This is a genomic window from Sphingobacterium phlebotomi (assembly GCF_008180195.1).
Classification (GTDB): Bacteria; Bacteroidota; Bacteroidia; order Sphingobacteriales; family Sphingobacteriaceae; genus Sphingobacterium; species Sphingobacterium phlebotomi.
The window spans coordinates 1-57,671 of sequence record NZ_VTAV01000011.1 but is presented as its reverse complement, the minus strand read 5'-3'; the positions used below and the strand labels follow the sequence as shown (position 1 = coordinate 57,671).

The 57,671-nt window shown below is 42.0% G+C and carries 61 protein-coding genes (1 of these 61 running past the window's edge); 22 read left to right on the top strand and 39 right to left on the bottom strand.

What is annotated here, in order from left to right; all coding sequences use genetic code 11:
* A protein-coding gene (gene smc, locus FXV77_RS14795; protein WP_148920010.1) for a chromosome segregation protein SMC crosses the window boundary here: on the top strand, positions 1-153 show its 3' end. 3,384 nt of this gene lie to the left of the window's left edge; the window shows 153 of its 3,537 coding nt (coding positions 3,385-3,537); the start codon falls outside the window, past its left edge; the stop codon is at positions 151-153.
* A gap of 90 nt (positions 154-243) precedes the next feature.
* The gene (locus FXV77_RS14790; protein ID WP_148920009.1) at positions 244-966 is read left to right on the top strand and encodes a DUF4198 domain-containing protein; all 723 of its coding nucleotides are present in this window, start codon (positions 244-246) and stop codon (positions 964-966) included.
* A gap of 69 nt (positions 967-1,035) precedes the next feature.
* On the opposite strand, the gene FXV77_RS14785 is transcribed toward FXV77_RS14790, so the two are convergent.
* The 8 genes from FXV77_RS14785 to FXV77_RS14750 all read right to left on the bottom strand — a co-directional run bounded on the left by FXV77_RS14785 (position 1,036) and on the right by FXV77_RS14750 (position 7,646).
* Positions 1,036-1,803: a DUF6620 family protein gene (locus tag FXV77_RS14785; protein WP_148920008.1), complete on the bottom strand. Its 768-nt coding sequence runs from the start codon at positions 1,801-1,803 to the stop codon at positions 1,036-1,038.
* Between the two features lie 30 nt (positions 1,804-1,833).
* Entirely contained in the window at positions 1,834-2,613 is a 780-nt protein-coding gene (locus FXV77_RS14780; RefSeq protein ID WP_148920007.1) for a hypothetical protein, read from the bottom strand.
* A 56-nt stretch (positions 2,614-2,669) separates the two neighbouring features.
* The gene (locus tag FXV77_RS14775; protein ID WP_148920006.1) at positions 2,670-2,906 is read right to left on the bottom strand and encodes a hypothetical protein; all 237 of its coding nucleotides are present in this window, start codon (positions 2,904-2,906) and stop codon (positions 2,670-2,672) included.
* A 10-nt stretch (positions 2,907-2,916) separates the two neighbouring features.
* Entirely contained in the window at positions 2,917-3,888 is a 972-nt protein-coding gene (locus tag FXV77_RS14770) for an SPFH domain-containing protein (RefSeq protein WP_148920005.1), read from the bottom strand.
* Positions 3,889-4,018: 130 nt separating this feature from the next.
* Positions 4,019-5,908 carry a hypothetical protein gene (locus FXV77_RS14765; protein WP_148920004.1) on the bottom strand — a complete coding sequence of 630 codons (1,890 nt, stop codon included), beginning with the start codon at positions 5,906-5,908 and terminating at the stop codon, positions 4,019-4,021.
* A complete protein-coding gene (locus FXV77_RS14760) occupies positions 5,895-6,809 on the bottom strand; it encodes a cysteine hydrolase family protein (RefSeq protein ID WP_148920003.1) in 915 nt (304 codons plus the stop codon). Before FXV77_RS14760 ends, FXV77_RS14765 begins: the two co-directional genes overlap by 14 nt.
* A gap of 49 nt (positions 6,810-6,858) precedes the next feature.
* The gene (locus tag FXV77_RS14755; protein WP_148920002.1) at positions 6,859-7,278 is read right to left on the bottom strand and encodes a hypothetical protein; all 420 of its coding nucleotides are present in this window, start codon (positions 7,276-7,278) and stop codon (positions 6,859-6,861) included.
* Positions 7,275-7,646: a PadR family transcriptional regulator gene (locus FXV77_RS14750; protein WP_222867802.1), complete on the bottom strand. Its 372-nt coding sequence runs from the start codon at positions 7,644-7,646 to the stop codon at positions 7,275-7,277. The genes FXV77_RS14755 and FXV77_RS14750 overlap by 4 nt, the downstream gene beginning before the upstream one ends.
* Positions 7,647-7,813: 167 nt before the next feature.
* Here FXV77_RS14750 and msrA point away from each other — a divergent pair, with 167 nt between their 5' ends.
* Positions 7,814-8,485 (top strand): peptide-methionine (S)-S-oxide reductase MsrA, encoded by a 672-nt coding sequence (msrA, locus tag FXV77_RS14745; RefSeq protein WP_148920001.1) that lies wholly within the window; start codon positions 7,814-7,816, stop codon positions 8,483-8,485.
* Between the two features lie 36 nt (positions 8,486-8,521).
* On the opposite strand, the gene FXV77_RS14740 is transcribed toward msrA, so the two are convergent.
* Genes FXV77_RS14740 through FXV77_RS14730 form a run of 3 tightly spaced genes read right to left on the bottom strand, consistent with a single transcriptional unit; the run spans position 8,522 to position 9,801 of the window.
* Positions 8,522-8,923, bottom strand: a complete 402-nt coding sequence (locus tag FXV77_RS14740) for a VOC family protein (protein ID WP_148920000.1) — start codon at positions 8,921-8,923, stop codon at positions 8,522-8,524.
* 3 nt (positions 8,924-8,926) lie between these two features.
* Complete coding sequence (locus FXV77_RS14735) at positions 8,927-9,376, bottom strand: SRPBCC family protein (RefSeq protein WP_246162480.1); 450 nt, start codon at positions 9,374-9,376, stop codon at positions 8,927-8,929.
* A 50-nt stretch (positions 9,377-9,426) separates the two neighbouring features.
* Positions 9,427-9,801 (bottom strand): DoxX family protein, encoded by a 375-nt coding sequence (locus FXV77_RS14730; protein WP_148919998.1) that lies wholly within the window; start codon positions 9,799-9,801, stop codon positions 9,427-9,429.
* Between the two features lie 177 nt (positions 9,802-9,978).
* Between FXV77_RS14730 and FXV77_RS14725 the strand changes: the two genes are divergently transcribed.
* From FXV77_RS14725 to FXV77_RS14715, 3 genes are all read left to right on the top strand, one after another.
* Positions 9,979-10,956: a GlxA family transcriptional regulator gene (locus FXV77_RS14725; RefSeq protein WP_148919997.1), complete on the top strand. Its 978-nt coding sequence runs from the start codon at positions 9,979-9,981 to the stop codon at positions 10,954-10,956.
* A gap of 152 nt (positions 10,957-11,108) precedes the next feature.
* Entirely contained in the window at positions 11,109-11,801 is a 693-nt protein-coding gene (locus tag FXV77_RS14720; RefSeq protein WP_148919996.1) for a ferritin-like domain-containing protein, read from the top strand.
* A 112-nt stretch (positions 11,802-11,913) separates the two neighbouring features.
* Entirely contained in the window at positions 11,914-12,660 is a 747-nt protein-coding gene (locus tag FXV77_RS14715) for a ferritin-like domain-containing protein (protein ID WP_317132159.1), read from the top strand.
* Between the two features lie 83 nt (positions 12,661-12,743).
* Here FXV77_RS14715 and FXV77_RS14710 read toward each other — a convergent pair whose 3' ends face one another.
* The 3 genes from FXV77_RS14710 to FXV77_RS14700 all read right to left on the bottom strand — a co-directional run bounded on the left by FXV77_RS14710 (position 12,744) and on the right by FXV77_RS14700 (position 14,493).
* Positions 12,744-13,565, bottom strand: coding sequence for an anti-sigma factor (locus tag FXV77_RS14710; RefSeq protein ID WP_148919994.1), 822 nt, complete (start codon positions 13,563-13,565; stop codon positions 12,744-12,746).
* A gap of 2 nt (positions 13,566-13,567) precedes the next feature.
* Positions 13,568-14,134, bottom strand: a complete 567-nt coding sequence (locus FXV77_RS14705; RefSeq protein ID WP_148919993.1) for an RNA polymerase sigma factor — start codon at positions 14,132-14,134, stop codon at positions 13,568-13,570.
* 122 nt (positions 14,135-14,256) lie between these two features.
* A complete protein-coding gene (locus FXV77_RS14700) occupies positions 14,257-14,493 on the bottom strand; it encodes a hypothetical protein (protein WP_148919992.1) in 237 nt (78 codons plus the stop codon).
* A gap of 338 nt (positions 14,494-14,831) precedes the next feature.
* Between FXV77_RS14700 and FXV77_RS14695 the strand changes: the two genes are divergently transcribed.
* The 4 genes from FXV77_RS14695 to FXV77_RS14680 all read left to right on the top strand — a co-directional run bounded on the left by FXV77_RS14695 (position 14,832) and on the right by FXV77_RS14680 (position 18,096).
* Entirely contained in the window at positions 14,832-15,587 is a 756-nt protein-coding gene (locus FXV77_RS14695) for an SDR family NAD(P)-dependent oxidoreductase (protein WP_148919991.1), read from the top strand.
* A 63-nt stretch (positions 15,588-15,650) separates the two neighbouring features.
* Positions 15,651-16,568, top strand: coding sequence for a helix-turn-helix domain-containing protein (locus FXV77_RS14690; protein ID WP_148919990.1), 918 nt, complete (start codon positions 15,651-15,653; stop codon positions 16,566-16,568).
* 113 nt (positions 16,569-16,681) lie between these two features.
* Positions 16,682-17,185 carry a hypothetical protein gene (locus tag FXV77_RS14685; RefSeq protein WP_148919989.1) on the top strand — a complete coding sequence of 168 codons (504 nt, stop codon included), beginning with the start codon at positions 16,682-16,684 and terminating at the stop codon, positions 17,183-17,185.
* Between the two features lie 32 nt (positions 17,186-17,217).
* Complete coding sequence (locus FXV77_RS14680) at positions 17,218-18,096, top strand: PPK2 family polyphosphate kinase (protein ID WP_148919988.1); 879 nt, start codon at positions 17,218-17,220, stop codon at positions 18,094-18,096.
* A gap of 15 nt (positions 18,097-18,111) precedes the next feature.
* On the opposite strand, the gene FXV77_RS14675 is transcribed toward FXV77_RS14680, so the two are convergent.
* The 8 genes from FXV77_RS14675 to FXV77_RS14640 form a co-directional block, all read right to left on the bottom strand.
* A complete protein-coding gene (locus tag FXV77_RS14675; protein ID WP_148919987.1) occupies positions 18,112-20,211 on the bottom strand; it encodes an outer membrane beta-barrel family protein in 2,100 nt (699 codons plus the stop codon).
* The gene (locus tag FXV77_RS14670; RefSeq protein ID WP_148919986.1) at positions 20,208-21,449 is read right to left on the bottom strand and encodes a PepSY-associated TM helix domain-containing protein; all 1,242 of its coding nucleotides are present in this window, start codon (positions 21,447-21,449) and stop codon (positions 20,208-20,210) included. Before FXV77_RS14670 ends, FXV77_RS14675 begins: the two co-directional genes overlap by 4 nt.
* 7 nt (positions 21,450-21,456) lie before the next feature.
* Positions 21,457-22,155, bottom strand: a complete 699-nt coding sequence (locus FXV77_RS14665) for a DUF4198 domain-containing protein (RefSeq protein WP_148919985.1) — start codon at positions 22,153-22,155, stop codon at positions 21,457-21,459.
* 9 nt (positions 22,156-22,164) lie between these two features.
* Positions 22,165-23,388, bottom strand: a complete 1,224-nt coding sequence (locus tag FXV77_RS14660; protein WP_148919984.1) for a hypothetical protein — start codon at positions 23,386-23,388, stop codon at positions 22,165-22,167.
* Between the two features lie 28 nt (positions 23,389-23,416).
* On the bottom strand, positions 23,417-25,837 hold the full coding sequence (locus FXV77_RS14655; protein WP_148919983.1) for a TonB-dependent receptor: 2,421 nt from the start codon (positions 25,835-25,837) through the stop codon (positions 23,417-23,419).
* A gap of 143 nt (positions 25,838-25,980) precedes the next feature.
* Positions 25,981-27,183, bottom strand: a complete 1,203-nt coding sequence (locus FXV77_RS14650; protein ID WP_222867801.1) for a hypothetical protein — start codon at positions 27,181-27,183, stop codon at positions 25,981-25,983.
* A gap of 9 nt (positions 27,184-27,192) precedes the next feature.
* Entirely contained in the window at positions 27,193-27,795 is a 603-nt protein-coding gene (locus tag FXV77_RS14645; RefSeq protein WP_148919981.1) for a hypothetical protein, read from the bottom strand.
* Positions 27,796-27,839: 44 nt separating this feature from the next.
* The gene (locus FXV77_RS14640) at positions 27,840-28,355 is read right to left on the bottom strand and encodes an RNA polymerase sigma-70 factor (protein WP_148919980.1); all 516 of its coding nucleotides are present in this window, start codon (positions 28,353-28,355) and stop codon (positions 27,840-27,842) included.
* Positions 28,356-28,760: 405 nt separating this feature from the next.
* On the opposite strand from FXV77_RS14640, the gene FXV77_RS14635 reads away from it, so the two are divergent.
* From FXV77_RS14635 to FXV77_RS14615, 5 genes are all read left to right on the top strand, one after another.
* A complete protein-coding gene (locus FXV77_RS14635) occupies positions 28,761-29,375 on the top strand; it encodes an RNA polymerase sigma factor (protein WP_148919979.1) in 615 nt (204 codons plus the stop codon).
* A 91-nt stretch (positions 29,376-29,466) separates the two neighbouring features.
* Entirely contained in the window at positions 29,467-30,645 is a 1,179-nt protein-coding gene (locus tag FXV77_RS14630) for a FecR family protein (RefSeq protein WP_148919978.1), read from the top strand.
* Between the two features lie 200 nt (positions 30,646-30,845).
* Positions 30,846-34,193, top strand: a complete 3,348-nt coding sequence (locus FXV77_RS14625) for a SusC/RagA family TonB-linked outer membrane protein (protein WP_148919977.1) — start codon at positions 30,846-30,848, stop codon at positions 34,191-34,193.
* Positions 34,194-34,205: 12 nt separating this feature from the next.
* On the top strand, positions 34,206-35,618 hold the full coding sequence (locus tag FXV77_RS14620) for a RagB/SusD family nutrient uptake outer membrane protein (RefSeq protein ID WP_148919976.1): 1,413 nt from the start codon (positions 34,206-34,208) through the stop codon (positions 35,616-35,618).
* Between the two features lie 24 nt (positions 35,619-35,642).
* Positions 35,643-36,716, top strand: a complete 1,074-nt coding sequence (locus tag FXV77_RS14615; RefSeq protein WP_148919975.1) for a TlpA disulfide reductase family protein — start codon at positions 35,643-35,645, stop codon at positions 36,714-36,716.
* 100 nt (positions 36,717-36,816) lie between these two features.
* Here FXV77_RS14615 and FXV77_RS14610 read toward each other — a convergent pair whose 3' ends face one another.
* From FXV77_RS14610 to FXV77_RS14590, 5 genes are all read right to left on the bottom strand, one after another.
* Positions 36,817-37,731 (bottom strand): helix-turn-helix domain-containing protein, encoded by a 915-nt coding sequence (locus tag FXV77_RS14610; RefSeq protein ID WP_148919974.1) that lies wholly within the window; start codon positions 37,729-37,731, stop codon positions 36,817-36,819.
* A 10-nt stretch (positions 37,732-37,741) separates the two neighbouring features.
* Complete coding sequence (locus FXV77_RS22470; protein WP_246162479.1) at positions 37,742-38,497, bottom strand: Atu4866 domain-containing protein; 756 nt, start codon at positions 38,495-38,497, stop codon at positions 37,742-37,744.
* Positions 38,464-39,303, bottom strand: coding sequence for an SDR family NAD(P)-dependent oxidoreductase (locus FXV77_RS14600; RefSeq protein WP_148919973.1), 840 nt, complete (start codon positions 39,301-39,303; stop codon positions 38,464-38,466). Before FXV77_RS14600 ends, FXV77_RS22470 begins: the two co-directional genes overlap by 34 nt.
* Before the next feature lie 196 nt (positions 39,304-39,499).
* Entirely contained in the window at positions 39,500-40,039 is a 540-nt protein-coding gene (locus FXV77_RS14595; RefSeq protein ID WP_148919972.1) for a hypothetical protein, read from the bottom strand.
* A gap of 125 nt (positions 40,040-40,164) precedes the next feature.
* Complete coding sequence (locus tag FXV77_RS14590; protein ID WP_148919971.1) at positions 40,165-40,908, bottom strand: SDR family NAD(P)-dependent oxidoreductase; 744 nt, start codon at positions 40,906-40,908, stop codon at positions 40,165-40,167.
* A 104-nt stretch (positions 40,909-41,012) separates the two neighbouring features.
* Here FXV77_RS14590 and FXV77_RS14585 point away from each other — a divergent pair, with 104 nt between their 5' ends.
* Both FXV77_RS14585 and FXV77_RS14580 read left to right on the top strand, forming a co-directional pair.
* Entirely contained in the window at positions 41,013-41,375 is a 363-nt protein-coding gene (locus tag FXV77_RS14585; protein WP_148919970.1) for a winged helix-turn-helix transcriptional regulator, read from the top strand.
* A 25-nt stretch (positions 41,376-41,400) separates the two neighbouring features.
* Positions 41,401-42,618 carry a SecDF P1 head subdomain-containing protein gene (locus tag FXV77_RS14580; protein ID WP_148919969.1) on the top strand — a complete coding sequence of 406 codons (1,218 nt, stop codon included), beginning with the start codon at positions 41,401-41,403 and terminating at the stop codon, positions 42,616-42,618.
* A gap of 88 nt (positions 42,619-42,706) precedes the next feature.
* On the opposite strand, the gene FXV77_RS14575 is transcribed toward FXV77_RS14580, so the two are convergent.
* Both FXV77_RS14575 and FXV77_RS14570 read right to left on the bottom strand, forming a co-directional pair.
* Positions 42,707-43,606: an NAD(P)/FAD-dependent oxidoreductase gene (locus tag FXV77_RS14575; RefSeq protein ID WP_148919968.1), complete on the bottom strand. Its 900-nt coding sequence runs from the start codon at positions 43,604-43,606 to the stop codon at positions 42,707-42,709.
* Positions 43,607-43,701: 95 nt separating this feature from the next.
* Positions 43,702-44,727, bottom strand: a complete 1,026-nt coding sequence (locus FXV77_RS14570; protein WP_148919967.1) for a DUF4625 domain-containing protein — start codon at positions 44,725-44,727, stop codon at positions 43,702-43,704.
* Between the two features lie 263 nt (positions 44,728-44,990).
* Here FXV77_RS14570 and FXV77_RS14565 point away from each other — a divergent pair, with 263 nt between their 5' ends.
* Positions 44,991-45,425 (top strand): carboxymuconolactone decarboxylase family protein, encoded by a 435-nt coding sequence (locus FXV77_RS14565; protein ID WP_148919966.1) that lies wholly within the window; start codon positions 44,991-44,993, stop codon positions 45,423-45,425.
* 30 nt (positions 45,426-45,455) lie between these two features.
* Here FXV77_RS14565 and FXV77_RS14560 read toward each other — a convergent pair whose 3' ends face one another.
* From FXV77_RS14560 to FXV77_RS22175, 8 genes are all read right to left on the bottom strand, one after another.
* Positions 45,456-46,184, bottom strand: a complete 729-nt coding sequence (locus FXV77_RS14560) for a LytR/AlgR family response regulator transcription factor (protein ID WP_148919965.1) — start codon at positions 46,182-46,184, stop codon at positions 45,456-45,458.
* On the bottom strand, positions 46,181-47,278 hold the full coding sequence (locus FXV77_RS14555; protein ID WP_148919964.1) for a sensor histidine kinase: 1,098 nt from the start codon (positions 47,276-47,278) through the stop codon (positions 46,181-46,183). Before FXV77_RS14555 ends, FXV77_RS14560 begins: the two co-directional genes overlap by 4 nt.
* Entirely contained in the window at positions 47,278-48,477 is a 1,200-nt protein-coding gene (locus FXV77_RS14550) for a BamA/TamA family outer membrane protein (RefSeq protein ID WP_148919963.1), read from the bottom strand. Before FXV77_RS14550 ends, FXV77_RS14555 begins: the two co-directional genes overlap by 1 nt.
* A gap of 7 nt (positions 48,478-48,484) precedes the next feature.
* Complete coding sequence (locus FXV77_RS14545; RefSeq protein ID WP_148919962.1) at positions 48,485-49,144, bottom strand: hypothetical protein; 660 nt, start codon at positions 49,142-49,144, stop codon at positions 48,485-48,487.
* 161 nt (positions 49,145-49,305) lie between these two features.
* Complete coding sequence (locus FXV77_RS14540; RefSeq protein WP_148919961.1) at positions 49,306-49,722, bottom strand: barstar family protein; 417 nt, start codon at positions 49,720-49,722, stop codon at positions 49,306-49,308.
* A 71-nt stretch (positions 49,723-49,793) separates the two neighbouring features.
* The gene (locus FXV77_RS14535; protein WP_148919960.1) at positions 49,794-50,117 is read right to left on the bottom strand and encodes a hypothetical protein; all 324 of its coding nucleotides are present in this window, start codon (positions 50,115-50,117) and stop codon (positions 49,794-49,796) included.
* A 13-nt stretch (positions 50,118-50,130) separates the two neighbouring features.
* A complete protein-coding gene (locus FXV77_RS14530) occupies positions 50,131-51,183 on the bottom strand; it encodes a LytTR family transcriptional regulator DNA-binding domain-containing protein (RefSeq protein WP_148919959.1) in 1,053 nt (350 codons plus the stop codon).
* Between the two features lie 82 nt (positions 51,184-51,265).
* Positions 51,266-51,442, bottom strand: a complete 177-nt coding sequence (locus FXV77_RS22175; protein ID WP_187444146.1) for a hypothetical protein — start codon at positions 51,440-51,442, stop codon at positions 51,266-51,268.
* Positions 51,443-51,456: 14 nt separating this feature from the next.
* On the opposite strand from FXV77_RS22175, the gene FXV77_RS14525 reads away from it, so the two are divergent.
* Both FXV77_RS14525 and FXV77_RS14520 read left to right on the top strand, forming a co-directional pair.
* Complete coding sequence (locus FXV77_RS14525) at positions 51,457-52,437, top strand: hypothetical protein (protein WP_148919958.1); 981 nt, start codon at positions 51,457-51,459, stop codon at positions 52,435-52,437.
* Entirely contained in the window at positions 52,430-53,536 is a 1,107-nt protein-coding gene (locus FXV77_RS14520; RefSeq protein ID WP_148919957.1) for a hypothetical protein, read from the top strand. Before FXV77_RS14525 ends, FXV77_RS14520 begins: the two co-directional genes overlap by 8 nt.
* Here FXV77_RS14520 and FXV77_RS14515 read toward each other — a convergent pair.
* Positions 53,493-54,767: a M50 family metallopeptidase gene (locus FXV77_RS14515; protein ID WP_148919956.1), complete on the bottom strand. Its 1,275-nt coding sequence runs from the start codon at positions 54,765-54,767 to the stop codon at positions 53,493-53,495. The genes FXV77_RS14520 and FXV77_RS14515 overlap by 44 nt on opposite strands.
* 408 nt (positions 54,768-55,175) lie before the next feature.
* Here FXV77_RS14515 and FXV77_RS14510 point away from each other — a divergent pair, with 408 nt between their 5' ends.
* A complete protein-coding gene (locus tag FXV77_RS14510) occupies positions 55,176-55,688 on the top strand; it encodes a MauE/DoxX family redox-associated membrane protein (RefSeq protein ID WP_148919955.1) in 513 nt (170 codons plus the stop codon).
* Positions 55,685-56,068, top strand: coding sequence for a hypothetical protein (locus FXV77_RS14505; protein WP_148919954.1), 384 nt, complete (start codon positions 55,685-55,687; stop codon positions 56,066-56,068). Before FXV77_RS14510 ends, FXV77_RS14505 begins: the two co-directional genes overlap by 4 nt.
* Positions 56,069-56,102: 34 nt before the next feature.
* Here the strand turns inward: FXV77_RS14505 and FXV77_RS14500 are convergent, their stop codons facing one another.
* Positions 56,103-57,467: a RagB/SusD family nutrient uptake outer membrane protein gene (locus tag FXV77_RS14500; RefSeq protein ID WP_148919953.1), complete on the bottom strand. Its 1,365-nt coding sequence runs from the start codon at positions 57,465-57,467 to the stop codon at positions 56,103-56,105.
* Positions 57,468-57,671 lie beyond the last annotated feature (204 nt).

Genomic DNA, 57,671 nt, shown 5'->3' with positions numbered 1-57,671 from the left:
AATATCATTAAGGATTTCTCGAAGAACTCGCAGTTCATCATTGTTTCGCACAACAAACGGACAATAGCCAGCACGGATATTATTTACGGTGTCACGATGGTTGAGCAAGGCGTTTCACGTGTGGTACCCGTGGATTTACGAGATGTAGCTTAGCGTACTTTTTTACGATTTGTATCTATTTTGTTGCAGATTAATTTCTAGTGCGTATATTTGTCTGGAATCAGTCTAAATAAAATATACACTATGAAACAATTTCCCCTATTCGTGCTTTTAATAGCACTTCTATGCAGCAGCTTATCACAAACCGCCGATGCACATGCCCTTTGGATAGAATCATCTTCTCCATCTGCTCAGAAAAACACCGCACAGACTATAAAAGTCTTTTATGGCGAATATGAACACGGAACCAAGGATTTGGTTAAAGATTGGTATGCCGATCTGAGAGCACTCGAACTCTATATACAACATCCTAACGGGCAATCCACACGACTAGAGACCCATGTCGCGGATGACCATATTTCAGCCTCTTTTACACCTGAACTAGATGGACTGTATCTTATTCACACGACCCATGCTGCAGGTGAATTAGGTGGTAAAACCAAATATGTCTTTTCGGCTTCCCTTCCTGTTGTTGTAGGGGAATCGGATCTCATGATCACTAACCCGAAGGAAATAGACTTATTGGCTTTTGTCGCGCCTCGTGAACATCACTTGAATCACACGGTGGATATCCACCTCATGGACAAGGGCGACATTCCTGAATCAGCTAATGTTACGGTCATCAGTGCCGAAGGCTGGGCGAAAACATTTAAAACCGATGCGGACGGAAAAGTAAGTTTCACTCCTTTATGGAAGGGCATGTATGTCGTCGAAACCAGCAAATATCTTCCGAATGAGGGTGTTTGGAATGATAAACCCCATACGCATGTTTGGCAATCCGCAACTACCACGTTCCTTATTCATTAAATAAAAAGCCATGAGCCGATTAGACAAACTAATCGGCTCATGCATTATCAAAACATTCTTTTATGTAACCTAAAATTCAATATCATCTGCAGCACCGGCGGTTCCGTTTTGTTTTGCAAACCGTTCGCTGTATTCTTTTTTCTTCTGCTCCTGATAATCCATCATTTCGGCCATGATATTGAAATCATTCATGTATTTCACGCCAGTTCCATTCACTTGAGAGACGGTAAGTCCCAAATTATCAATTAACCACTGCGCACCGTCCATACCATTTGCATAAGCGGCCTCTACAGCTGCCTGGATTTCGAAAAAGTAATATTTATCTGATTCCAGTCTCTCCAAGTGGTCCGCTGCCTCTCCTTTAGGGACATCACTAACAGGTGCATGCTGCGGACGTAATGCGCCTAACTTCGGATGCTCCTTTACCTTACCGAAATAAGTTGAATATACATTGACCACATTATAGGTACTATCGTCCCGCATTCTGTTATTCCAGGTCGTCTGCGCTTCATCCCACATGGGTCTCTCCACCTCTAAAGCTTGGCAGATCTGCTCCTCTGTACATCCTTCACCGATTTTTGATGCCCCGGCAGCATAGTCAAAAAGAGTGATTCCGTGTACCGGCTGCATATTAGGATCGTTCGGGTCTTCCTTTGCAGTATTAGGTGTTACTACTCCAGCCGACGCCGCACCTTGATCGAAAATCTTTTGCATATCGCCTTGCGAATAGGCTTTCATCTGTTCTTGATGTGCCGTGCTATTCGTCTTGCTTTCCATCATTTCTTTGGCCATATCTTCCAAATTCCCGCTCAGATTCTTCAATAGTTTTTTAAACATGATTTTAAAATTAAAAGTTAAAAAATGTATTTACCAGGGTACGGCCCAGTTGTTATAATCATTCATCAACCGGTTATAAAAATTCCGATGTTGTTCCTCCATTCCGGGCAGTATGCTGTCCATTTGCGCGATCATAGCCTGCACATATTTTTCGTAGTCTGCCGTTGCTTTCTTTTGCCCTACCTCAGATTTCCGATATCTATAAGCTTCATATTCCACTTTGCAACGAGATTCAGCCAATGGTCGAGCGATATGTTCAATCATGCGGGCCTTAGAACCCGGATCAAAAGTATTCTGCGTCTGACAGAATTCACAGGTTAGGTAAGTCGCCGTAAAATAAAACTGCGCTAACTGTAATTTAGCACCACATTGCTTGCAATGGAATGCATTTCGTGCCGCTTCATATTCTTCCATAATCTCCGTATATTCCTTTTCAAGGTCGCGTTCCATAACGTCATCAAATGCATGTGTCATCATCCCCACCACCTTGCTTTGCCATTCGTTAAACAGTTGGCTCACCTGCATCATCTCCAAAGAATTTGCCTTGGACATGATCTGGTTTTGAAAGGTGTCCGATCCTTTTTGAATAATAGACGTAAATTGTGCGATAATGGCGCTTTTAAATTGCAGATAGCTCCGCTTGTAGGGATCGGTATCTGCATCGGCCAGTAATTGCGCCGACTCCTTTACTTCCACCAATATTTCCTCACATCGCGCCTCCAACTTACCAAAATATGTTTCAGCACGCTGCATCAATGCCGTTTGATTGGCTCTTGCATGCTCATCCCTTCCCCCCTCTTCCCCATTCATCTTTTTAAAATTAAATACGTTCCACATACGTTAGCTCCCTCTGATTTGCTTTGTATCTATTTTGAATTGTCTTCCTCCTTCATAATTATCCCGTCAGAAAGTTGCGTGGCGATAAATTCATATCCACAATACGCGCATTTCGTTAGGCCATCCCGCTTGGCACGCCCTGCTCCACACTGCGGACATTGCACGATAAGGGAGTCAGCGGGTTTTACCGCAACGGATTCCCGTTTTTGCTCCAATGCGATCCGTTTCAGTCGTTCGACCAACGAAATAGGCTTATCTTTATCCATCCTGTTTTTCTTATAATTTGGACAACAATGCTGCTTTTTTCTCTTTATACTCCTGTTCGTCAATAAGACCTTCGTCGAACAACACTTTGATCTGTTGCAGCTTGCCGCGCAAATCTCCCTCTACCGGTGGCTCTTTCGCTTCTGTCGATTGATTCATTTCCTTTAATAAGATTCCCATCGCTGCTCCCTGTTGCGCTCCTTGCTGCGCCATATTACCATCCTTGCTGATAGCGATGGCGGTATTGAACTGTTGAAATTTATCCATATTGTCGCCCAACATGTTCATGCCGGTCACCTTATCATAATACCCCGTTACCTCTTCCGGTAGTGTGACAGAAGTAACCGTAAATTGCGTGATCACAATCCCGAAATCCTGAAAATAAGGTGCAATGAGTGGTTCGATTTGAGCATTCAGTTGTGAAAGATTGCGTGCAACTTCCACTAAAGGAATCTGCGAAAGTGCCAATGCTTCCGCAAACTTTGGTGCAATGAAATCCCGCAACTGCTGTTGGAATTCGAAGATGGTTAATTCAGGATAGGTACCGGCATATTCTTTGAAAAAACGAGGCACATCGACGATCCGTACATTATAGCTTCCAAACGCCCGTATCCTTACCTGGCCAAATTTAGGGTCCGTTAACAAAATAGGTGCTGGAGTGCCCCACTTCAGGTTAACAAACTGCTTGACCGAGAAAAAATACACATCGGCCTTAAATGGGCTCTCGAATCCATACTTCCATCCCTTCAGCCTGGAGAGAATTGGGACGTTCTGTGTCGAGAGCGTATGTGTACCGTGCATCAATACATCGGCGATAGTTCCCTCATTCATGAACATAACCTGCTGGCTTTCCCGCACGATTAGCTTGGCGCCATTCTTGATTTCCTTATCACCATCTGGAACCTTCCACATCATCACGTTTGGATTATGCTCGACCCATTCCAGTATCTCTATAAAAGGTAATTTAGACGTTGCTGAACTCATATGCTTTGAAATTAGTACGCAGTATTTTTGCTTACTAAAAGTACGGCATAAGGTGCTATATCGTATAAATACAGCGACTACAAAACGACTACAAGAAACATAAAATACTTACAATCAGCTATATTACACATTATACAGTACGATCAGAATTTCCCATCGGCTCACTTAGTTCTTGTAAATAACGATCCAAATCAACGTCTTTATCGAGGTGTAATTTCTGTTTGATTCGGTATTTACTGACCCGTACACTCTTGGGTTCGATATGAAATGCTGCCGCCATTTCTTTGGTAGATAATTTTAAGTGCATGTAGGCACAATGCTTCAACTCAAGCGCGCTCAGCCGATCTCCCGATTGCTCCTTGAGCTTCTGAAAGAATTCCGGATGTATATTCTTAAATTCCCGGGCCGATTGCTCAACCCTTTCTTCCAAGCGCATCTCTTCCTTGATCATGCGATCAATGTACCCTATATTGTCTTCGGTCTCCAATTTTTTCATTTTTTCCTTCAATTGGAGCAACAGTCTATTCTTTCGTTCTATCTGTAGCGCATCCGCCATGGATTCCTTCTGTAGCTGTTCCATCTGCATACCCAACAGTTTTTGTTCGGAGAGCAACCGCGCCTGTTCCTGTTGCTGTAGCTGCAGCTGCAATTTGGATTGCTCCTCCATATCCTGCTTTTGTTGCTGCAGACGCAGATTCCGTTCGGTCTGTAGCTTATGTTTGTTTTTGAACGATACCCGGAGCAACAATAAACTGACCATTAATGAAATGCAAACACCAGCCAATAAATATAACTGGATCCTACGGTTGCTGGCGCGTTGCTCTGCATCCCGAATTTCGGCCATTAAGCGCTTATTCTCGTACTGCGCTTCCAGTTTATTTGCCTGCGCCATTCGCGCCTGATCAAATATTTTCTGATTAAATTCTTCTTTCTTTTTCTGGTAATACAGTGCTTTTTGGGAATCCCCCTGTCGGGCATACAGATCGCTCAGCCCTTGCGTCACGTTGGTCAAATTGTAATATGATGGTACTTTCGCTTCGATCAGGTGGATATACGAGTTCATCAGATAGCTCTCGGCTACTTGACCATTTCCCTCGATGGACGCTACCTCTGCCAACAAACCATTTACATTGGCCATCACATCATAATTCCGGTCAAACCTCTCGTACACGCGCCTAGCTTCCTCCGCATAATGGACGATACTTGCCCGGGTGTCCTCTTTTTTAGGCTCTCGATAACGAAAAAAATGATTTGCCATATTGATGTTGGCTATCGCATACGTCCTTACTGCAACCGCATCAGGGTGCTCGTGGTATACCTCCATCGATTGCTGGAGGTATTTCGGGATGCTGTCGAGATAATCGGTTTTCTGTTCCTGGTTATATTTAAACTCCATGACCACCGATTTGGCACTGTATGCATTGGCCAATAGTTCATAATCCTCTGCCAGTTTCGCCCTATCGATAGCCAGTTCGGCATATTTTTCGCAGCGTTCTAGATTGTTCCAGCCCGAATAAACACCATAAAGAATATAATAAGCCCTTGCTTCCAGTGCGGGGAAGGGATGGTCTCGCAAGACATCAATTGTTTTTTGGGCATTTTCGACCGCCAGTTCTCCAGCATTCAAATAATTGAAATAAGTTGCTTGGGTAACGTAAGCATAGGCCCTGTTAATAGGTAAGCGAACACTATCCGCCAACCTCCGGTTTTGATCGCTATATACCTTGGACGTATCGTAGTGCCCGACGACCAAGTAATGTTTACTAAGTTCCATCAACAACTTAGCACGTTGCCGTGGGTCGTCAGCAGATATGCTCAACGATTCCGCTTTTTTAAGAAATTTTACATTGCTGTCGTAGTCTGACTTTAATCGCGCTTGGTAGGCTTGGTCCAATAATCCAGCAATTGTTTCCTCTTGGGCAAAACCTTGCCAGATGATTATGGATAGCAGAAAACTGAAGTATATTTTTAATCTTCCCATAGATTGTTGGATGGCGCGCAGCGCGTTAAAGAATGACATCGGTCGATTTCTTTATCTGTATACCGTATATTTCCTGAAGCGCTTTAAACTGCTGCTGCGTACTGTCTTCAAAACCGCTTATGGGTGACATACAATCTTCCAGCAAGGTGATCCGCGAAGTAATCTCGCGTTGGTCTGCAAAGTGCTCGAGAATCTGTTCGGCTGATGCCAGCACACAATGGCTAGAGGCCTCTCCCGCAATATAGATTGCGTCATATTCCACCATTGCATCCAGTACGGTATGGTTGACATACTGCTCGCGATCGTATTCCGCCTTAATGATGCCATACATCTCCGTATATGGATTCTGCCCTTTGTATACCAATACGGGTGTTGTTTGACGTGCAGCTGCATGAAAATAGAGCATCTTGGTAAACTCACTTTCCAGTTTCGCCCCAAAAGTACCCTCCAAGCAATGGTAGGGCCATATACACAGTTGCTTCTTATCGCCGGACGCTAAGTTGTGGAGGTATTCCAACGAACGTTCCGTTTCGCCGTTGGCTGCTCTCCAAATACCGTTCGCTACATCCGCGTAAGTAATAATAGTAAAGGGCTGTGGATACTTCCCCTCTTGGTCCAACCACCACGCAGGATGAAAAATCTGCATCATCGAATGGCAGTCCAAACTACAGATCACCTGCGTAAGCGACTCCATATTACGATATATCCATTGTGTTAGTCGTTGCACATCCCCTTTGGAGCCTGGTACAGCAAGGCTACCTATACCCTCCATAAAATCATGCTGCACATCGATGGCCAGTAGCAACGTCCGTTTCTTATCCCGTTGCGCGGGTTTGGTATTTTCAGCTTGTGCCAGAGCGAGGATATCCGTCATACGCTCCCGACTTTCGAAGGAAGCAATATGGTCTATATTAATAATCTGTTCGTAAGCGGTCTTCATATCACACAAAAATTTAAACATTAAAAAAACTGATACCGTTTACTCCGCGCTAATCGAATAGCTCGTCTTTACTGATACGCTTTATGGTATGTTTTTTAGTTTGTAGATAATAGTACGCATGAACCAATAAACAGATTCCCCAGATAAAAAGGGTAATGTTCAATGTTCCGATCTTTTCGTGCGTGCTCGGAAATCCAAACCAGAACCAAGCATAGGATATTAGCTGATATTGTAAGAACGTGATCAGGTGGAAACGAAACCCTACGTCATAAATGGGTAGATATTCGTTGTCTTTCTTACCGAAGAATCTGCCAGCAAGAAACATCACAAGCGCAAACAAGACGGCTATCGGGATAATAAAATTAAATTGTGCATTGGTCAAAAGACTACTTAAAGCCACTCTAAAGCCCATGGTACACAAAATAGCAACAATGCCAAATTTGATTAGGGGTGGGGTTAATGTTTTCATGCTAAAATTGTTTTAATATCTTCGTGAAAAAATAAATTTATATTTCGTCGGACGAATCGGCTAAACAGCTCGATACCGAGTTCTGTTAGAAAATAGTACTTTCGGTCCGGCCCCTTATTTCCTTTACGCAATTCATGTCCCACGATTTCCACGTGTTCAAATTTCCGAAGTACCCTATAGAGGCTCTGCTCTTCACAGCTCATACTTCCCTGTGATTTTTCAACGACGAACGTTTTAATCTCGTCCACATATTTCGGTTCTTCTTTCAAAGCAAGAAATATCCATAAGGTCAGCTGACCCTTTTTGTAGGTATCCTCCCATGCTTTTAGCAATTCATCTAAATCGGTATCAACGCTTTTAATCATCATGAATTATTCAACTTGTATAATACAAGTATATGAATATCTTTTAAAGATGCAAAATAATTAGTAGAAAAATTTACAATAACAGGATGATTTCCTACCCGTGTTATTAATAAGACAAGGTGGTATTGAACTTAATTCCGTAACTTTAAAAGAAATAATAAGATACTGTCATGAAACTTAAGCATATTATACCCTATAGCAGTAGATTGACTTTCTTTCTACTATTCATCCTCTCGATCTCCTGTGCACAGACAAAATCCGACAAGGGTTCAAACGTTGTGGATGGGCATAAGGCCATTAACCAAGCAACCGATACGGCTACGTTTGCTGCCGGTTGTTTCTGGTGTGTAGAAGAGCAATTTAAACAATTAGATGGCGTAGTCGCCGTGGTATCTGGTTATACGGGCGGTCATGTCCGCAATCCAACATATAGACAAGTGACTACCGGCAGAACGGGACATGCTGAAGCCTGCAATATCATTTACAATCCCGCCGAAATCTCTTACGACGAACTGTTGGCGGCCTTTTTTGTTGCACATGATCCTACACAGTTGAACCGTCAAGGCGCAGACGTTGGCACACAATACCGGTCAGCCATTTTTTACCATAACGCCGACCAAAAAAAACTGGCCGACTATTACATCAAACAATTAAATGACGAAGGGGCATACGATAATAGCATCGTGACAGAGGTGAATCCCTACGGTAAATTTTACAAAGCAGAGGATTACCATCAGGATTACTATGTCAATAATATGAACGAGGCTTATTGCCAAATGGTCATTAAACCCAAGCTGGAAAAATTCAGAAAGGTTTTTAAAGGAAAACTGAAACAGGAATAAGCTTTAGCATAATCAAGGTAAGAGGCATTGCTCGTATTACACGGCCAAAATCCATCTTACCTCAAAGATATCGATTATTTCAACCAATTTTTGGCTATCATCATCAATAATGGTAGGATGCTCTTTACCGCGTCTAAGTTTTTCAATCACTGCCTGCCTTTCCTCCACAGTCTTACAATGCAGAAAAACAGCCATATAATTGCCCAGTATTCTTCCTTCATTGTGTACAAGATCTGAGCCGTGTACAATGATCCTATCGGAAAAAAGCGAGCCGATAACGATAGGTTTTTCTGTGACGGATAACCCTTCTTTTTCAAAAGTTTCGAACTGAAGTGAACCGCCAAAGCAAGTTTGGTAATATGTGAGTGCTTCTCTGCAATTACCGGAAAAAGTAATAAAGACAGCACTCACGTATTTACGAGCATTCGGGACGATCATAGCTTATTGCCCATCAGGTATTTCCGGTTCTACCAGTTTTATTAATTTATCAAGCGATTCCTGCCAACCTAAGTAACACATTTCTGTAGGAATCATTTCCGGAATTCCCTCCTGTACCACTTTCAATTCTGTCCCACACGAAACCTTATTCAACCATACGGTGGTTGTCATTTCTCCCGGCATTGCAGGATCGTCAAACTTATCGGTGAATTTTATAAACTCATTGGGCGTTATTTCCACATACGTTCCCCCAAAAGAGTGGCCGTTGCCTGTACTGAAATTAATAAATGTCATATGGTACTTCCCTCCTACCTGAAAGTCCAATTCTTGTACGGTACATAAGAAACCGTAAGGTGGCAACCAAGTTGCATGTGCTATTGGATCTGAAAATGCCCGAAATACCTTTTCTGGGCTTGCCTGAATTACCCGGTGTAATGAAACTGAATTTTTCATGATATTAAAATTTTAAATGATGATTGATGTTATTAATCTGCTAATCTATCTTAGCCGTTGTTCTTTATTTTAGGGTTATATATATAAGAAATAACAAGTATTCCCAACGCGATCAATGGCAATAGCATATAACCTATATTTTGGTCTACAAAGGCATGACTAATGAACGCATAGATCAAGCTAAAGGTAAGACCAGCATAGGCCCATTCTTTTAATTTAGCAGGCACTCCAGGATAGGAAATCGCCAAAACACCAAGTGCTTTACAGATAATCAAAGTGTATGCAAAGTAATCGGGATAGCCTAAAGGTTCGGTACCCATCGTCGCATACTGAGGCGAAAATATCAAGGTACTAAGTGGCATAATGCCTTCCCAAAGGATGATGATGGTCGTAGCCACCCAAAAGATTATTTTATTCCTTTTCATTTTTGTAAAAATTAATAGTTTATTATTGTGTTTTTTAAAATTTCATTATATTATTATAACTTACAATACAAAGTTACATGCAAGTAAAACATCTAGGCTGTTGTGAAAACGACAGCCTTAGGGGTAAATTATGACAAAACTATTTGCTAACTTGTCATCCTAAATAATTCCGTCGCTATGCAGATTTCTGTCTTTGTTCCTGAATATGGTGTTATAGAAGCCGTGACACCGCCATTCAGAAGCCTTCAAACGGCCAACGAGTTTTTAACCGTATTCGGCAAGAAGCCCGTCTTTACAGTAGAGTACGTCGGCTTGCGGGATTATGTACCAGCCAACAATGGAGAATACATGATCAAAACCAATAGACTACTCAAAGATGTAGTCGAGACGGACTTATTGATTATTCCCCCAACCTTTGGCGATACAGTCAAAGGAATCCAAGCCAATGCGGAGGCAATCCCTTACTTTAAAAAGCTATATGAAAAAGGTTCAAGCCTGGCCAGCTTATGTATCGGTGCCTTTCTTTTAGCTGAAACAGGCTTACTTAGCGGCAAGAAATGTTCTACACACTGGGCACATGTGAACGAATTTAAAGAAAGATATCCTGATGTGGAAGTCGAAGACGGCGCGATTATCACCGAGCACGACAATATTTATAGCAGTGGAGGAGCAAGTAGCTTATGGAATCTTATCCTGTATCTGGTTGAAAAATTTTCCGATAGAGAAACTGCCATTATGATTTCAAAATATTTCGCACTGGATATTGGCAGGGATAATCAATCCCAATTTGCGATATTCAAAGGCCAGCGGAATCATGGTGACGATGCTATTCAAAAAGTGCAGGACTATATTGAAACGCACTATCAGGATAAAATATCCATCGAGATGTTAGCCAATTTAGTTCATATAGGCCGTCGGACTTTTGAAAGACGATTTAAAGAAGCCACCAATAATACCCCGATCGAGTATATCCAGCGGGTACGGATAGAAGCTGCCAAAAATTTCTTTGAAGCATCCCGAAAGAACGTCACCGAAATCATGTTTGATGTAGGCTATACTGATACGAAAGCGTTTCGGGATATCTTTAAGAAGATTACGGGACTGACCCCTATTGAGTACAGAAATAAGTTTGCGAAGGTGGCAACTGAAGTTTAATCGAATACCGTATGAAGCATGTATAAGTTAACACAAACCAAAAAAAGTACATTTTTATAAATCCAAACGTAACCGTTCGTCGTAAATGCTATCATAAAGATATCAATATAAATAAAAAACGGTTATGAAACACACACACAACCTCAAAAGACTTGGCAGTTCAAGACAATGAGCGGCCAGACAAAATCCTTCAGCGAAGGAATTTTCTAAAGCTAGTAGGAGCCGGAGCCACGGGTATAGCACTTCTCAGCGTTACAGGATGTAATAAAGATGATTCGCCACCAGATGATATGGGCGGCAAAGGCTTTTATTTCGGTAGTGGAGATATAGCAATATTAAACTACGCTTACGCGCTTGAACAATTGGAAGCAGCTTTTTATATCGAAATGATCAAAAACCCTTACTCGAACATATCAGAATGGGAGAAAACGCTTTTCACGGATATCCGCGATCACGAAATAGCACATCGGGAGTTTTTCAAAAAAGCATTGGGAGACAAAGCTATAGATTCGTTGGAATTTGATTTTTCTAAAGTAAATTTTTCGAGTAGAGAGAATGTTCTAGCGACGGCAAAAGTATTTGAAGATTTGGGCGTATCAGCATACAATGGTGCGGGATGGTTAATTGCCAATGGAGATTATCTTCTTTTGGCTGGAAAAATAGTGTCGGTAGAAGCTCGCCATGCAGCACTGGTTCGTGATCTAATTGACAACGGTAGCTTTGCTGACAGCGAAGTTATAGATAGCAATGGTTTAGATGTGGCTAACAGCCCGACCAAGGTATTACAGGCTGCAGCTCCTTTTATAAAATCAAAAGTTGATGTAAGCGATTTACCAACTTATTAATTCACTATTAAACGTAACGATCATGAATCTTTTTCAAATATTTGATACAATAGCGACTGTTGAACCAGAATTCAACGAGCGCATCAGTCCACGCCGCGAAGCCATACGTAATATGATGTCCTTTGGTAAAAAAGTTAGTATTGCGGCAATACCATTTGTATTGAGCGACTTAATAAAAAGGGCATATGGACAGACCGCTCCAACGGATGTGACCGGTGTCCTTAATTACGCATTGACATTGGAATACCTTGAAGCAGAATTTTACACATTGGCTGCAGAAAAGTCAGGACTCATTCCCTCTGGAAGGCCTTTACAAGCTATTAAAACAATTCGGGATCACGAAGTAGCGCACGTCGGCTTTCTAAAGGAGGTCCTTGGTAATGCAGCTGTAACTAAGCCAACATTTGATTTCACCGCTGGTGGCACATTTAGTTCTGTGTTTAGCGATTATGATACTTTTTTAGCGTTGGCGCAAGCTTTTGAAGATACTGGTGTACGGGCATATAAAGGCCAAGCAGGTATCCTTAAAGGCAACCAGGTCGTACTCACTGCGGCTTTACAAATCCATTCCGCAGAAGCACGGCACGCATCACATATCAGACAGATGCGACGCGCGCGTGGTGGCGCTGCCGAGAATCAAAAACCTTGGATTACAGGGGCTAACGATAGCGGAATTGGATCGGTTGTCGACCCGATATATGCGGGTGAAGACAATAAAGTCCAAGCTGGCGTCGATATTACTATGCTATCAGGGGTTTCTGGTAAGATTTCTGTTAATGCAGCGACGCAATCATTCGATGAACCACTTACAGCCGATAGTGTCTTAGACATTGCCGGATTATTCATAGTACAAGATTGATGTTGGGACGATAGTGTGTTGTCCATAGTTAGGCCTGTTTCGAAAGAAACGGGCTTTTTTATAAAAGTGGAATAGACAGTCTATTAAATATTGCCGATTACACGTAGTTCCGTCAGGGTTGGTACTGCGCTCCCACCAATTTTCTCTATCGTGATAGCAAATGCTTCTGCAGAAGGTATAGTACGCATCGTATACATCGTTTGCGTTTCCGACAAGGGCACCAAACCGGCATCGACGGGATTTCCGTCCACGATGGCCCAAAGCTGATATTGCTTACCTTCTGGCGCTGGTGGTAATTGATCGGCAATAAGATATACAGATTTCTCTTCCGTATCCCAATATACCCTAGCCCTTAGATCGGAATGGCCCGGAGTGCCTTCTAGTAATATCGACCTAACGGCTGGTCTATTAATGATCTCCCACTGCGCATTGGATGAGGACAGCAATTTTTCTGCTTGCTCCTTTTGTACATTTGCGGCTAATAAATCTTGCTGTACGACTCTATTATCGCGATACATATAAATGTTTATTGCGACACTTATTGCCAATAGCAAACCCGCCACTGCCAAAAGGCTTCTGCTTCGAGGTGTCAGCTTAGACCTTGATTTATTTCGGAACGTGGCTGATTCAGGTTCCTGCTCCAATGTTACCTCGGCTTGTTGGGCTGGCAATACATTGCTACCCGTACTGATTCTATTCCAGATATCATCCTTTAAATGCTCTGCAGGTCGGACTGCTTGGGCCGTAGCCATGGCCTCCAAGGCAATCTCCGCTTCCACTATAGCCTGCTCTACCTCTGGGTAACTTTTACGCACACATGCCAATAGACTAGCTTCCTGCTCCGTTGCGAGTCCCAGCACGTATGCTTCAATAATCCCTGACGATATGTATTCTTTAATATCCACGGCTATCGGTATTCATTTAATATAACCTTCAATTCCAGCAATGCTGCTCGGATTCTAGTCTTGACGGTTCCTAACGGCAGGGCCAGCCGATCGGCTATTTCCTGTTGCGTATAACCTTCGTAATAGGCCATCTGAATCAATAATCTCCACTCTGGTTTTAGGCCCCTTATAACGTCTTCTATTCCAATATAGTCTGATTTTTTTTCATGTTCCTTCACGAAGAACTGATGATTCTCTGTATTATTTACGATTTCTGGAAGCGACTGGTTTTTTTGCTCATTTTGGACAGTTTTAGACTTGATGTAGTCAATGGCAGCGTGCCGAGCAATGTTGATCATCCAAGTGTACAACCTTCCCTTTTGGGGATCGAATTGAGGCATCTTGTCCCAAATATTAACAAATACATTCTGAATAACCTCATCGGCATACTGTCTATACGACACAATCCGTAAGACGACGCCATATAGCGCGTCGGAATAATTATCATAGAGGTAATTAAATGCGCGTCGATCCCGCTTCTCTAATAAAGAAATCAAGTCCTTCTCAGCTATATATTGGATAGGGCTCAAGACGTAATTGTTCGATCAAATGTAATAATAATATTTAGAATATACCACATTTTGCTAATCGTTTGTATGACAGACGATGGGTCGGGGAAGAATTAGTAAATTCAGGAAGATGCACAGAGGCGCTAAAACAGCAGTAAGCTCCTGACATAGTTTGCCGCACGCCTATGCGCCTGTTTCGCGATATCGCTCTCCGCCAGCGTGCCCCCTTCTAATGCCGAATAATGTTCATCGTCATGCATCGGCTCATTGGCAATAGTTTCGTTTGTCGTGTTCCGTTCTTCCCGCAGATTTATCATCTCTTGGCTGCTTTTTGGCAAATAACTTTGCTGTTCGTCGAACTCTTTTCTTTCGTCTTTCATAACTTTTCTATTGTTTGTTCAAAACAAAAATAAACAGGTTAATGACAGCAGTATGTCAGTAACTAGCGCATCGTTGCTCAATTGTGAATTTTTTTTTTCAGGTCAATTAAACTCGGCGCTTTTTTCTTCTTTCCCCATTTCCGGTTGTACCCTATCAAAAAGTCCGCTAAAGGGAGGCTAGCACAAAGCATGGAACATATGAAAGCAAAAATTTTGCTGGATAGCTCTATAAAAGAGCCCGCAGAAAAACGGTTTTGGCTACAAGTATCCGGTTTTGAGATACAAAAAGAACACATTTTAGAATGATCTTTGCATTGTCACTATAAAAAAGAAGAACAATGAATAAAATAGCATTTGTAACCGGCGGAAGCCGTGGTTTAGGAAAAGATATGGCACTGCGCATTGCCGAAAAAGGACTAGATGTGGTCCTGACGTATAAAAGCAATAAAGAAGAAGCTGCCAAAGTGGTGGAAGCCATCGAAAACAAAGGACAGCAAGCGTTTGCGATACAACTGGACACTTCAAAAACAGACAGCTTTGATGCCGTGATTGCAGAAATCAAAACCACGTTAAAAGAAAAACGCGGACAAGAAACGATTGATTTTTTAGTTAACAATGCAGGCATTGGGCTCGGAAATTCTATTACAGAAACCACAGAAGAGCAGTTCGACACGCTCTCGAATATCCACCTCAAAGGCGTATTTTTCTTGACACAAAAACTTATCCCTCTCCTCAACGAAGGTGGAGGAGTTATCAACGTCTCTTCCGGTTTAGCCAGATTCTGTATGCCCGGATATGCTGCCTATGCCATGATGAAAGGCGGCATCGAGGTTTTCTCCCGTTATTTGGCAAAAGAACTGGGCAGCAAAGGCATCCGGGCGAACACTATCGCTCCCGGCGCTATCGAAACAGATTTCGGCGGCGGCGCCGTTCGTGATAACGAGCAATACAATAAAGCCGTTAGTTCGGTCACAGCTTTAGGTCGCGCAGGTTTAGCCGAAGATATCGGTGGCGTTGTAGCATTTTTATGTACGGAAGATGCCCGCTGGATCAATGCACAGCGCATTGAAGTTTCTGGAGGCATGAATATTTAACAAAAAAGTAAAAAGAAAAGTGGAAGTTTGTATCTTCTGCTTTTCTTTAATGGATCAGTGCATATGAACGAATTAATCCGAATCGAAACGATTACTGAATTTCACCGATTAAACGGCATACCCCTTCCCGATCATCCGCTTATCAGCGTCGTAAACTATGCTGATCTGCATAAGGTAGAAGGCCATTTTCATTATTTGAAATCGTTTTATAGTATTGCCTTGAAAAAAGACGTCATCGGGAAATACCGTTACGGACAGCAATCCTATGATTTTGACGAGGGCTTAATGACGTTTTTTGCTCCACAGCAAGTACTCCAAGTCCAATACACCAAGGACGATGTGCATCGCTCGCCCTCGGGATATATCTTACTTCTTCATCCCGATTTTCTTTGGAATACCAACCTTACAGAGAAGATGAAGCGGTATGAATTCTTCGGATATGAAGTCAATGAAGCCCTATTTCTATCCGAAAAAGAAGAAAAAATTATTCTCGAAATATTCCGACAGATTCAGCAGGAGTATTCGGGCAATATGGATGATTTTAGCAAAAACATCATTATTTCCCAGATTGAATTGCTGCTTAACTATTCCGAACGTTTCTACAAACGGCAGTTTCTCACTAGAGATCAAAACAACCACGAAGTCCTAACGCGGTTCGAAAGCGTACTGGATCGTTATTTCAAGAGCGATACCTTGATGGAAAAGGGCTTGCCTACCGTGCAATATCTGAGTGGTGAACTCCATATCTCAGCGGATTACTTAAGCAGCACGCTAAAACACCTTACCGGACAAAATGCCCGACAACATATCCAACATAAAGTCATCGAACAGGCGAAAGAGAAACTATCGAATACACCACTTTCCGTCAGTGAGATAGCATACCAGCTAGGCTTTGAATATTCGCAATCGTTCAGCAAACTATTTAAACAAAAAACAAAACAAACACCCTTGGAGTTTCGGAAGCGCTTCGACCTAAATTAGCCCGTCAAGGCCTCAGAACCTTACGATAGATTTCTTTATCTTTTAACCTTCATCCCCGAAATAACGATATTTGGCAGCAATTTTGATTGATCTTTTCGAATAATAAACAAACCATGCTAAAAAACATTTTAAAATCTACCGTTGTATTCGCTGTCCTGGGATTGACGACACAATGCAAGTCTATACAAAATATGGGAAACCACGGCAATCAAATACAAAACGATTCTACATTATATGCTTCCTTAACCGGCGAAGAAAAATATGCGCTTCGCGGTGCTATCCCCCTAAAATTCACGGTTACCAATCCCAGCGATGATACGTTGAAATTCACCCAGTACCATACCCCATTTGAGGGGATGATGAGTAAATTTCTTACCGTTAAAGACAGTGCTGGAAACGAAATTGATTACATAGGGGCGATGACGCGCCGGGTAATGCCGCCACCGGCAGAAACCTATCATACTGTAGCGCCGCACAAAACAAAATCCGTAAGTTTTGATCTGAAAAAAGGGTATAAAATAGAAAAAGCAGGTTCATACACTTTACAATATGAAGGCGGGAATATCAGCGGCGTAGCCAATGGTGAGCCTATCGTCATTACTATTTCAAGAGATTAGGTCAGCACGATTCAACATTAAAATACGGTAATATGAAGAAACTACTCCAGAAACTAACGACGGACAATCAATTTATCATGGAGAATCATCCTACGGATGTCCGCCCAGACATCACGGAAGAAGAAGCTATCCAAGGATTGAAAAAGATCAGAAAACAAATAGCGAAAATCCAAGATGTCATCTACGCCCACAACAGATACGCCGTATTAATCTGTTTTCAGGGCATGGATACTGCCGGAAAAGATTCCCTTATTCGAGAAGTTTTCCAAAAATTCAATGCCCGCGGGGTTGTGGTCCATAGTTTTAAAACACCTACTTCCAAAGAGCTGCAACACGATTACCTGTGGCGCCACGCGGTCGCTCTACCGGAAAAAGGTAAGTTTGGCGTTTTCAACCGTACCCACTACGAAAATGTGTTGGTGACCCGCGTTCATCCAGAATATATCCTTAACGAGAACATCCCTGGCATCGACGCCGTGGAAGATATCCCTAAGGATTTCTGGAAAACCAGGTACGAACAGATTAATGCCTTTGAAAAGCACGTCGTAAAAAACGGAACAATAGTCTTCAAATTCTTCCTCCACCTCAGCAAAGACGAGCAGAAAGACAGGCTACTAAGACGACTAGAAAAAGAAAAGCACAACTGGAAGTTTTCACCAGGCGACCTCAAAGAACGTGCGCTGTGGGATGAGTACATGAACCATTACCAAGAAGCGATACAAAACACCTCCAAGAAGCATGCACCGTGGTATATCATCCCATCAGACAGCAAACCCATCGCAAGGTATTTAGTAGCGAAGATTATATTGGATAAACTCAAAAAGTACAAGGACATCCAATACCCGGAGATGCCACCCGAAATCGAACAGCATAAAGCCGCCTATAAAAGAGAACTGGAAAACAACGGTTGAGAGACACGCAAAACATTAATTTCCAAAACGATAATTCAATGACAATAAGACTTTTCTATTGTCCGGAAAATCCGAATGGAATATTTTCAAGTCGCCATATTCACTCGTTAACTGCGGGTTAGCATTCCTAAGCAGACCATTTACAGCCAACTTGACCATCCCACGTTCACCAAACACTTTCTTCTCTGCCGCTAAATCCATACCATATCTTTGATCCGTGCGTGTTGGCCCAGTCGTCACGCCAGAACGATAATATAATGAAATTTCGGAGCGAAATCCATATTTAAATTGTAGGGTGTGGCGGCTATTTGCCGTCCAGCTCGATCCTTTGGCATCTAAGTTCACGTTGCCGATCTCCCCAGAATAGTCGTTATAAAAAGCATTGGCGTAGTGGCTCGCCGTCCACCAAGAATTCAATGTTTGATTATACATCACACTCGCACTGTAATTCAGATAACGTCCTATATTTTCGGGTCTGGATAAGTTTTCGCCTACTTGGTCTCCCTGACGAATAATCCAATTGATAATATCCCGGCCATAAGAAACACCCAACGTGGTAAACACTTTATTTTTGAATCCATGCCCTATTTCGGTGATGTAGCTCTTCTCCGGTTTTAAGTCTGGATTTCCTTCGTGGTAACTATAGGCATCCTCGTAGATGCGAAACACATTGATATCATGATCACCCGGCCGCTCTATCCGACTACTAAATGACGTCCTTAACGTATTATTGTCATTCAGGTTATATAGTAAAGACCCACTGGGGAACAAATCAAAATAGCGTTGATCATTTTTCTTGTCCAGCGTCACCTGGTTAGCCTTTATAAACGTGTACTCACCACGCAAACCAGCTTGATATTCTAATTTTTTATATTTTCCCGAATAAATGGCATACATTGCCTCGATATGTTGCGTATACTGGAAACGGTTAGAAGTTGCCACATCCTGTATCCAGTTTCCATTATCCAGTACCGTATTGACCACATCATTATTGATAAAAAAGTATGTCCCTTTCCAGCCAAGTTCAATTTTACTTGCATCAGCAAGCGGCCTGCTATAATCAAGCCTTCCGGCATAGGTAGTATTGCTCAGATCTTGCACATTGGTACGCCCTGTAGAGGTTTTAGTATCATTTTGAAGATTAAAAACATCCGTTACGAAACGATTATTATAATCATTACCATGCGGAGCAAAATCAAAATTGAATTTCAAGAAGTGATCTTCGCCCTCATATCTATTCGAATAATTCACATTAAACGTCCAATTTTTAAAAGACTCATCAAAATGATTATTACTCATTGCGCGTTCGGAATATACATCACCCGGAAAACGCCATGTATCCATATCGATCGTTGCATATGGTTTATAACTACCTTCCATCCAATGGACACTTCCATCCAATATCCCTCCGTCCGCGAATTCATACTTTGCACCCGCGCGCACGCTATGAAACGTCGCATCATCTAAAATTTTTCTTTCATTTTGCCGTTGGAAGGACAATAAATCACCTTGGTCATAAAAACTTCTTTCGGTCAGGTTGTGGCTGTTTGTGCGGTTATAGCTTTTATTCCCTTGCGCATACAGGTCTAAACCATTGACTTTATAATGTAAGCCACCGCCAAAGCCACCCTCAAATTCTCTCCCTTGAGCGGCACGTAAGGATACATCCCCGCCGAAACCTACTTTGGCATTACGCTTGGTCACAATATTAATAATACCCGCCGTACCCGATGCGTCTTCACGAGCGGAAGGATTGCTCATCAGCTCCAATTTTGAAACTTCAGATGCTTGTAATCCACGCAATATACTAGCTAGCTGTTCTCCCGACACATACATATCACGACCATCTATGCGCACATTCGCTCCAGCACGTCCTTGAATAGAAAAATTACCTTTACCATCCGAAACCAGTCCCGGTGTTTTCTCCAGTAATTCCAACACATTATTTCCCTCTGCCAAAACACTTCCCTCTACATCGACCACCATCTTATCTGCGTATTGCCGGACACTCGCCTGTTTTCCAAAGACTTCTACAGCCTCTATTATTTCCTCTTTCTGCGCATACAGCACCATCACAGAACACGAAAACAGTATGCATAGTATTATTGATTTCATTGTAATAATCTCCTATTTTTTTTCTTACCCCATTTACGATTGTACCAAATGATAAAGCCTGTAATGGGCAACGAACCCGCAATAAATGTTAGGAAAAAGGCGAGCACTTTTGTCGGAGCCCCCCAAATAGACCCCACATGAATATCGTAATTAAGCCTTCGAAATTTCTCCCCCGCACTTAACTCATAATAGTCTTTATTAAACAGCGAAATACTGTTAGGGAGAAATTCGCCTGTGTACTGATCGAAAGAATAGTAGCGGTTATTAAATTGTCGGTCCATATCGTTGCGGATGTATACCGAAATTGTCGCCTCCTTCCTAACCGTATCCGGATACGAGATCGTCAGGTAATGCGGATCTTTATATTGCGTCAGGATAGTCTGAATCTCCCTGTCAAAGGCCCGCGGAAACTTTGCTAAATGAGAAATTTTCGTCGTGTCCGAGCTCACCGACGTACGTTCAGGTAAACTTGTCCCCCAGTTTGTCGACCAATACAAGGCCCTGTTCACCCAATCAATACCGTAATACATGCCCGTCACCGCTAATAAAAGAACCAACAAAAAAGAATAAAATCCAACAACATTATGGAGATCAAGATTTACCCGTTTCCAACCCGCTTTCCATTTTATTTTAAAACTTTTTGCTCGTGTTGACTTCGTCCATTTCCTAGGATACCACCAAACCAAGCCCGTGATTAAGGTGATACAGAAAATCAAAGTGGCATAGTTGACAATCGGACGACCAATATCCCTAGGAAGCCATAGAAACCGATGACCGCTAAGTGCCCATGCAAAAAAGCTATTCAGTTTTTTCCGTAATTGCGCTTCATCCGAAGTATCCTCTACTTGCAGACCCAAATACTCACCCGTATAGGGATGCAATAAATTAACTTCCGGTTTTGCCCTTTTGGTGCTGTCGCTAGGCTTTACATTCACTGTAAAAGAAACAGGGTGATCCCTTGTATACGTAATCCCGCGTACGAAATCATCCGGATAAAGGGAGTCTGCAATAGAGATAATTTTTGATGGAGAAATTAACGATTGACTTGAAGCCAGAATATACTGCCTCTCTTTCTTCGGAATCATCAGATCGATAATCTCGTAATTGAATACCCATAGACATGCTGTCAAACAAACTATAAACACAATAATGCCCGAAATCAGTCCCAGCCAAAGATGCAGCCAATTATTGACCAAACGAAATATCGATAAATTTCTCTTTTTCTCTCTTGCAGACATCCTAAATCTATTTCACCTCAAAGCTCATGGAAGTCGCACGGCTGTATTCTTCAAATTCTTTCCCCTCAACCTTTTCCCTTTTCGATGCCTCCGCAAAATATTTCCCTTTCCATTCCGGTGTAAATCTAGCCACCCCCTGATCATCGGTTTCTACCCATCTTATCCATCCGCTTGGCGCGATAATTTGTAAAAATGAATGGGGAGCCGGTTTTCCTTTTTGATATAATGTCAATGAAACTTCCTTGTTCTTTTTGTACGAAGCTTGGTCTGCATAAACAAATAACTCGTTATTGATATTTGATACCGCATTTCCTATTGTAGCATTTCCTACATGAATGGTAGCAACAGCATTGATTTGATATTGTATTTTAGCCCGCTCTTTACGCTCTGTATCTCTGTGCAAGGACACATGGTATACACCCTCTTGATCTGGAACAAATGTGGCTAACAGGTGATCCGATTGCACCGTTGTCGTCAAAGATTCTTTGCTGCCATCTGGTTTTATCAACGTCAATGTTACTTGCATTCCTTCTTTATACCACCACCACTTCGAGATTTCTTCATGTTCATCAGGCTCTCCATAAATTACTTTTACGGCATGAGATTTGCCTTTAGCACCCTTCAATGCAGTCTCTAAAAATACAGCGTGAGCCGAAGCAGACAATACCACAAAAAATGTGAGTACAGATAATATTAGTTTTTTCATAAAATGATTTTATTTTAATTTATTTACGTGATAAACATGCGTAATACCACCATCGATTTCGGCACCGCGTCTCACGGCATTCGTTGCCGGATCATATTCATAGATATACCATTTAGAAGCATCCGTTTTAAAGACATCATATAGCTTACCATTCTCCATCAAATTCATGGTCGTTTTTGGCTCGGCACCCCCAGTCAGAATTCTTAAATCGGCAGTTACTTTTTTATTAGCCGGGTCAACAACAAAAGGACTGATATAAGCTTTGCCGTTGCCTAGCTTTTGGATCGTAGAAGATGAAGTATTTTTGAAGATATTGTAATCTTTCAAATCAAAGAAATAGTCTTTATCAATCTCCGTTTCTCCCGCTTTGATACGTACTAGACCGTACGTCTCCGGGCCTATTTTCTTTGTTAAGAAGTATAAATCGTTGTTGTCATCTAAGAATGTGGTGTTATTCACTTCCCAGTGTCCTGCTACTACCCCCCCTCTTGGATCTTTCAATAGTTTTCCATTCGCCATTGATGGGTAATCACAAACATAAACCAATGTCGAATCCAATATATCTTTATTGCCTGTCCCGTCCGATCCTCTGTATTTGTGTCCAACAAACAATTTGTCTCCTCGAACTGTAAAACTAGTAGGCACCATATAAGGGGCAATGTAAGGCGTGTTATCTGGCGTAAGTGGTGTATAATCTAAAAACGGAATATCTACAGTCAACGTGTTATTCAGTTTCATCGTGTTGACATCCATAAAATAAATGGGTTGCTCCAGTACATTTTTAGTCTCATTATAAGTTCCGGCAGTTTTTGTCATAACCAATTCATCCTTAGAGGTGATCTCACTTAATACTTTCCCTAAATAAAATGCACTCGAAAAAGCATAGTTATTCGTTTCTTTCATCGTTGCATTATCTTGAATTTCAAGTTGGCTGAAACGCGTGCCATCGTTAGATACGTAGAATTTCCCTTGATAGTTGTAGGCATACACCCCATACCAAGCTGCTGGTAAGTAGCCTGAGATATCGATTCCTTTATTTCCGGCGGGTGTCAACAACGTATCCTTCATCAAATCATCTGTGGTCAAAATATATGATCCTGCAGCTGAGGTGACCCATACAGAATATTCGGTGCTGATTTTTTCCGTCGTGTCAGGTTCATTAGGGCTATCTTTACAAGATGCTAGTAATACCGCCCCTAGTGCGCAGTAAGTTAAAATACGATTACGTTTCATTTTTATTATTATCTATTTGTGTTAAAAATTACATTAATGATACCCGGAGTTTGACGTAAAAAGCTCTACCCGGCTTTTGTAAACGAAAATTATCATAGGCCCTCTCGTTCGTTAGGTTTCGGACCTCGCCTGATACATTATATTTATTGCGATGCCAAGAATAGCTCAGCATAATCGAGTGCACATTTTGGCTTGGAATATGATTTTTCGATGCCAATGAGCCTAAGTGCGCGTCACTCAAATAATACCAATATGTATAATGCGTAGTCCATGATAATTGCGTCCGACTGCCTTTTTCAAGCCAGTCATTTTGCGCTAGTCCAATTTCTAGATTTCCATATATCCAAGGTCTGTTCGGTATTTGATAGCCATACGTCAAACTCACTTCTTGATTCGTGTCGTCTGTGTATTTTTTATTATCCAGTGCTTTATCATAACTCGCGTTGACCGTCGCGGTAATCACATCTTTATACCCATAACGGATTTCGGTATCGGCTCCATACAGCTTTACCCCAGGTATATTGTAGGCTTGAAATTTTGATTGTCCATTATCCGTAACGATACGCGTATTGATATAATCTTTCGCTAACCGATAAAAACCGGAAATATCGAAATTGAGAAAGTGATTATCGTTCAAAAAAGTATTATAATAAAACCCACCATTTACATTGTCACTTCTTTCCGGTTTCAAATCCCAATTTGCGATTTGATTCTGGCCATCGCCATACAATGCATTCATGGTAGGCATATTGTATGCCCTCTCTGCGGAGAATTTTGCTCCTCCATCTTTAAAAATTCGGTATCGAGATGCCAAACTATACCCTTGGAAATTTAAATATTTAGCATAGGAGACTATTGCCCCACTTAAAAGCTGCTGATCCGTATCGAATACGCGCTCATCAACTTCTTTATAGGTATCCAGACCGTAATATTTGATGGCAATATTATTAACCAAACGTTTATTAAACCATTGATTTTGCCAGGACAACCCTACTATATGACGTGTCATACGGCTTGGTAGCCCAGACGTATTATAATTTAATATCCGATCATAAGTCTGACGGTCATTTGTATTGACATTATAATTAAGATTCAAGCTATGGTTACGTTCTTCGTCAAAATCATAATTGAAGTTAGATCTCGCCAGAAAGTTAGTCGTGTTTTGCTCTTCGTGCTGTAGCGGGTTAGTGTTTGATGGGTTTTGATTTGCAACCCAGGACCCACTCCAATCGTAGTTGTAAAGTGCCGTATCGCGAATAGTGGCTACATCATAGCTCACACTTGCATAGATATCCGCAAATAAACGGTCCATTAAAAAATTTTGCTTTTTATAACTGATTGTTGGCATCACGTACTGTGATTCTCTCCAATCGCCGCCATTTACCGAACTTATTGTTGCCCCCAATTGATTTTGCTTATTATTTGCCGAATAAGTTACCCCCACAAAAAACTGGTCAGCCCAACTTTTATCTCTCAACCCGACCTCTATTTGTCCCATAGCCGAGTAATATCGATCTCTAAATCTTTTGACTTCATCGATCGGGACAAATCTGTTATCAACTGTCTTTTCGTATACTACACCATACTTTGGTTCACTATACATGGTGTAATTATTATCTGAATAATTATAAAATGCATTCGTTCGCACGGATAATTTATTTTTGGGGTTAGTATACATACCTACCAGAGCTGCCTGATGTGTATTGAATGAACCGTGGCTATAGCTCAGGTCCAGATAATGTCTTGATCGCTGTTTTGTAATAATGTTCACTGCGCCCCCTAACGCATCAGAGCCCAAGAACGCAGGCACAACACCTTTATAAATCTCTATCCGATCAACCAAGTTAACAGGAATATTATTCAACGACATGGACGACCCAAAATTGTCCATCGGCACACCATCTATATATATCTTGGCATCCAAACCGTTGATACGAAATACAAAATTTGACCCCAAACCGCCATCTTCCCGAAATGTGACACCTGGCGCTGTGCGCAATATTTGGTTGATATTTGCCGTTTTGTTTGCATGTACGTTCATATCAATCACGCTCACATTAAATCCTGATCGTTTTATTTCAGCAACTTTTCGTTCATTATCGCTTTTGGCGACACCCGATACCATCACTTCCTGTATAGCATTGCGATCCTCCTTGAGTTGAAAGTCTTGCGTGTATTTCCCGTTTAATGAACGTTGCTCGGAAGCATAGCCAACGGCCGTAACTTGGAGGATTGCCTGCTCTGATACATTTTCAGAAATCAGTTTATAATAGCCATCAACATCGGACGACGTCGCGATATTTTGATGTGGAATAGAGACCGTAGCACCTTCAATAGGGTTTCCAAAATTGTCTTTGACAAATCCCGAAACGGCATTCTTATTGGATGTCTGCGCTTGGCCAAGAACGACTAAAATTATGAATAGTACAAAAGTATATGTTGATTTCAACCCTTTATTTAGATTAAGTATATATAATAGAGTAGCATATACTTCACTTTACCGAAGGTGTATTGTCAACTATTTTAACAAAGACGATCTAAACAACTGACTACGAGATTTATAAATTTGCGATAAAGTAATATCAAAGCGTATTACTTTAGATAATCCAAGCGGACGGTATAACTGGTTGTATTAGGAAGCTTGATTCCTTTAGAAACTTCTTTTGTCTGTAGGTTGTATTTCCACACCCGATGTTCATCATTCGAATCATCGATAGCGGCGTAGATATAGTTATCATCACTCCAGACGTTCTCTTTCTGCGTGCCCTTATCTAAGGGAAAATGAATTTTTTCGATCACACCAGTTTTTAAATCTACCAATCTATACTCAAACTGGTATACCGAATGAAAATTAGAAAAATCAGTGTATAATTGTTTTTGTTCGTTACGGATGACCGCTTTCCCATCACTAACGTACCAAATTCCATAAGCATGGTTTCCTATAGATTCAGAGATGTTAATCATATACGTTGGATCAACGAGATGTTGACCTTTCTTTTTTCTAAAAATAGCCGTAGGTAATTTGACATTATTTCCCAGCGCTATACCGGGGTTTGTCATAAAATAATAATCACCTTTTTTATCTTTGAAACTATACGATTGTATAATATTGAATCCCCCCGGATAGGTAGAACGGGTTTCCTTTTGGATATTTTTAAGCTGAAAACTGTCGTAATTTATTGTCGCGTAATAGGTCGTATCCGATGTCGTATGTCCGTACTTTCCTTTGGATTTGAAAAACGAATACGCTAGCCATAGATCGCCTTTAGCGAAATCTACAAGACCAACATGCAAAGCCCAAAACTCATCCGTAGCATTAGGTAGTATAATCGTATCTTCTCGTACGATCGTCATCTCTTTCACATTGATTTGGTAGACTCGGGCCTGGCTTTTTCTTTCCGCTATATCTTCTCTACTGACCGCCAGTAAATTTTCCTCATCTTTCCAGCTTACAGTTTCAAAGTTCGGATTACGCAATTGTAAACTGTCTAGAAGTATCAGCGAAGAACCCTGCAATTGGTATCTCGTAAAGACACTGGTTTGATTGGATAAGCGATAAAAAAAGCCATTCTTTTGGATGTACTCCCGCTCTCGTATTCGGGAGGTAGACAAGGGAATCTGTACGGAAGCGCTTTCTTCTTCTTCCAGACTCTCGACCAGCAAAAAACTAGTCGGGCTTTCATCTTTGTTGAACAAACAAAGAACGAAGTTTGAATCTATATTTTTTTCAGCGGTTTGATTACAAGAATAAAGAAAAGTCGAAATGAAATACAACAAAAATATCAGTCTTCTCATCCTACGCTATTAAATGCTGCGAAATTGCTCTTTGATTTTAATTTGCATATTAGATGGCAAAAAAGCTAAATCACTTTTTTGAAAGACCACAATTTTGCCAAAATCAGGTGAATCAGAAATAAAGTATTCTCTACCTGCTTTAAAAATCAATGTGTTATGATCGGCATCCAACAACGTAAAATTTCGTTTTGGTTTGATGATAAAATCACCCGAAAAAATCAATTTATTATTAACCAGATCAATACTTGCATTGCTATTTCCGCTCAACAAAACATCGTAATGATCTTCTGTAAAAAACTTCGTTTGATCGAATGATTCATTTGCAAAATACCGCGAATCAAGTGTTTCGTATTTAAAATACAAAAAAGAAATACCGCAGAGAAAAACAATCGAAGCCGCTGCTGCAACAGCTAGCCAACCTATTCTTTTGGTCTTAGCCGTATCTATCGACACATTGTTCCACATGGTTTGACCAACTTCTTCTGCTACCGTTCTGTTGTCGTCAATACTATCCCACGAATCATTGTCCAACCACTTTTCAACCAATAACTTCTCATCCTCCGAGCATTGTCCCGCAGTATATTTAAGGAGCATATCTTGATTGATTTCCATTTTTGTAGTATGTTATTATCAAAATTACAAAAAACAAATTAATACTAATTGGTTTTCACCATATTTAGGCTTTTGCTCAGTTTTAATTTAATGACAGCGAGCGCTTTGCTGATATGATACTCGACAGCTCTTTCCGTAATAAGCAAATTATTGGCGATTTCTTTATTCGTCAATCCTTCCTCGCGGCTCATCTTAAATACATTTTTACATTGATTAGGTAGCGACTCCACCACCGTATTCAATTGATTGTATAATTCCTTGTAGTGAAAATTGTCTTCTTCGTAATAAGGCGTTTTATTTTGCAATATAACCTGGTGATGTCGTCGTCTATTACCCTTGTTTCTCAGAAATTCCAAGGTCTTTAATTTGACGGAACGCAATAGATACCGCTCCGCATCCTGCAATTCTAAGTCTCTTCTTCTTTCCCAAAGTGACTTAAAAACATCTTGCACTATTTCTTTGGCATCCTCTTCTTCTAATACAGTTTTCGCAGCAAATGAGAACATTCGTTTCCAATACAACTGGAACAGCACTTCAAACTGCTTTTTATCAATCTGCATGATATGTGTAGACGTTTTCAAAACGCACAAATATAGTATTATTTAGAATCATTACAAACAAATAGAACATTAACTAATTATTATACGTCATGTTCAGGTTATGCTTGCCTATATAAGCTTTGTCCAATGCTTTCCACATCTTTTCTATTATCACAACGCCTCGCGATATCCATATACTCCTATTTGTAAACCGGAAGAATACAGTGGTATATTCCCTCCATATGATCCGCGAGCTAGCGGATCATGATGGTCATAATATGAAAACCATTAACATTCACTGCTTCATTTCATAAACAATTATTTTCGTTAACAATAGCTACCTTTACTTTCTAATACTGCCTCATCGGAAAACGATGCTTGACAGGTTATGAACAAATATATATATATATTTCCTACTAGCGCCTTATGAAGACATCAAAGAAAGAAAAAACAAATACCTACGCTAAAAACGATGACAAGGGGCTATTATTGAGATTGCGTGCAGGAGATCAAATTGCATTTGAAGAAATTTACCACAAGTACAAGGATCGAATAGCGACGAAACTTTTTAGTGTGCTCAAATTAGACGATCTGGTAGCAGATGCATTACAAGAATTATTTTTTAAAGTATGGGAAAAAAGACAAACTATCGATCCCGATCAAAATATTGGCGGATATTTATATCGCATTGCTACTCACTTGGCACTTGATCATTTCCGAAAATTGGCACGTGAACAGCGTGCCAATGCAGCTATTACATTTACTCCCCAAGAGGATGACCTGCAGCTATATCAAGAAAAGTTTGACAAAGAACTTTTCCAATTGATTGACCAATTGCCTGAGCAGCGCAAAAGAGTTTTTATGATGTGTAAGTTCGAGAACAAAAGTTATGAAGAGGTTGCTGGGATATTGCATATATCCACAAACGCCGTCAAAGACCATGTTGTAAAAGCCAATAAATTCCTAAAAAAGAACTACCGAAGAATATTTCCATGGGTTGGTTATATTATTGCGCTCCATGCATTGAAAGACTTTCTATAATTTTTTTTTCGTCTGGAGCTACCCGAATTATCTACCCGCGCGTATTCTTGTAAACCTGATCGCGATGGTATATTTAATTAAATAATTCAATTTGGCAACAGACACTAATATAAACGAGTTACTAGAACGGTATTTCCACGATAACCATACCCCCGAAGAGTACGCGCAATTGCTGGCGTATTTTGGAGAAAAGTCATATACTAAGGAAGCACAGGAATTACTGTATAAAGCCATGATATCCGACGAACTTACTACCGAGGTTTCCGAGGATAGGTTAGAATACGTAACGGAGGGCGCACTTCTGGTGTTGCAACAACGTATAAAACCAGTGAAAGCGACCTTGATCCGGCGTCTACTGCCCTATGTTGCCGCCGCGGTACTCATTTTGCTTGGCGGGTGGCTCTACTTTTATATAAATACGAATAATTTACCTAATAACCATATGCACGCTTCCATTTCAAATCCTACCGAACCAGGCAAAGAAAGTGCAACACTTACGCTGTCCAACGGACAGAAAATCCACCTAACGAATATTTCCAATGGAAATGTAGCTATAGAATCTGGTGTTATTATCACAAAAAGTGCGGATGGCCAACTGATTTATGAATCTGGAAGAGATGTTTCCGATATTGGAGGTATAAATACCCTTACGACCAACAATGGCGAGACCTATACGATCGTCTTACCCGATGGTTCAAAAGTCTGGCTTAATGCCGCTTCGAGATTAACCTATTCTTCTGGGCTAGATAAACAACTTATTCGGAAAGTCCAGCTTCACGGAGAGGCATATTTTGAAGTTGCAAAAGACAAAGAGCATCCTTTTATTGTACAAGTTGCTGACCAGGAAATCGAAGTTCTGGGCACCCATTTTAATGTAAACGCCTATTCTGATGAGCCCAGAACAAGCACCACGCTGATAGAGGGATCTGTGAAGATCACTTCAGGTGGTGAAAATAAAATTATTAAACCTGGAGAACAAGCATATACGAAAAATGGGCGTATGCATGTGCATAAAGTAGATATAGAGTCGGTAAAGGACTGGAAGGAAGGAGAGTTTTATTTTGATAATGTTGATCTCAAAGTTGCTATGCGAAAAATTTCAAGATGGTATAATATACATATCGAATATGACGACTCTATATCGGATGGAATGCTGGTCGGCGGATGGATATCACGCAATACACGCTTGACTGACGTGCTCGAACTCATTGAATCGTCTGGGTTAGTACACCTAAAACTAACCGGACAAACCATATACGTTTCGCGATAGCCGGGACATCAAAAGAAAGGAAAATATGACATAGACAACGAAAAAGACGTCAACATTACGCATGCTCATAGTGGTGATCACTTCGATCCATACCGCGAATAGTACGTTTAAATAGAATAAATGAAACCAAAGAGAGTATAAAAATAATATTGATAAAGACAAATAGCTTTACCCGCTATTGTGAGATTACTAAACTAACAATGCGATTAACCCTTATTATATTAATAACCACATTGCTACAAGTCAGGGCAACTGCTTTAGCGCAGCATATCACTATCCATAAAAAGGATGTTACGTTGAAATACGCCTTAAAGGAAGTTCGTAGGCAAAGTGGCTTTAATCTTTTCTATGACGGAAAGATTATCACAGACAAACAGAAAATCGATGTTGATATAGATCATGTCACAATCAATCAGGCACTCGAAGTCATTCTGCGGAATACCGGCCTGAAATATGAGATGAAAGGAAGCAACATTGCAATCACAAAAAGTCAAACGCGGCCATCAAAACCAATAATTTTAGGTGAAATGGCGCAAATAGTGATTACAGGCTTGGTATTGGATGAAAGCCGGAAACCGCTTGTGGATGCAACCGTACAAGTCAAACATGGCGAAAAAGTAACAAAAACGAATGCGGACGGGCGCTTTTATTTAAACGATATCCGTGATGGAGAAACACTGGTGATTTCATTTGTAGGCTATGGTAATAGAGAAATCAGTGCAGCCAAGGATCTGGGGGCTATTCAACTTATGCCACTGGACAAAACCGTGGATGAGGTGCAGGTCATAGGCTATGGATCTGAATCTAAACGATTCAGTGTAGGCGCTGTCAGCAGTGTTTCAGCCGAGACGATTGAAAGACAACCCGTGACTAACCCACTGTCAGCTTTACAGGGACAAGTGGCTGGATTGGCCGTTACGTCGTCCAACGGTGTGCCCGGATCAACAGTTATGTTACAGGTGCGTGGGCAAAACACCTTAGGTACCACGCTTCAAGCAAAACCGTATGATCAACCGCTGTTTATCATTGATGGTGTTCCATTCGCTCCCCAAAATGTAAACATTAACCTACTGAATAATCTGGCAACCGCACAATCGTATAATGGCGGAATAAGCCAGCCTACCGGACTTAGCCCGTTTAATAGTATTAATCCAAAAGATATAGAAAGCATCAGCATTTTGAAAGATGCCGCCGCAACGTCCATCTACGGTTCGCAGGGAGCCAACGGCGTCGTCCTCATCACGACCAAGAAAGGACAAGCCGGTGAAACAAAATTAGACGTTAGTGTTAATACACAGTTTAACTCGGCGGCCAAGCCTGTAAGATTTCTAAATACACAACAATATTTGCAGCTCCGAAGAGAAGCTTATACTGCCGACGGTTTATCCCCATCGGATGATCCGGGTGATTACAATGGGTTCGCACCAGATCTCATGCTATATGACCAGGATAAATATACCGATTGGGCAGCGATCATTGCGGGAAAGATGACAAATAATACAGATGTACACGCTACGCTATCTGGTGGTAGCCCGTCTACAACCTTTCTGATCTCAGGTGGCTACACACAGTCGAACTACAACTATCCCGGCAATTTTTCTGATAAGCGCATGACGTTTCATTCCGCGCTGAACAATACATCGTCAGATCAACGCTTTAAGTTAGGTCTGGTAGCAGATTACGGATATGACCGAAATACATCTGCTCGCTACGGCGGGGCGCAGAGCATGGTATTGCCGCCAAATCTCCCTGATTTGATCGATGATTCAGGAGCGCTCGTATGGAATTACAAAGGGATTCCCCTAAATGTGGATAATTTCTATGGTTCGTTGATGCGACCAGTCTATCTACAAAACTATAATTTCAATGGTTCTCTCCACCTGTCCTACATCTTACTGCCAGGACTGACCCTAGGTACAAATGCCGGGTATAGCCGAAACAACTCTATTGAGCGGTCCGAAAATCCGGCCCGTTCGCAAGATCCCACTTTTGCAGAAGCTAGTGCCGCCTTCGGTGATAACGTCAACCAATCGATTAACATAGAACCGCAATTGAATTACGAGTTTTATACTGGCAAAGGCGAGTGGACCGCCTTAGTAGGGGGTACATACAGAAAAATGTCCAATGATGCCTATCAAGTAGAAGGATATGGATACGCTAATGACAATTTTCTCGGCTCTATCATAGGTGCTTCCACCACCTACCCGTCTGAACGCAAAAACCTCTTTAAATATATAGCCGGTTTTGCACGCCTCAAATATATACATGACCATAAATACATTTTAGAGGTGTCAGGTCGTCGCGACGGCTCCAGCAATTTTGGCCCAGGACGTCAATTTGGTAATTTTGGATCCGCCGGGGGCGGATGGATATTCTCAGAAGAGGCTGCAATCAAAAAGAATCTCCCCCTCCTGTCTTACGGCAAGCTGTCTGCAAGCTATGGAACCACCGGGGGCGATGCTTCAAAGGCCTATTCTTACCAAGCGCTATATCAAAATATATCCGGTGTTCTTCCATTTCAAAATGTTCGTCCAACTTATGCGTACAACCTTTATAATCCAAACTTTAGCTGGTCCACCAAGCGGTCATTAAATGTTGCTATGGATATCGGTCTATATGGAAATGCATTGAATTTGAATGCCACCTATTATCGCAATCGACAAGGTGATCAACTAGTCGATATGCCTTTGCCCGCACAGACAGGATTTCCAGTTGTATTTGGCAATTTAGATGCGCTCGTCCAAAATCAAGGATGGGAATTTACTATAGAATCCACCAATGTCAAGAAAGAAAATTTTTCTTGGAATTCTACATTTAATATCACATTCAACAGGAACAAACTACTTGATTTTCCTGACTTAGCCTCTTCTTCCTATGCGAGCAAATACATTATAGGACAACCAACATCCATTATTATGGGGTATCGATATAAAGGGGTAAATCCTGAAACTGGTTTGTATGAGTTTTATGATAAAGATGGAAATGCTACCCATACCCCTAAAGCAGGTAACGCGAATACTGGTGGAGATCAGGTACCCATCGGGCATATGGATGTGAAATACATGGGTGGATTGGCCAATAATTTGTCGTATAAAAATTGGGGGTTATTTATATTCTGTCAATTTTCGAGCAGCTATTCCCCGAACTATCTCGCTGCCCTATACAGTACAGATTATCCAGGAGGCCCCACGAATCAGCCTTCCGAAATACTAGGCCGTTATTGGAAAAATCCTGGCGACCACTCTCTCCTCCAACGATTGGGAAGCAGCTACGCCTCGGGGTCATTGTACACGATTCCTCCGTTTACGCAATCGGAAGCAGTATATGGCGATAATACGTATCTACGTATAAAGACTGTTTCGCTTTCCTATACGTTTCCTGAAAAACTTCTTCAGAAGATCGGTGTTAGCACAGGAAATATTTACATGAACGGCCAAAATTTGTTGACTTTCACAAACTATAAGGTAGGAGATCCAGAGCAGCCAGGTACATTTACCGCACTTCCTTTACAGCGTATCGTTGCTTTGGGTGTAAATCTTAAATTTTAAAAATTAATCATCATGACGATAGTCAATTTTAAAAAAAATATACTCCGGATAGTATTTGCAATGTTAACCCTTTGCCAATTGTTTTCCTGTGAAAAACTGATTGAATTGGATGGAAATCCACCGACATATATCACCAATCAACAACTATTTGCTGATAGTGCAACAGTTATGTCGGCCGTTGCTGGAGTCTACTCGTATAGCCAAAGTAGAGGGTTCGGCTTTAGTGATGCCAACCTCACTATTGCAACAGGACTCTCTTCTGACGAACTTTCTGTCGTCGATAACAATTCCTATTTTGCGCAATTTTATAGCTACACGCTCACCCCATGGAGTAGTGGTATTATAGGGCTATGGAACTATCCATATCAAGCAATCTACCGGGTTAATGATATACTTGAAGGTGTCACGGGCAATCCCCGTATTTCCGAATCGCTTGCTAAACAAATCACTGGAGAAATGAAAGTCGTCAGAGCATTATATTATTTTTACTTAGTGAACCAATTTGGCGGCGTACCCTTGGTTACCTCCACGGATTTTGAGCACAATGCCAAACTACCTAGAAGCTCCGTAGAGACTATCTATACATATATTCGCACAGACTTACAGGATGCGGTCAATAATCTTTCGGCCGATTACCCCTCCGCTGGAAGGGTGAGGCCCAATCGCTACACGGCTAAAGCACTGTTATCCAAAGTCAATTTATATCTTGGCGATTGGCAAATGGCCTACGATGAAGCGGATGACATTATTGGCAGCCCCTTATACGGTTTTGCAGATGTCCCCCTCCGGGCTGTTTTTCTAGAAGAAAGCGAAGAAGCGATTTGGCAACTACCAGTCAAGACATCGTATAGACAAACCGATGAAGCCCAAACATTTATACCCAATACTGGAGCTGTACCTCGCTATTTAGTGACCTCATTTTTGTTAGATCAATTTGAAAACGGAGACCAGCGTCTTTTGGAATGGATTGGTGAGACAACCGTAAACGATACGCAGTATCGGTATCCCAATAAGTACAAAAATAAATCCGCATCCGAAGTACCGACGGAGAATTATATGATATTTAGGCTTGGTGAAATTATATTGACACGTGCTGAAGCAGCAGCTCATCTCAATAACATGGATCAAGCTATAAAAGATGTCAATGTTGTTCGTAAACGGGCAGGTTTATTAGAAATACAGATGGATCAGAGATCGCAAGAGGATGTGCTCAATGCAGTAATGAAAGAAAGACAAACAGAACTATGTTTCGAATGGGGGAACCGATGGTTTGATCTCAAACGAAATGTGACGGACGCTTCCTCTGCATCTACTGTACTTCATACACACAAATCCGGCTATAAGCCTACTTCAAACCTCTACCCTATCCCGCAGGCACAACGCGATTTAAATAATCGATTAGAACAAAATGAGGGTTATAATTAGCAATACACACATAATTTGATACACATGAAAAAAACAAAACTATTAGGCGTCGGCATCACGTTAATACTGTTTATGATACAGTTTACATCTTATAGTCAGAACACAGTCCTCAAGGGCCAACTTAAAGGTCTGTCAGACGGTGAGGTGACACTGTATTATAATAACAAAAGCCAATCCATAACCGATACGGTAAAAGCTGTCGATGATCATTTTGAATGGAAAAGTAATTTAGATGAACCTGTCCGTGTTTCGTTAAATGCCGGCAAAGAGCATTTCTTTTTCTTTGCAGAGCCTGGTCAACTCACGCTTGTTGGTATAAAGGATTCCCTCAGCACCTATAATCTTAAGGGATCATTAATGCAAGAACACGAAGATTTATATAGAGCATCAACACGTAATTTGATGCAGGAATGGGATTCTTTGTATAAGAAAATTGATTCGGTATCCGATGAAGAAAAGGCCGTCATCGAACGGCGACGCGTGGAGATCAGTCAGCAGTTCATCGTGAAAGCACACGAATTTATTATCTCGTATCCCACAAGCCCTTATAGTTTGTATCTGATAAATCTGGAAAACGAGTATGCCGTAATTAAACGACTTTATGCTCAAATTGATCCATCGGCAAAAAATACGTCAGCAGGTAAATCAATAGCGCTCCGGCTTGAAAAAATGTCAAGACGGCAGATCGGCAGTCTATTAGAGAATTTCACCCAACCGGACACCGCCGGAAATCCAGTAGATTTCCAGCAATTTAAAGGGCAATATGTCCTAGTCGATTTTTGGGCAAGTTGGTGCATGCCGTGCCGTGCCGAGAACCCTAACGTCGTAAAAGCCTACCAGAAATTTAAAGATAAGGGTTTTACGGTATTGGGCATTTCACTCGATGAGAAAGCATCCAATTGGAAAAAGGCAATTAAGGATGATGACCTGCCCTGGACACAATTGTCTGACTTAAAAGGTTGGAAAAGCGACTTGGTTAACAGACTTGGCATCGAATTTATACCTAGTAATGTGCTGGTTGATCCCGAAGGAAAAATAGTCGCCACGGATCTGCGAGGTGAAATGCTTGAAGAGCAATTGAAGGAACTCTTCGAGTAAGGCTTGCAGTAGTCGGGTATACAATAGATGCAACCATAGAAACGTTGTCGCATTTCTCGTATGCTTTCAAAAAGCAATTTTTTGCCCGTTAGGAGTTGCACTAGTTAAACAACTTACGAAACGCCAACGGTGTCTGCTCCGTTTTTGCTTTAAACAGCTTACTGAAAGATTGCGGATGTTCAAAGCCCAATCCATAAGCGATTTCACTGATAGACAGGTTTGTTGTGCTCAGTTGTTCTTTGGCATAATCTATGAGCTTGTTCTGAATATGCTGTTGCGTGGTCTGTTGCGTATGCAATCGCAACAGCGTTCCTAAATAGTTGGGAGAAATGTTCAGTTGTTCCGCTATGAGCGTGACTGTTGGCATACCGTTTTCCAGCACATTGTCTTTTTGAAAAAGGTCAGAAAGTACGCTTTCAAAACGGTCCAGCAATTCGTAACTTGATTTTTTTCGGGTTAAAAACTGGCGCTCATAAAAACGTTCAGCATAAATCAGCAACAATTCCAGTTGTGCTACAATGAGTTCTTGGCTGAATTTGTCTATATTCGACTGGTATTCCTGCTCCATTTTCAACAAGATATCTACCATGATTTTCTCTTCCTTATCCGAGAGAAAAAGTGCCTCGTTTACCGAATACCGGAAGAAGTCAAAGGATTTTATCTTTTTTGCCAAGGGCGTGTTCCAAAGAAAATCAGGGTGAATGAGCAAAAGCCAGCCTGTAGGTTCTACCACAGCATCCGGGTCGATTTCTATTTTCAGAAACTGAAGTGGCGCAATAAATGTCAATACGCCCGAATCAAAATCATATGGCTGCTGTCCGTAATTGAACTTGGCATTGACATTCCGCTTTAACCCCACCGAATAAAAATCCTGAATCCATTTCATCTGGTTATCGTTGACCGGATAAACAACCTTACTGTAATCGATCAAGCTGATCAACGGATGTTCGGGATTCGGCAAACTGCAAAACTTGTGAAATTCTGCAATAGAATTAAAGCGGAATGTGTTTTCCATGATGACTAATTTACTTATTTTCTTTATATAATATCATCCCGGCGTGGTACAAAATACCGTCCTTAAATTCGCCATCTGCCGTAAAACCCGTATCGTCTTTATAATCAATATTATTTCCCGTCACTTTGTAGCTGCCTTGATAGGCACTTTTACGATCCCCACGAGCTTCATCGTAACGATTCCCAGGCAATAATTCGTGGCGGATATTTCCGTCAGCGGTCACCCACATGCCGATGTAATCTCGCGTTTCTTCCATAGTTTTTGACATCCTATTTATATTATCAGTCATCAAATTTGTTAATTCGTAAGTATCCAAAAATGCAGTACAGTGTATTATTTTTCCGTTTTTCAACTGCATCTTCCATAAGTACGTATTTTCATAGATAGCGTCACTTGTGGTAGTCGCACTTGCCTTAAAGTGAAGCCATACATTATCACCATCCGTTGTAAGACTCATCAGATCAGGCTTTAATGGAGTTTTCAGTTTGGCGGTAATCGGCTGGACAGCACGTTCTAAAAAATCAGCTTTCCCGTTATACTTTCCCGAAACCGGGGATTTGCCACTAACAATCCATACAGCGTCTTCCGCCAGCAACTCAAAAAAGCTTGCCTCATTATTTTTCCATCTGTCAAAATGCATATAAACGATTTCGATCGCCTCCTCCATTTCGGCATTTACGGGTTCATGTGCTTTGGACGAACAACATACACTTCCCACCGCCATAAGCACGATTAGAAGCCGGTGGACAGCGTGTAGCTTTTCCATTGTTCGATATCTTTATTTAGCAAATCCGCCTTATTTTTCGCCATGTCGTAGGCATCGGTACCCAATAATAAATGAACTGGTGGGTTATCTTCTTTACTGATAGCGATCAATACATCTGCCGCTTTTTCCGGATCGTTCGGCTGATTGCCGCTGATACTATTCAGGTGTGCTGTTTCGGACTGACGGGCAGCTTCATACTCCTGAATCGGCAAGACCGGTGTTTTTACAGAACCGTTCGCCAGAAAATCCGTGCGGAAATACCCGGGATAAACAACCGTCGCGCTCACCCCAAATGCTTTTACCTCTTCCGCCAACGCTTCGGTAAAACCCGCAACCGAAAATTTGGTCGCACAGTAAATACCCCACCCAGCAAAGCCGCCAAAAAGACCACCTACCGATGAAATATTGAAAATAGCACCTGATTTCTGCTGACGTAAATACGGCATCACATTTCTGATCACGTTCAAAGAGCCAAATACATTGACATCAAAATTTTCTCTAGCCTCTTCGTCACTCAGCTCTTCTAATGTGCCTATCTGTCCGTAGCCCGCATTGTTTACCACCACATCAATCTTGCCGAAATGCGCCATGCTTTTTTCAACCGCGGCTTTTACCTCGTGATCATCCGTTAAGTTTACTTCGATAGGAAGAAAGACCTCCGATGTATTTCCAACCTCTTCGATAAGCGATTTAGCGCTCCGTGATGTAGCCACGACGCAATAGTTTTCTTGTAGGAGCTTCTTCACCAATGTAAGTCCCAGACCTTTTGAGGCTCCGGTAACCAACCAAACTTTTTTTGTTTCCATTTTCTTAATCGTTATTACGTTAAAACAATGTAACAAAGTTGGTTGTATTCCAATTGTTGGACGTAGCTAAATCAATGATTGACGTAGTCAAATCGTGGATTTAGCTCGTTGCAGACTATTCATACTTGATTTCGGTCTGTAACAGCTACGATTTGGGACCTGGATAGAAAGTATGGCAGTTGGAAATTATGGATAATTAGTTACCAAATTTCACGTTCAGGTTATGTTTCTCTGCATAAGCTTTACCCAATTCCAATACTTCGAGATACAGGTTTTCAAATCCTTCACCATATTTTTCTTCGACAGCAAGCGCTAACTGTTCAATGACTTCAACATCTTCCTTTTTATCGCAACGCACTGCAATATCCATATATTCCTTTTTATAAACCGGAAGAACATAGTGGTAAAGTGCTAGGGATTTTCCTTTGATAGCTCCCGCGTCAGCATCTGGCGGCGTCATATCTTCTATGCGGCCGATCGTCTGCTCCACATAGGCAATTTTTGCTTCGACAATTTGTTGCGCTTGATTGTTCTGCTGTTGGTCGGCTGGCATGCCTTTATGCGCAACCATTGTAGAGGTCAAGGTTCTCGTAAAAGACGCTTGTGCAAAGTCGTGTAAAATATTCGTATTCAATACGGTGCGCTGAAAAAACTTGTCCGCGCTTGGCCTATTGCAAGCTGATATTACAGCGATCATGCTGATAAAGAGCGTAAAAATTACAGTATTTGCTTTCATACTATTTATATCGTTTCCGTTTAATTCACAACAAAACTATGATTATTTTGTTGGCTTCTATTCTTCTTTATGATACCATGAGCCGATTAATGCGATTAATCGGCTCATGTACTTGATGACATTGGTTATTTCATTAAGTAGTTTATAGCACCCCCATCTACCAACAATTCCGTTCCGGTCACAAAACTTGCATGAGGAGAAGCTAAGAACAAAACAGCGTTCGCAATCTCATCCGGGTTGCCCAATCTTTGCAAAGCCGTGCTGGACGCCAAGAAATCTTTGGCTTCAACCGTTGCAACACCGTCAAGACCTTCGGTTTGCGTTGGGCCAGGGCTTACAATGTTGACCCTTATTTTTCTTGATGCCAATTCGTTTGCTGCAATCTGGGCAACTTTGTTTACCGCACCTTTGGTTGCCGAATACACACTTGTATTTAAGCTCGAAGCTGTTGCTACCGTAGATGAAGTAAATATCACCGATGAGCCGTCAGCCAAATGCGGAATTAGCTTTTGTAGCGTAAAGAACGATCCCTTTACGTTCGTATTAAACTGCCTGTCAAAATCAGCTTCTGTCGTCTGTTCAATCGGCGAAAATGAAGCGATCCCTGCATTTAGAAAAAGAACGTCTACCTTACCTCCATTTTCAATTACCGCCTGTTCCAGAACCGAGATACCGGTAAGATTGGACGTGTCCGAAACCACCGTTTTTAATCTCGAACTATTAATTTCTGCTGCTGCTTTTTGCAGATTGTCTGCTTTTCTGCCGGTTATGAACACATTAGCCCCTGCGTCTATAAAAGCTTTTGCCGTAGCAAACCCTATGCCTGTGGTACCTCCCGTAATAATTACATTTTTGTCTGTGAAATTCATTTTAAAATTATTTTATGTTTAACGAGACAAAGGTATACTACGTAAGTTATTTTAAGTAACTTTGTATCCAAAAGTAATAGTAACACCGGTGTAACAAGGTAACAATGGAATGTAAAAAAACTAATTTCGGACAAGAACATAAAAAAGAAATGCGCGCTGTTCAAGATTCTATGGACGTGTTGAGCGGAAAATGGAAAATCCCTATTATTTCGTCCATCTGCTACTACAATAAAAGGCGTTTTTCGGATATTTTGAATGATATTGATGGCATATCCAACCGAATGCTGAGCAAGGAATTAAAGGAGCTAGAAATCAACCAATTGATCAAGAGGACTGTTTTAGAAACCCAGCCTATAACCGTTGAGTATCAGCTTACAGACCATGGTCTCACACTGAGAACCATCATCAATAACCTTACCGACTGGGGAATCGACCATCGTAAAGTGATCGTGGGGAAATCGCTATAATTAAAAGGTCATTTATTTATCACACATGAAACAATATCGTTTAAGCCTCCTCTGCTATCTCACCCTGCTCGTTGGTGTTGCACAAGCACAGACCCCTGCAAACCACCATGTAGGCCACTACGGAAATAGCGATGGCGTATGCCTTTTTGAAGATGGAAAATTTCTGCTTTACGGTTATGCCACGGCCATATTTGGCCGCTATACCATGCAAGATAACAAAATCCAGTTTTATCCCGACAGACGCGATCAATTTGAAGCATACGGCACTAGAAATCCGGAAATCGAAGCGAACCAGTCCCGCTTTCAGCTTATGGGATTTGAAGAGGGAGATACTTTTGTCCAGTTCGATCAAGATTCCACTTTCCGTGTCTTCAATACGGATGCGAATTGCTTCAGCTATCCCTATACCACCACACGTACACAACCTACAAAAGATATTGCCTTGCTTCTTCAATCCGAAGAAGCTGAAAGCTTTCAAACATTCTATTTTACCAACAGCACCGGATACAATGATGTTGTACTCGTATACAATAAAGTAGATGAACTATACGATGATTTTGTCGGACAGCTAGAAGGCAATGTGCTTAAGCTCTCGAACATTGGCGGAGCAGATGGCTATACGAAACAAGAAGAAGACCGCGAATGGGAAGATATCTTAGAATGGAAAATACAATACGAAGAGATGATCGTTGCGCTCGACAGCTCCTACACGGATGAACAAACACAGGTTACCTACCCTAAAATAAAGGGGCAAAAAGCTGGAGAACAAGCAAGTTTTGACAAACCACTTGCCCATTCCCCTGTTTTCCAAGTAGCCTGCGAAGGTTCGTTAGAATTACCCTCCTCAAATACAGAAAATGCCTACTATGAAGAAGCACCTTTTGCTGTCGATAAACCCGACGGTTTCTATTGGGTTAAGGAATTGAATCGGGAAATTTATGCAGAGACCCGTCTAGAAGATCTAGCTGTTATCACCGCAGTCGATATTCAATCAGCCAAATACGAGATTACGCCGCAAGGTCAGCCCGTTATCTCTATTAACTTAACCGAAGAAGGGAAAGCGAAGATTGCCAGTTTTACCGCAGCGCATATCAATCAGCACATGGCAGTCGTCGTCCAAAAAATGGTGTTGTCAATACCCCGCATCACGGAGCCAATTTCGACCGGGAACCTGCAAATTGCAGGCAACTTCACCGTGGAGGAAGCGCAGACTATCGCTAGGCGATTGAATGGTGTAAAATAGAACAGCATATTTCATTATCCAACACCAGAATATGATAGGCTCTGATCGATAGTATAAATAATCACTTCATATATCGCTGTTATCACGTTTAGAAATCTTCCTGCACCATTTGATGGTTCACCATTGCTCCAGCAATGTTTCCTGTAGCAACCGCATAAGCTACCGAGCGCAACATCCCAGCGCAATCTCCACACGCAAACACACCACTTACGGGAGTCTGCTGGAATTGGTCTACTTTGATATGGCCGGATTCTGTCAGCTCACAGCCCAGATCATTATAGATACCCGAATGTTGCTCGAACGAGGGTGCCGCATACAGAGCTTCAAATTCCAGGGAACGGCCGTCGGTTAGGGTGACGCCATGGATATCTCCGTTTACCTGTTCAATTGACACTACCTTTTCCTGTTCAATGCTGATGCCTCGCGAAACCAATTTTGCCCTATGCTCTTCAGAAAAATCTGCATTTCCGTTGGTCAGTATCGTTACATTGTCCGTAAGATTATTCACCAGCGAGGCTAGATGTAGCGTCTTTTCCCCGTTGACCATGATACCCGTTTTTTTACCTCTGAATTCGTAACCATGGCAGTAAGGACAATGTATGAGCGTCTTTCCCCAGCTTTCAGCAAAGCCGGGGATATCAGGGAGTAAGTCGCGAACGCCTGTCGCGAGCACGAGCTTGCGCGCCATATATGACACACCTCCTTCCACTTGTATTTGGTAGCCATCTGCCCCGTTACATGCACTGATGGCACGTCCCGAAAAGAATTCTACGGTAGGGTACGCAAGCACCTGCAATCTGGCCTTATCTGCGATATCTTTCGGCACCGCACCGTCATGCGTAATAAAGTTGTGCGAATGCGGCGTAAAACGGTTACACGGCAGGCCGCTGTCGATAACAAGGACATTCCTCAATGAACGGCCGAGCGCCATCGCAGCCGAGAGGCCGGCATAGCTGCCGCCAATAATAATAACGTCAAATCTGTTCATATTCTCCAGGTTTTAAATGTTTTTTTTATTAAAATGTTGCAGCAGAATCGGACATTTTTTTTGTCCGATTCCTGCCTGTTATGTAATGAGAACCATTAATGATCGTGTCCTTCTTCCGCATGTATTTCAAACGAAAGCTTAATCACATCCTCGCCCGCAAACCTGGTTGCGTAGTCCGCCAAATTCCACTGCTCGCGTGTTACGGTAGCTTTGGTTTCAGCGGAAGCAAATTTTCTCAATACATACGTAACATCTTTCTCCCCCTCATTGGCATGGCCTACTGTAAAGTAGAATATCGTTCCCGTTGTACCGGTACCGCTTGCTCCGGTAACGTCTGTTCCGTCGCCATATTTTGTCTCCCTTGGCTGGAAGATGGCGCCGCTTTCATCTTCTGTAGTAGAATTAAGTATAAACTCTCCCCCGATTAAAAATGCCTTATGGAAGCGAGCTACTGCTTCACTTTCGATATATTTTCCCTGTACCTCATTTCCGGCATCATCCAACTGTTTCAGTTCGACTTTATAGATTCCATGCGGATCCAGATGCAGGTGTCCTCCCAAAATAGCCGATCCTTGCGCGTCAAAACTCACCGTAACGGTTTCGGCCCCGTCCTTATCGGCCAGATCGTGGAAATGGTTGCCATGTGCATAACCCGCGGACTCGGTGAACAGTAATTGGTAGGCAACCGGTAGGTCTGCACTTTCGATAGTCAACGCAGACTCTGCGGTTGCCGTGTTCCCGAGTTGATCCGTTACGGTAAGATGTAAATGATATTCGCCCGCGGGTGCATCAGCAGGAATATCCAGATGCTCGTGTAATGTTGTATTTCTCACACCGATATATTTACCTTCGGTCCAAGCTTTTTCGATCTTGTATTCACCGTCACCTTCTTGATGGATTTCCACCTCAATCTTCGCTATCAAACTCTCGGCAACGATATCTCCCTCCAAGTGTAAATCTGAACCTGCAACGGCAGTTTTACTGTTTTCAAGCCCCACTTCAGCAAGGTTGATCACGGGGTTTCCACCAGGGATCTCCTCATCGTCTTTACTACACGAGCTCAACGTGCCCAATGTTCCTAGTACAAGCAATAAGAATAAATAAATGTTTGTTTTTTTCATGATAGTTTTCGTTATATAAGTTAAATTATTTGTTTGTTTTCGTGACTCAAAAGCAACAAAGATGCAAATACAATACACAGTCACATCAAAAGCAACTTAATTGCCTTTAAATTTTAATATTTGATCCTCGTGTACAGAAATAGGGTTTGGAGGATATGCTATCCATAAAATTGATAAAGCATGAAGATGCTAAAACTGAGACAAAGGAAATTTGATTAACTTAGTATGGCATAAACCGTGTTTAAAACGAAAAATAATAGCCTATGGACAACAGATTCGACATGCAACAGACCGAGCCTAATGGCTTTAAAGCTATGCTGGGTTTAGAGAATTACCTACAAAACGCACAAATTTCCAAAACCCATCTCGGGTTAATCAAAATACGCGCGTCCCAGATCAATGGCTGCGCATTCTGCATCGATATGCACACCACGGATGCCTTACAGCACGGCGAAACAGCACATCGCATTTTTTTACTGAATGCCTGGAAAGAGGCAAGCCAATTTACAGCGGAAGAGAAAGCCATCTTAGCGATCACCGAAGAAGTAACCTTAATCAATCAACGGGGGTTAACAGATGCTACCTATGCCCTCGCTGCGAAACTTTTTGACGAACATTACATCGCACAGGCCATCATGGCCGTTGCCACGATAAACGCGTGGAACCGCATTGTAATCAGCACGAAAAAGACAGTTTAATAGGCTGCTGCGGGTTCCGGTGTGTAAACGTTAAGGCAAGAGTGGCGAAATAAGATTTTGGTTCAACAACTTAAAAAAATCTTGTTTATACACATTGCCCAAGGGAATTAGGCGCTGTTCGTCCAATATCTTCACGAAATTACCTTCGATCGCAATGATATGCGCAAATGAAATGATAAACGATTTGTGCACCCTTACAAAACCGCTATCGGAAAGCTTTTCATCTAGTTCCTTTAGGCTCATGTACGTAATGATTCGGCGTTGCTTGATCTGATGGATAGCGATATAATTGCCCAACGCTTCTATAAACGTAATGCTTTCCACATCCACCTTCACCAACTTCCCTTTCTGTTCTGTTTTCACAAAAAGGTAGGCTTTGCCCCCATTGTTCTTTTCCGAAAGTGCCTGATCCAATCTTATGGAGCGATTAACCGCTTTCAGAAACCTGGGGAAATCAATCGGTTTTAGCAAGTAATCCACCACATCATACTCAAAGCCTTCAAAAGCATATTCCTTATAGGCTGTCGTCATGACTACCCGTATGTTTGTTTTGATCACTTTGAGCAGTTCCACGCCAGACAACTGCGGCATCTGTACATCCAGGAACACCAAACCACTTTGCAAATTGTTCACTATCGCTAACCCTACAATAGGATCCGTGGTGGACGCGACCAGGTTAAGGTACGGAACTTTACCCACATAATGCTCCAGCAAATCTATAGCATGCTGTTCGTCATCAATAATCACACAATCGATCATATGTATACCGGTATTTTCAATAACACTGCAAAAGTCGATTCATCATCTTCTACACGCATGGTAAAACGATTCCTATACATAAGCTGCAATTGTTTATTGATGTTTTTCAAACCGATGCCATTAGATAATTCCTTCACACCGGTGTTCTTTTTGTTATGTATATAAAACGTCAGTTCTCGGTCGTTGGTATGCAACTGGATCACAATAGGATGTTTTTTATTGTGCGCATCACCATGTTTAAACGCATTTTCGACCAAGGTTATCAACAAAAGAGGAACCACCGACACCGCAAGGTTTGAAATGTTTTCCTCATATTGGATATGCAGCCCGTTATTGTGCCGCTGCTGATTGATCTCGATCACGTTTTCCATGTGCTTTACCTCTTCCATGACGTTTACCAGGCCATTTGCATCCACATTTTTCCCTAGGGCATAACGCATAATACTTGCCAACAGAAATACCGAATCTGCTGTTTCCTCGTCAAATTTAATGATCCGGCTATAAATAAAACTCAATGAATTGAACAGAAAATGCGGATTGATCTGGTGCTTCAGCGCACTGAGTTCAGCCTCAACTTTCTGTTTTTCCAAAGCAATTTGTTGTTTGTCTCTCCGGTTCCATTCTATCATAAAAGCCGCCGAGAGACTCAATATAAAGTCAAAGAGAAAAAAAATACCATTCCACATCAAAAACCAGTAGACACTGTCTTCCGGGACAAACGTTTTGGCGGTAGCATCCGGCTCCAGTTTGGGTTCAATCCTCCATATCCAATAGCTAAGGCTCAGTTTTACGAAATAAAATAGCACTGCAATGATTAGCGCACGCTTTCTGAGCTCTTTGTGCAACAATGGCAAGAGCACCAGATAAATCAACACATAATACGTTAAAATGGAATCGAACATGAACAGGATCGTGTTGTTCACGAGTCCAAAACGACCGGTAAAAACTTGCACTGCTTTTTCAGGATTCGTAATATAAACCGTGCAGAACAAAAAAATGTAGATAAACATACATAACACCGTCAGTACAATCAGCCGTTTGTAGTTACGTTGAAAAAAAAGTACGATCGATTGGCGTATTTTCTGTAGCATCATTAAAAAGATAGTCCCAGTCCTCCAAAAATACCAAAATCACCTTTGGTTGTATACGAAACATCAATGCGTGATTGAAGTTTTCGTTTCGGGATAACCTGCTGCCTATATCCCATACCGAACACCCCTACGATATCCGGGGTATATCCCTTAAAAAAATTAGGCGCTACATCCCCTGCTCCGGCAAATAGGACGTATCCGTACCGCGGGTCAATATTGCTGAAATTAGATCGAAGTTCGGCCTGCAGCGCAACAGCTTGCCGATCGATGTACAGGTTTCGCCAAACACCCCGCAATATCCGGTCAGCCGACAAGTAGGGCAATTGGTAAAAAGGAGCTTCCCCATCCATCGTACCATGATATAGGGCCTGTACAGCCAAAGTCGTCCCTGTTGTAAGTATGGGCAAGGCGTGGAAGCCACGATAATCTATCCGCACATCACTGAAGCCATAATCGCTTTTCAGCCAACTCCCAAAACGCGTAAAGGAAAGATCTACATAATAACCCTTGGTCGGAAAAAGCAGATCATTACGCGTATCAAATTGCAATACAGGGCCTATACCCGCCAGCAAACCACCGTTATTGTCGGGTATGGGCAGCGGCGCGGATGCATCAAAATCCAAGGAGCTATCATAGCGGATTTGATAGCCAACCCCTGCAAAGAAGCGGTCGCCGATGCCTTTTGTTACGGAACCGGCCAACGAAAATACGTTATTATGATAAATCGTTCTGTTGCTTCTTTGCGCATGGTGCCCCAGGCCAAAAAAATAAGACCTATTGTTATTGACGTAACGGATTTGATTCGCAAAGTGCCAGCCTCCCTTACTGAAATGATCTGCCGTTACGCTTGCCTGAATTTGACCACTGAAACCATAAGCTACAGCTGGCGTTATGATAGATGGCCGGGAATAACGCGGGCTTGCTGCTGCACTATGGTCTTGCGCATGGAAAACGAAACTCATGCCGAAACCCAATAAGAAACTCGTTTCTGGCGTGTACGCAATAAGTGGGCTCGGCAAGATATCCACCTGATCACGCAGCTGTACGGAGCGATCGGCCAGATTCCAGGTGGCCAGATTTCCTCTTTCATCCAGACTGATTAAGCCTTTGCCCGTCGGCGTATACGCTATCTTCTTAATTTGCACCGTATCGGTACGGATGGTATGCAGCACACGGTCTTCCAAAAGATCCCGTACTTCCACGGTATTCTTATGGTTGATACTTGCGTATTGATGGTGGATGATACGTCAAGTTTGATAGCCGGGATTTTTCCCAATTTATCTTTTCCTTTTTTAGTGTCTTGGGATGCATGGCCGTTATGATCGATCCGGCCGCCAGCAGCAATTGGGAACCGTCCGCATTGATGGCTACACTGTTGGTCGGCGCACCCACGGTCCGCTCCGCCTGCAATTGCCAATCTTGCGTCTGGTAAGCGGCTAGTTTCGCCTTCCAAAAGGTTTTGGAATGGATAAAAAAAGCGCTTTTCCCATCCGCTGTGATGGTTGCGGATTCTAGCGCAAAAGGGAACTGTATGCTCAACGCGCCATTTTTGGTCAGATCGTGCATATACGTGGCCCGCTCTTTTTTTCCTTTTGTCGAATAGATGAACCATCTACCATCTTCACTGATGGCAGTGTAATACGGGGTTCCTGATGGGCGGGTTGCGGCGATACGGATATTTTCCTGCGTTGCCATGTCGGTAACGATAAACGTGCTACCCGACAACGTTACGGCTTTTCCGTCGTTGAAGGCGAGCACCGCGGCTGTATCGACAAACAGGGGTTGTTGTGCATGCACACTAGACACGAACAGGTAACCGGAAACAAAGAACAGGCAAAAAAAATGTAAAATACGGCATGAAGTGGGCATCGATAAACTCGTTTTTTAATATTACTCAAGTCGCAAATGTATCTTAATGGCTTTTGCTGACCAAATCAATTATACGAACGCGCGTATTAACGATGTAAACGGTTAGAAATTACCCATTGTACGATATTCTTTTTCTGATGGTCAGCGCGAATATGTGCACTTTATTTTTTCGTCAGGCGAACCCTGTTGCTATGACTCTCGATAATTTCCATTACGATTTCAAAATATGTCTGCCCGGTCCCTTCTTCCAAGTGTTTCAGTTTTTCCTTAACAAAATCCTGATTGTACGGGCTGCCCGCGCCCAGTTTTGCCTCATAGTACGCCTTGGTGGCTTCTATGCCCAAAGCACTTTCCGAAAGTGCTATATCCTTCCAAACAATTTCCAACAGATCATAATCCTTCCATTTGCCATATCCCCCATATAATACATCATCAAGCGCATCCAGGTTCTCTCCCAATTGCCAATCTTCTTCCTGCATCAATTGTTCATTGATTTGTTTATAAAATGAAGGAATGGAGGTGATGGTAGACCCGTCCAGATAAATCGTCAACTTCGTCTTATTGTTGTTAGTATTCATTTCTATCTACTTATCGATAAACTTACGAAATATTTATATAGCAGGTTCACAACAAGTATATACTCGCATATTCAATACGCCACGTTAAAATACTTCGCTTCCCACTTCTTCTTGTTTTTGTCGTGGTCATAGGGATGGATCTTCGTCAGATGATATCCATCACAAAGTTCGCAAGCATACACATAACGCACTTTGGGTTTATTAAGCCGCTTTTTCCGTTTCGCTTTTATTCTTTTGCTGTACCGCCATTTCATCCAGTACATAAAGAATTTCGCTTCGGCGTAGCTTCTGAAACTTATCTTGCCACTACCCCGGCATTTGGTTCTTTCGATCGTATCGATCTCCACCTGTGCCATTAACTTATCTGTCATGGCCCCTCTTTTCTTTCCCCTCATAGTATTCTCCTTTCTACATACCGTATTTATTTCTTTCAGCCAAAATGTCAACAACCTTTAAAATGCGCTTTTCCAAGTTTTCATCCGGTTCTACCGGCCCAAGAACTTCCGTCTTTTGCTTATCGCAAAGGAACAGCACCAAGCGTTTATCACTCCTCCTCACGCAGCGTTCAATCGCATTATTGTTTATTAAATACGATCGTTTAACTAAGAAAAAGTCGTCTCCTACCGCTTTGTGTACCTCACTCAAGGTTTTTTCCGTTGCGAGATGTTCCTCTCCATTTTTCAGTCCAAACCAAGGTATTCCATCCCGCATAAAAAAAAGGGCAATCTCGCTGTGCATGATCCGTCTCGTAGTAGCACCTAACTTGTGTAAGTATATCTTGTCATCTTCAGCAGGTTTATCAACCGAATTTCCCACCCGGATAGCATCTTTATAGGTTTCGAAATTGGTTTTCAGCACCAAAATCTCTTCTTTCAAACTTTGAATCACTTTTTTATCCTCAGCAGCTATTTTGGCAAATGCTGCATTCTTGCGAGCACCGTCTTCCTCCCAAGCATTTCTTTCCAAACGCAACTTCTCACGCAGTGAATCCGCTTGCATCATATAAAAAGCAAGTACATAACACGTATTGACAAGCAGCAACAGCAGTGCGGCAATGTATATATCAATATGTAAAAATGTGGACTCGCGTAAAGAAAGCGGCAGGATGAAGGAAGACAATAGAAATACAGCGAAAACAACTGCTGTAGGCGCAAGCCAACAATAGAAAAGCTGCAATACAGCACGTCGATAAAAAGAAATATCCCAAGCACATGTTCTATCAAGGGCTACCGTCTTCTTCGAAATAAGCGAAAGCACAACGTAGCATGCCGTCACATACAGCCAACAGATAATGATAAATTCGATATGCGTCGCCCCTTCCAAGATGCCACCCCTATAACCATAGGCACATAGAATAGTCCCCATCACGACACTTGCAACCACTATCACTACGCGATCGCGGTAGCGATTGGGAGACGGCTCCGCCTTCTCCTTAGCGGATATTGGTGGCACTTTCTTCATAAACCAACAATGGCAATGTTTATCTTCGGGTTGTTAATTCAAGATTAAGTTACAAATAAAAAAAAGAAGTCCCAAGCCACAGCTAGGCAAAAGCCGTTACCCAGAACACATAAAACCCTGCTGTAAACCGTTTGAACACCGACCGCACCGGATTCGCCCGCGATAATTCCGGTTTCAGCCCGCCATTTCCCGATTTCAACAAAAAACAGTCAATTATTGCGTCATTGTCGGCTCGTGTATGCTTATTTTTATAATACACCAACGTAGATTGTTATGAAAAAGACAAAGCAACCCTGGCCATATACGCTCCTACTATTCGTGATGATGACACTCATTGGTGTAGCCGTTATCCACCTTGTCCGTAATTTTACCACCGAGCTGGAAGCACTTTTGCACGAAACAGCCGGCTCTTTTATACTCTGGAAGAGTATCCTACTTTTAGGGAATAGCAGCCTAATTGTTGCCCTTCTAGGCATCATCTATCTGCTATATGCCAAAGTATGTGGGTTACCTATTCCGAACAAAGGGCCGCTATCCTACGTCCTGGATGCCCCCAACCTTCGACAAGCTTTTGATTTCGGTGTATCCCTGCGTAATACGTACGTGGTGCTCATTGCCTTACCGACCACGTTCTACGCCCTGTTTCTACAAGCTTCGACTATGGTCACCCTGATCTGCAGCATCGCTATCCTTCTATTGATCTATCTAGTGAAAGCGCATCACAACATAAAAAATGGCATCACTACGCTTGCTATCCTTATCCTACTTCTTTTCTGTTTCAACGTCAAACTCACCTCTTTGCAAAACTATAGCCTACTGGGTGATGCTACCCCCCTAGTACTATCCTTTTGTGTCAGTTTATTGTTTGCCGCATCGATGGGAATCCGGCATAGACGATTTTATGAAATCGATAAGAAAAAACACCCAAACGAGTCGTTGATGGTTCCCCTCACGATCATGACCGCCGTGCTCTTTTGCTTCTACTTCCAGACCGTCCTGCTCACGATCAACTGCCATTTCGCACCACGAACCGGTGGCGAAAATTACCGCGCAACCGTATACGCCAAATGCCCGATTCACGACCTGCATCTGAAATACAAAAAAAATGGAAAAGAAAAATATGCGGTCATTGAAGTACATCCCAAGCTATTCCATCGCGTACAAGAAGGCGACACGATCAAACTGCACCTTCATTCGGGAAGATTAGGCTGGCCATGGTATCACGATCATATCAGTAAGCGCTATTATGATTAATGGACTCCACATATTGCAGGAGGCCGTAAACCATTACAAACAGTGGTTCGCAGCGGAAAGTGCTGAAAGTCTACAGTTGGCCTTGCAGCATGCCTGCGAACAAACCCTAACCGAAATCAACAACCTTTACCGCCAATATACCGAACATCAGCTCGCTGAACACGCTGTTCAACATTGCCATCGTTTGTTGACAAATATGCATAACACCCTTCATGAAGAACGTCCAGCAGACAGCATGCTTCTCGACATATTAGCAACGATGATCGAGCAATATGAACTTTCCTACGAATCTTATCTCCTACGGACCTCTACCTTATCACGCTATGCAGAAAAAAAACTTCGCGAAGCCGTCCTTTCACGTCTAAACAGTGTACTCCTTATCCTACGCCAAAAGAATATCCCGGCGGTATACCTCGCGGAGCTATCATCTGCAATCAACAGCCTGTTCACTGTCGGCAAGCTGCCTGAGCTGAAATTTAGTCACCGGCATTACCTGCATACTTTTTTGACTGCATTGGAAGAAATGGCGGCGGATCAACGCAACAAAGATTGGACAACACGCTTCCTCCATATCCTCATTAATTATAATTTCAACCATATCGGATTCTTCAATCGGTGGAAAGAGCGGCAAGCCAGCCTTCTCTCCAACGAACACCGACATCAAAAAAATTTAAGCCTACTCCAAAAGCAAGAAGAAGACCTTCAGTTCCATATCCCCGTACCCACCTACAGCTACGATCCCCTGCGTCCCTCACTCGCAACCTACATGCAGGACTATATACGCACAACCCTGGACGCTATAACAACCGAAATTGAAGAGAACCCGTCGCTCGATGAAGAGCCTATTTTAAGCACGCTCAATTCCCATGAAATGACGCTCTGTTTTCACTACGGATATCGCGTCAAGCTGTTTCGCTACCCCACCAAACGTGAAGCAGCAAAAGCATTCTCCAGATACGTGAAATCGAAGACCGGGAAAAAAATATCTTATAAAACACTGGAAAAATTTGACCAACCGGTGTTAGAAGCTGCTTCTTATAGCATTTATAAAAAATTTAGCGAGATTCTGGTGCAGCTAAAGCGGGATTTTGGGTTATAACCATTCGTTTAGATATCACATCGCACAACTGCCGACCCAGCCCATGTAGTAGCTGTTCATGCTGATCAACAAATTTCAAATACTTTTCTTTTTTATGCTCCTTGCCTTTTAGCTGGTAACCTAGCGCCAAGCACATGGCACCTGCCAGCGTATTCATATTCGGCAGCGAAAGATCCACGACAGGCACCAACACCTCTATTCCTTCATCAACTTTTCCCGACACAATCAGGATAGTCCCGTGCAGCAAACGGACCTCCAGCTGATCGGGAATAAATTTCATGGCGCGCCTCATGTATTGACCAGCATCCTCCAACTGGTCCTTTAAGAAATATACCAATGCCAAATTTTGGTAGAGCGGACCCGCAAGTTGACCTGGGATTTCGTCACCAAATTCTTCTTCCACCCTTTTTAAATAGGTAAAATAACCATCCAAATCACCAAGCTGACCCTTGCAAATAGCCGCGTTGATTATGCAAGCCCAACGAATTTCCAGTTTAGGATCATCTACTTTTGCTAAGCAAGCTTCGAACAATTGTAACGCGCTATTATAGTCTTCTGCATAAAGTGCATCTTCCGCATCCATAAAGTCATTCAGCAGATGATCTTCCAAATCTTGCTTTTTCTTGCTAAAGAGTAGATTCCAAATCAGAAGCCCATCCGAATATGAAGGAATATTGTGAACACGTGTTTTGTGCGGCCAGAGATTACCCAGAAAAAGGAAGCCATTGACCATGCAACCTAATATCCCTATGCAAACCTCATGCGCAAAATTAGAAGATAGCGGAAACACTAAAAAAAATAGCCCTGCAAGTAATAAATTGGCCATAGGCCCCATCACGACATATATAAACTTTCTGATCCGATAATTTTTTCGATCGGAAAAAATCGTAATGATATGTGCCTCTCGAAGTTTATGATAGATAGTTAGCTTGGTCTTGAAAAAGTGCGTACGCAAAATGACGTGTCCTTTCCCGAACTTCAATCTGCACGGATATTCGCCTACAAGACGCGCTCCACACCAATGCCCTAACTCGTGTACAATAACACCTATTTTGGCAGATACAGCCAGTACACCTAAGTTGATAGCAAGAAAACCGAGCGCTTCCCATTCTCCGTCAAACGTTGAAAGCACCGCACCCACACCAAATAAAAGTAGTGACTGTACCGACACGACCAGCAAGAAAAGCTTTAGTAGAACAGAAAGCGATAAACGTTTATCATGGTGCTTCATAGCATCATTTAGATTTTTGAAAATTAATCCACAGTTTGTCCTAGCAATATAGGCAATATTCACTTTTTTTTCAAAAAAGGGGGATCATCCCCTTTCATCCCTCCTTCTCGCCTTACGATAATATCTCAGAAAACACATTTACGATCATCTCAACAGCGATTTCAGCAAGAATACTTTCTTGCCATTTAACCGTCTTCCCCTCACCTTTTCGATTTGCATCTACTCGCTAGCGGGTATAAAAAAACATCTTCCTGTCTTCTATCATCCCCCGCCTCACCTCATTTTTGAGCCACCTTTGAAATGTAAGCGAACGAGATAGGTAGCACAAACGCTTAGATAGGCAGCCGTGACGCAAAGAAATGTGTCACGGCCCCCTATCGAGAAGAAAACAACTAAAACGCAAAAACGATGAAAAAGAGAACAACACATATCATCACCCTGATCAGCATCGCACTGCTCCTGCTTTGGATTCCTGTGAGTTTAGATAAGCTGTTGCATTTCCAGTCATTCAAAGCCGGTATCCTCCGCCAACCGTTTTCGGAAACCTTGGGCCAGGTGTTGATCTTCTTGCTGCTTCCTTTAGAGATATTGGTCGTAGGGTTAATCGTTAGCAGTCGGTTTCGGTTGGTGGGTTTTGGGTTGTCATCGCTCTTGATGGCAGCCTTTACCGGCTACATCGGCATTGCGCTGTTGGGCGCATGGGAGAAACTACCCTGCGGCTGTGGCTCGGTGATCAGCGGTATGAACTGGACACAACATTTATGGTTCAATCTGCTTTTCCTAGCCCTGAGCATCTGGGCCTATTATTTACAACGAGGTTTACATCGAAGCAGCGGCTCCAGGCCAGCCGCCGCAGAGGGCTTGTCGGCCAAAAGACAACATAAAAACTTTTTTATAAACATTCTAAATTTAATCCGATGAAAAAATTCATCATCAAAAATGCAATGGCTTTAGTGGCTTTAGCCATTGCTGGTACTACATTAATGTCGTTTGGGTTGGAGAAGATAAATAATACTCAACCTGCATCTGTAAGATTTCAGTTCAATGACACGCCAAATGGCGAATCCAGTCCAAGTAATTGGCAACACGCACCCTCTGCTGCTTGTGACGAAGAAAACAACCAAGCGTGTGTCATTGAAGTTTCATCAGACTTGGTTACCGATGTCGGGGGTAATTTGTTTATTGATCCAAGCAAATTACAATCTCAGTACGGCAGTTCAAACTTGCCTATGACTACGGACGCAAACGGGACACGTCCCACTCCAGGTCCGGTTTATGAGCTTATAGAAAATAAGGAATAACGACCAGAATGGCCTTCAATTGTTGAGGGCCATTCTAATATTGATTCTGTTCAATATTACCATTTTGTATTACATCTATTGGAATTGGCATCGCATATCGGGGATCATTAGGTTCTATCAGAATCTCGTTTCCATCCACAATTCTTCTAAGTTTGACACCTCTACCTTCGACATTCAAGCGTTTGATATCGGCAAACCTTAATCCGCGCATCAGCAGTTCTTTCCTTCTTTCTTCCAAGACAAAAGAAAGCGCAGCTTCTGGAGGCATCAATGGAGCCGGTTCGTACGAATCGTGTTTGAACCGATTCATTAATACTTCATCAATCAAACCTAAACCTTCCTCAACCTGGTCTTGACGAATCTTACATTCGGCCAACGTCATAAGAAGCTCCGCAGTTGTTATACCCGTAAAACATAAATTCACACTTTCTATGTACATACCTTTAAAGCGATATCCATTACCCTGCGGTAGAAAATAAGCTTGCTTTCGCAAATCGTCGTTATGATAAGTATTATATAAGGTCGAATCTATTCTGCCGTTGTTGGGATGTGCAACCGATGTCGTATTAACACCAATTGCACTGTAAAATACAACTTCATTAAAATATTTTTCCGAAAACGGCAAGTTACTTGCTAAGTTTAAGCCAACATCGTTAAAATTCAGCACTTCCCGGTTAATAGCCAGTGCAGAATCGGCGAACAACGCCGCATGATCATACTCTCTTTTGACCAAATGTATTCTCGCTAATAGTCCGTATGCTGCTGCTTGTGATGGTCGCAGTGGAACTTCGACCTGTTTAGGCAATAAACGAACAGCTTTTCTTAAATCTGCTTCAATATGATCATAACTTTCTCTCAAGCTACTTCTAAAAGATGGCACATTGAAATCAGAAGTTGTACGTATGACAATTCCCGGTTCTTCATCGGCAGCGTCACGATCATAGGCTTTTGCAAAGGTCGTCACAAGCCAGTAATTGGCATGCGCACGAAAAAACAATGCCGCTCCGTAAGTTTCTCCCCAACTTCTCGTATCAGTAATATTAGCCCGTAGTTTATCCAAGTTCTCCAGACATAAGTTAGCATTAAAAACTTGAAAATATAGGTTCGCCCAATCATTTGGAAACGTATAATCAACAAGCTCCCACGTATACAACATTCGATCCCGTTCTGTCCTTCCATTGAACGCATTCTCGGGCAAAAAGAAATCGTCCGAGGCAGCTTGGGGAAAAGTTGGTGTTCGTCGATTCATATATTCTGCATCGTCCAAGATCGCCTGTATATCACTCAGCGAGGAACCATCGGAATAAGCGAAATTCTGTTTCTGATCTAAAAAATCTTTGCAGCCTATAATTGTCAGACAGGTAACAATTAAAATTATAGCATTGCGTTTCTTCATCATGTCAAAAATTATTTTAGAACCCAGCGCGTAGCCCTACGGTAAAAACACGTTGCGGCTGAATGGCGTCTGGATCGATTGAAAGTTTTGATTTTTTCCACAATATGCCTAAGTTGGAACCATTTACGGATGTAAATCGTCAGCAAAAAGTGGACACGATATTTTAAAAACTTAAGGAGTGTTTTCATCAAAAACGTTAGATTTAAT

What these genes read in the sequence shown, in the direction of transcription:
- FXV77_RS14790 (WP_148920009.1), top strand. Translation starts at nt 244, where the DNA reads ATGAAACAATTTCCCCTATTCGTGCTTTTAATAGCACTTCTATGCAGC.
- FXV77_RS14785 (WP_148920008.1), bottom strand. Translation starts at nt 1,803, where the DNA reads ATGTTTAAAAAACTATTGAAGAATCTGAGCGGGAATTTGGAAGATATG.
- FXV77_RS14780 (WP_148920007.1), bottom strand. Translation starts at nt 2,613, where the DNA reads ATGAATGGGGAAGAGGGGGGAAGGGATGAGCATGCAAGAGCCAATCAA.
- FXV77_RS14775 (WP_148920006.1), bottom strand. Translation starts at nt 2,906, where the DNA reads ATGGATAAAGATAAGCCTATTTCGTTGGTCGAACGACTGAAACGGATC.
- FXV77_RS14770 (WP_148920005.1), bottom strand. Translation starts at nt 3,888, where the DNA reads ATGAGTTCAGCAACGTCTAAATTACCTTTTATAGAGATACTGGAATGG.
- FXV77_RS14765 (WP_148920004.1), bottom strand. Translation starts at nt 5,908, where the DNA reads ATGTCATTCTTTAACGCGCTGCGCGCCATCCAACAATCTATGGGAAGA.
- FXV77_RS14760 (WP_148920003.1), bottom strand. Translation starts at nt 6,809, where the DNA reads ATGAAGACCGCTTACGAACAGATTATTAATATAGACCATATTGCTTCC.
- FXV77_RS14755 (WP_148920002.1), bottom strand. Translation starts at nt 7,278, where the DNA reads ATGAAAACATTAACCCCACCCCTAATCAAATTTGGCATTGTTGCTATT.
- FXV77_RS14750 (WP_222867802.1), bottom strand. Translation starts at nt 7,646, where the DNA reads ATGATGATTAAAAGCGTTGATACCGATTTAGATGAATTGCTAAAAGCA.
- msrA (WP_148920001.1), top strand. Translation starts at nt 7,814, where the DNA reads ATGAAACTTAAGCATATTATACCCTATAGCAGTAGATTGACTTTCTTT.
- FXV77_RS14740 (WP_148920000.1), bottom strand. Translation starts at nt 8,923, where the DNA reads ATGATCGTCCCGAATGCTCGTAAATACGTGAGTGCTGTCTTTATTACT.
- FXV77_RS14735 (WP_246162480.1), bottom strand. Translation starts at nt 9,376, where the DNA reads ATGAAAAATTCAGTTTCATTACACCGGGTAATTCAGGCAAGCCCAGAA.
- FXV77_RS14730 (WP_148919998.1), bottom strand. Translation starts at nt 9,801, where the DNA reads ATGAAAAGGAATAAAATAATCTTTTGGGTGGCTACGACCATCATCATC.
- FXV77_RS14725 (WP_148919997.1), top strand. Translation starts at nt 9,979, where the DNA reads ATGCAGATTTCTGTCTTTGTTCCTGAATATGGTGTTATAGAAGCCGTG.
- FXV77_RS14715 (WP_317132159.1), top strand. Translation starts at nt 11,914, where the DNA reads ATGATGTCCTTTGGTAAAAAAGTTAGTATTGCGGCAATACCATTTGTA.
- FXV77_RS14700 (WP_148919992.1), bottom strand. Translation starts at nt 14,493, where the DNA reads ATGAAAGACGAAAGAAAAGAGTTCGACGAACAGCAAAGTTATTTGCCA.
- FXV77_RS14695 (WP_148919991.1), top strand. Translation starts at nt 14,832, where the DNA reads ATGAATAAAATAGCATTTGTAACCGGCGGAAGCCGTGGTTTAGGAAAA.
- FXV77_RS14690 (WP_148919990.1), top strand. Translation starts at nt 15,651, where the DNA reads ATGAACGAATTAATCCGAATCGAAACGATTACTGAATTTCACCGATTA.
- FXV77_RS14685 (WP_148919989.1), top strand. Translation starts at nt 16,682, where the DNA reads ATGCTAAAAAACATTTTAAAATCTACCGTTGTATTCGCTGTCCTGGGA.
- FXV77_RS14680 (WP_148919988.1), top strand. Translation starts at nt 17,218, where the DNA reads ATGAAGAAACTACTCCAGAAACTAACGACGGACAATCAATTTATCATG.
- FXV77_RS14675 (WP_148919987.1), bottom strand. Translation starts at nt 20,211, where the DNA reads ATGAAATCAATAATACTATGCATACTGTTTTCGTGTTCTGTGATGGTG.
- FXV77_RS14670 (WP_148919986.1), bottom strand. Translation starts at nt 21,449, where the DNA reads ATGTCTGCAAGAGAGAAAAAGAGAAATTTATCGATATTTCGTTTGGTC.
- FXV77_RS14665 (WP_148919985.1), bottom strand. Translation starts at nt 22,155, where the DNA reads ATGAAAAAACTAATATTATCTGTACTCACATTTTTTGTGGTATTGTCT.
- FXV77_RS14660 (WP_148919984.1), bottom strand. Translation starts at nt 23,388, where the DNA reads ATGAAACGTAATCGTATTTTAACTTACTGCGCACTAGGGGCGGTATTA.
- FXV77_RS14650 (WP_222867801.1), bottom strand. Translation starts at nt 27,183, where the DNA reads ATGAGAAGACTGATATTTTTGTTGTATTTCATTTCGACTTTTCTTTAT.
- FXV77_RS14645 (WP_148919981.1), bottom strand. Translation starts at nt 27,795, where the DNA reads ATGGAAATCAATCAAGATATGCTCCTTAAATATACTGCGGGACAATGC.
- FXV77_RS14640 (WP_148919980.1), bottom strand. Translation starts at nt 28,355, where the DNA reads ATGCAGATTGATAAAAAGCAGTTTGAAGTGCTGTTCCAGTTGTATTGG.
- FXV77_RS14635 (WP_148919979.1), top strand. Translation starts at nt 28,761, where the DNA reads ATGAAGACATCAAAGAAAGAAAAAACAAATACCTACGCTAAAAACGAT.
- FXV77_RS14625 (WP_148919977.1), top strand. Translation starts at nt 30,846, where the DNA reads ATGCGATTAACCCTTATTATATTAATAACCACATTGCTACAAGTCAGG.
- FXV77_RS14620 (WP_148919976.1), top strand. Translation starts at nt 34,206, where the DNA reads ATGACGATAGTCAATTTTAAAAAAAATATACTCCGGATAGTATTTGCA.
- FXV77_RS14615 (WP_148919975.1), top strand. Translation starts at nt 35,643, where the DNA reads ATGAAAAAAACAAAACTATTAGGCGTCGGCATCACGTTAATACTGTTT.
- FXV77_RS14610 (WP_148919974.1), bottom strand. Translation starts at nt 37,731, where the DNA reads ATGGAAAACACATTCCGCTTTAATTCTATTGCAGAATTTCACAAGTTT.
- FXV77_RS22470 (WP_246162479.1), bottom strand. Translation starts at nt 38,497, where the DNA reads ATGGAAAAGCTACACGCTGTCCACCGGCTTCTAATCGTGCTTATGGCG.
- FXV77_RS14600 (WP_148919973.1), bottom strand. Translation starts at nt 39,303, where the DNA reads ATGGAAACAAAAAAAGTTTGGTTGGTTACCGGAGCCTCAAAAGGTCTG.
- FXV77_RS14595 (WP_148919972.1), bottom strand. Translation starts at nt 40,039, where the DNA reads ATGAAAGCAAATACTGTAATTTTTACGCTCTTTATCAGCATGATCGCT.
- FXV77_RS14590 (WP_148919971.1), bottom strand. Translation starts at nt 40,908, where the DNA reads ATGAATTTCACAGACAAAAATGTAATTATTACGGGAGGTACCACAGGC.
- FXV77_RS14585 (WP_148919970.1), top strand. Translation starts at nt 41,013, where the DNA reads ATGGAATGTAAAAAAACTAATTTCGGACAAGAACATAAAAAAGAAATG.
- FXV77_RS14580 (WP_148919969.1), top strand. Translation starts at nt 41,401, where the DNA reads ATGAAACAATATCGTTTAAGCCTCCTCTGCTATCTCACCCTGCTCGTT.
- FXV77_RS14575 (WP_148919968.1), bottom strand. Translation starts at nt 43,606, where the DNA reads ATGAACAGATTTGACGTTATTATTATTGGCGGCAGCTATGCCGGCCTC.
- FXV77_RS14570 (WP_148919967.1), bottom strand. Translation starts at nt 44,727, where the DNA reads ATGAAAAAAACAAACATTTATTTATTCTTATTGCTTGTACTAGGAACA.
- FXV77_RS14565 (WP_148919966.1), top strand. Translation starts at nt 44,991, where the DNA reads ATGGACAACAGATTCGACATGCAACAGACCGAGCCTAATGGCTTTAAA.
- FXV77_RS14560 (WP_148919965.1), bottom strand. Translation starts at nt 46,184, where the DNA reads ATGATCGATTGTGTGATTATTGATGACGAACAGCATGCTATAGATTTG.
- FXV77_RS14555 (WP_148919964.1), bottom strand. Translation starts at nt 47,278, where the DNA reads ATGATGCTACAGAAAATACGCCAATCGATCGTACTTTTTTTTCAACGT.
- FXV77_RS14545 (WP_148919962.1), bottom strand. Translation starts at nt 49,144, where the DNA reads ATGCCCACTTCATGCCGTATTTTACATTTTTTTTGCCTGTTCTTTGTT.
- FXV77_RS14540 (WP_148919961.1), bottom strand. Translation starts at nt 49,722, where the DNA reads ATGAATACTAACAACAATAAGACGAAGTTGACGATTTATCTGGACGGG.
- FXV77_RS14535 (WP_148919960.1), bottom strand. Translation starts at nt 50,117, where the DNA reads ATGAGGGGAAAGAAAAGAGGGGCCATGACAGATAAGTTAATGGCACAG.
- FXV77_RS14530 (WP_148919959.1), bottom strand. Translation starts at nt 51,183, where the DNA reads ATGAAGAAAGTGCCACCAATATCCGCTAAGGAGAAGGCGGAGCCGTCT.
- FXV77_RS14525 (WP_148919958.1), top strand. Translation starts at nt 51,457, where the DNA reads ATGAAAAAGACAAAGCAACCCTGGCCATATACGCTCCTACTATTCGTG.
- FXV77_RS14520 (WP_148919957.1), top strand. Translation starts at nt 52,430, where the DNA reads ATGATTAATGGACTCCACATATTGCAGGAGGCCGTAAACCATTACAAA.
- FXV77_RS14515 (WP_148919956.1), bottom strand. Translation starts at nt 54,767, where the DNA reads ATGAAGCACCATGATAAACGTTTATCGCTTTCTGTTCTACTAAAGCTT.
- FXV77_RS14510 (WP_148919955.1), top strand. Translation starts at nt 55,176, where the DNA reads ATGAAAAAGAGAACAACACATATCATCACCCTGATCAGCATCGCACTG.
- FXV77_RS14505 (WP_148919954.1), top strand. Translation starts at nt 55,685, where the DNA reads ATGAAAAAATTCATCATCAAAAATGCAATGGCTTTAGTGGCTTTAGCC.
- FXV77_RS14500 (WP_148919953.1), bottom strand. Translation starts at nt 57,467, where the DNA reads ATGATGAAGAAACGCAATGCTATAATTTTAATTGTTACCTGTCTGACA.